The sequence below is a fragment of the Azoarcus sp. Soil_N_20 genome, assembly GCF_057656155.1.
In genome coordinates this window covers 1-55,178 of record NZ_JBDGKX010000001.1, presented here as the reverse complement: position 1 = coordinate 55,178, position 55,178 = coordinate 1, and the positions used below count along the sequence as shown (strand labels likewise).

Genomic DNA, 55,178 nt, shown 5'->3' with positions numbered 1-55,178 from the left:
GGCCGCGCCGGCCTGCACGGCATGGCGAAAAGCGAATGTCCCGACGCCTGGGCGGCCGTCCGCCGTAGCTGGTACCTGCTGCTGCCGCTGGGCATCCTGGTGTGGCTGCTGTTCTCCGGCTACACCCCGCTCTTTTCCGGCACGGTCGGCCTGGCCCTGACCGCGGTGCTGATCCTCGGCGCGGCGATCGCGTTGCGCCTGCAGGGCATGGCGCTGCGGGTGGCGTTCTGGGTCGCGCTCGGGGTGGCCTGTGCCGGCTTCCTGAAGTGGGGCATCGACGCCTTCTTCGTTCTCATCACCGTGCTCGCGATTGGCTGCGCCTTCGTTCATGGCGGTCGCGAGACGCTGCGACTGGCGGTCAATGCACTGGCCGACGGCGCGCGTCATGCATTGCCGGTGGGGGTGGCCTGCGCGCTGGTCGGCGTCATCATCGGTGTGCTGACCCTGACCGGCGCCGCCACCTCCTTCGCCAACCTGGTGATCGCGCTAGGCGAGAACAACATGCTGCTGTCGCTGGTGCTCACCATGCTGGTGTGCCTGCTGCTGGGCATGGGCATCCCGACCATTCCGAACTACATCATCACCTCGGCGCTCGCGGCCCCCGCCCTGCTCGAACTCGGCGTGCCACTGATCGTCAGCCACATGTTCGTGTTCTACTTCGGCATCCTTGCCGATCTCACGCCGCCGGTGGCGCTGGCTGCCTTCGCGGCGGCGCCGATTGCCGGCGTATCGGGCATGAAGATCGGGGTGCAGGCGGTGAGGGTGGCGATGGCCGGCTTCATCATTCCCTACATGGCGGTCTATGCCCCGGAACTGATGCTGCAGGGCGATCCGACCTGGCTGGCCGTGGTGTGGATCGTGTTCAAGGCGCTGCTCGCGATCGGACTGTGGGGTGTGGCTTCGGTGGGCTACCTGTGGCAGCCGGTGAGCTGGCCGGAGCGGATCTGGGCTTTGGTCGCAGCGATCTTCCTGGTCGCGGCGCTACCGATCACCGACGAGATCGGAGTCGGTGCAGCCGTGTTGTTCTTCGGCCTTCAACTGTGGCGTCGCCGTCAGGCGCACCAAGCCTCGGGCTAGGATGAAACAACCCCCACGCTCACTGCGTTCGAGAAGGGCCGGCTGTGCACAACCGACCCGTTCGGCAGGCACGGCGCAATGCGCCGCGAAACCCCTGCCTCACCCCCCACGGGGGCTTCAGTACGCTTGGGGCGGCCCGGCGCATACTGAATGGCAAAAAAATGCGCAGCGTAAGCTGCGCATTTTGTGAGGTCCCCCGCCAGTGCCGTCTCCGCCGAATATCCTGAACGCAGGGTTCAGGGAGGTCACTTTCCTTCCGCTTCAGGCTCACCCGGCGAGGGGCATGCACACCAGCGGCATCTATGGTCGGCAACCAAGTCTCTCGACTATTGGTTCAAGGAATTAACGACTTCGTCGAACACGGCAGGGGATTGATTTTGCACGCCTTTTCCAAGCTCAAAAGAGCTTGTCCTGCTGGGCCAGGACCCCGTCGAGGCGTGCTTGCATGAGTCCGATTCTACGCTTCACGACCGGCATGTCAAACCCGTTTCCACGCTGATGCTGAAGAAATTCGTGCGCGATATTGAGCGCCGTCATCACGGCCAGTTTTTCGCCCGAGGAGCTGGTTTTTCCCGCCAGCTCATGCAGCTTGCCATCGACATAAGCCACCGCGGCGAGCAATCCGTCCTTGTTCTCGGGCGTGCAGGACACGCGGTACTCCTTGCCCAGCAACATGATATCCAGAGATTCCATACGGTCTTCCTCAGGCTTCCGGCAACTTGGCGAGCACGGCTTCGAGTTTTTCGGTAGCCAGTTGCACCTTGGCCGCCAACTGATGGTTTTCGGCTTCGAGCCGCGCGACCCGCAAGCGCAGCTCGCGGTTCTCGCCCTTCAATCCGGCGTACTGGCTGATGAGCTGCTCGAGCTGGGCTTCGAGGCGGGTAAGTTCTGCGTCCATGGCGGCGATGGTAGCGGGGGGAGAATGAAGCGGTCAATAAAGCCGTATGGCTCGTACAACCGGGCCCACTGAGCCCGGTGGTGCGGGCGTTCAGCGCTGAACTTGAGTCACGTCACGCACCGCCCCGGTATCGGCCGAGGTGGTAAGCGCCGCGTAGGCTTGTAGTGCGGCCGAGACGACCCGCTCGCGCTTGACCGGCTTCCATGCCGCGGCCCCCTTGGCCTCCATCGCGGCACGCCGACGAGCGAGCTCGTCGTCGCCGATGGCAAGGTGGATGCGGCGGTTCGGGATGTCGATTTCGATTGTGTCACCGTCCTCGACCAGCGCGATCGCGCCCCCGCAGGCCGCCTCCGGTGAGGCGTGGCCGATCGACAGGCCGGAGGTGCCACCGGAGAAACGCCCGTCGGTGAGCAGCGCGCACTCCTTGCCGAGCCCTCGGCTCTTCAGGTAAGAGGTCGGATACAGCATCTCCTGCATGCCGGGGCCGCCCTTGGGGCCTTCGTAGCGGATGATGACCACGTCACCGGCCTGCACGGTCTCGTCGAGGATGCCATCGACCGCGTCCTCCTGGCTCTCGAACACCCGCGCCGTGCCGGTGAACTTCCAGATCGACTCGTCGACCCCCGCGGTCTTCACGATGCAGCCCTTCTCGGCGATGTTGCCGTAGAGCACCGCCAGGCCCCCGTCCTGGCTGAAGGCGTTCTCCTTGTTGCGGATCACGCCGTGCGCGCGGTCCATGTCGAGCTCGTTCCAGCGCCGGTCCTGGCTGAACGCGACCTGGGTCGGCACCCCGCCGGGGGCGGCGAGGAAGAAGTCGAACACCGACTTGTCGTGGGCCTGCATGATGTCCCAGCGCGCCAGGGCCTCGCCCATGGTCTTGCTGTGCACGGTCGGCACATCGCGATGGAGCAGACCGGCGCGGTCGAGCTCGCCGAGAATGCTCATGATGCCGCCGGCACGATGGACGTCCTCGACGTGCACGTCGGCAATCGCCGGCGCCACCTTGCACAGGCAGGGCACGCGGCGCGAGATGTGGTCGATGTCCTTCATCGTGAAATCCACCTTGGCCTCGCTGGCGGCGGCCAGCAGATGGAGCACGGTATTGGTCGAGCCGCCCATCGCCACGTCGAGGCTGATCGCGTTTTCAAACGCCTTGAAGCTGGCGATCGAGCGCGGCAGCACCGATTCGTCATCATGTTCGTAATAGCGTTTGGCCAGGTCGACGATACGGCGCCCGGCTTCCTTGAACAGTTTTTCGCGATCGGCGTGGGTGGCCAGCGTGGTGCCGTTGCCGGGCAAGGACAGGCCGAGCGCTTCGGTGAGGCAGTTCATCGAATTGGCGGTGAACATGCCGGAACACGAACCACAGGTGGGGCAAGCGGAACGCTCGATGGCGTCGACCTCTTCGTCCGAACAGCTCTTGTCGGCGGCCTTGACCATCGCGTCGACCAGATCGAGCGAGATCACCTTGGCCTCCCACTTGACCTTGCCTGCCTCCATCGGGCCGCCGGACACGAAGATGGTCGGGATGTTGAGGCGGAGGGCAGCCATCAGCATGCCCGGGGTGATCTTGTCGCAGTTGGAGATGCACACCAGCGCATCGGCGGTGTGGGCGTTGCACATGTATTCGACGCTGTCGGCGATCAGCTCGCGCGAGGGCAGCGAGTAGAGCATGCCGCCATGGCCCATGGCGATGCCGTCGTCGACCGCGATGGTGTTGAACTCCTTGGCCACCCCGCCGGCCTTTTCGATCTCGCGCGCCACCAGCTGACCGAGATCCTTCAGGTGCACATGACCAGGCACGAACTGGGTGAAGCTGTTGGAGATGGCGATGATCGGCTTTTCGAAATCGCCGTCCTTCATGCCGGTGGCGCGCCACAACGCGCGGGCGCCCGCCATGTTGCGGCCGGCAGTGGAAGTACGGGAACGATACTGGGGCATAACGACGCTCCGGAAAACTGTGCGGGAAAGCCGACGATTCTAACCCCTCGGACAAGCTTCGGCATAACGCTGAAAAGCACTGGTCCCGGGAGGGAAATCAAATGGATGCGCGATCGAGTCGCGCCCCCGTCGGCTACCTGCCGGTGCGCGGTCCGGCGTGCCCTTTTGCGGTCGTCCACACCGGCACCGACCGCTGCGCTCGGGGGATCTCCGGCGTTGAACCCCGATCGGTCATCGGATCGTAACCAGCGCGTCACCGTGCCGCAACGCAGGCTTTCGAGAATGGCGTCATCGACAACGGACAGGGATGCACGCCATGCTCCAGACCCGCCAGCAAGTTTCCACCCGCCCCGGGCGCAACCTCCACGTCGGCCTCGCTGCCTGCGAAACCGAGATCCTCGAGGCGCAGAAGCTGCGCTATCGGGTGTTCGCAGAAGAAATGGGCGCCCGCCTCCCCACCCGTACCCCCGGCGTGGATCGCGACATCTACGATCCCTTCTGCGAGCACCTGATCGTGCGCGACGAGGACGCCGGCCGCATCGTCGGCACCTATCGCATCCTGTCGCCGTCGGCGGCGCGCAAGGTCGGTGGCTACTACTCGGAGAACGAGTTCGACCTCACCCGCCTGCAGCACCTGCGCAGCCAGATCGTCGAGATCGGCCGCTCGTGCATCGATGCCGACTACCGCAACGGCGCGGTGATCACCCTGTTGTGGTCGGGAATCGCCCGCTACATGCGCGAGAACGGCTACGGCTACCTGATCGGCTGCGCCTCGGTGAGCATGGCCGACGGCGGGCACCTGGCCGCCAGTCTGTATAATCGCCTGCGTGAAATGCACGCTGCGCCGCTTGAGTACCACGTGTTCCCGCGCTGTCCCTTGCCACTCGACATGCTGCGCACTGACCTGCCGGCGGAAGCCCCACCGCTGATCAAGGGCTACCTGCGCGCCGGGGCGTGGATCTGCGGTGAACCCGCGTGGGATCCCGACTTCAACACCGCCGACCTGCCGCTGCTGATTCCGATGAACCGGGTTTCCGACAAATACGCCAAACACTTCCTGGGACGCAAGGACTGAACCCCGAGATCGCCAGCGCACCGCGCACCCCGACCGGCCACGCCGCCAGCCGCTTGCTGCAGCGTGGCTGGCGCCGTTTCGGCCTCGCCCTCCATGTCGTGCATGGCATCCTGAGCATTGCGCTGATCTATCCGCTCGTTGGCCCGGCCACCCGCCTTCGGCTGCGACAACGCTGGTCGCGCCGGTTGCTCGCCGTGCTCGGCGTCCGCCTGCAGACCGAGGGCGTGGCGATCGCGCCCGGCTGCATGCTGGTGGCCAATCACATCTCCTGGCTCGACATCTTCGTGATCAATGCCTTGGCGCCGTCCGCCTTCATCTCCAAGGCCGAGGTGCGTGGCTGGCCGGTGATCGGCTGGCTCGCGGCGAGAAGCGAAACCGTGTTCCTGCGCCGCGGCAGCCGCGGCCACGCGAAGATCGTCAATGCCGAGATCGCCGCGCTGCTCGATGCCGGTCGCAACGTCGCGGTGTTCCCCGAAGGCACCACCACCGACGGCAGCCAAGTGCTGCATTTCCACGCCGCGCTGCTGCAGCCGGCGATCGAAGCCGAACGTCCGCTGCAGGCGCTGGCCCTGTCCTACCATGCCGCCGATGGCAGCCCGAGCCGCGGCCCGGCCTACGATGGCGACCTCAGCCTGGGTGAATGCCTGGCCAACATCCTTGCCCACCGTGAGCTGATCGCGCGCATTGCGACGAGCACGCCCGTGCCGACCACGACCGCCAGTCGTCGCCGCGAACTGGCGCAATTCACCCGCGACCTGATCGCCGCGCGACTCGGTGCGCAGCCGCAGGCGCCACATGAAGGCCAGGCCGGGCAGGCGGCGGGCAGTTCCGACCCGGGCATGGCGCACGCCGGTACGGGCTGAGGCCTTGATTCCACGAGCAAGGCAGAAGAACGGCGATGCTTGATCGAACCGCGCGCCGGGACCAGACCTGTCCGGATCCGGCAGGCGACATTGCAGTACTCAGGACTGGACCTGAAACACCTCACCATCTTCGAGACGGAACGCAGTGAGCTTGCCGCCCCATACGCAACCGGAATCGAGTGCGATCAGCCCATCGGTGCGGTAGAAGCCGAGTGCCGACCAATGACCACAGACGATCGTATGGGTGCGATTGAACCGGTCGGGCACGGCAAACCATGGCCGCGTCCCTGGCGGCCCCTTGTGCGCCGCACCTTTCGCGCGCAGCGCCATGCGCCCGGTCGGGGTACAGAAGCGCATCCGGGTGAGCGCGTTGACGATGACCCGCAGCCGGTCCCAGCCGGTCAGATCCTCGCTCCACCGGTCGGGACGGTCACCGGCGAGATGAAGGAGGAATTTTCTTGCATCCGGCCCGCACAGTACGGTGCTGACTTCGCCCGCCAGCGCCAGCGCCTTCGAGATCGTCCATTGCGGCAGCAGCCCGGCATGGACCACCGCGTAGTCGCCCTCCACGTGCATCAGCGGACGCTGCGCCAGCCAGTGCAGCAGATCATCGCGATCGGGGGCCTCGAGCACCTGAAACAGGGTGTCGTCCCGATCGCGATGCCGGTACCCGGCAGCGACCATCAGCAGGTAGAGGTCGTGGTTGCCGAGGATGACGGTGGCCGTGTCACCCAGGTCACGCACGAAGCGCAGCACATTGAGCGACGCCGGGCCACGATTGACCAGATCGCCCACGATCCACAGGCGATCCGCAACCGGGTCGAACGCCACCCGCTCCAGCAGTCGCCGGAGCGGGTCGTAACAGCCCTGGATATCACCAATTGCGTAGGTTGCCATTGCTCGATGAGTGCGTCATGACGGTAGCCTTCGATCTTAACCGAGGGATGCGACAAACTTGTGAGACAAATCTTTCCGCTGTCGACGACGGTCCGGCGCCGGGAATCGCAGCCGATTCCGCTCCTCACACGAAAACCGGCTCGGGCTCCAGCATCAGCTCGAAGCGAGCCTGGACATCGGACTGGATGCGGCGGGCGATCCGCTGCACGTCGGCGCCGGTGGCGCCGCCGCGATTGACCAGCACCAGCGCCTGGCGCTCGTAGCAGCCGACCGGACCGAGATCGCGTCCCTTCCACCCGGCCTGCTCGATCAACCAGCCGGCGGCGAGCTTTTCGCTGCCGTCGGCTTGCGGATAATGTGGCAAGGCAGGATGGGCGGCGAGCAGACGCGCGCAGGCGGCGGCATCCACCACCGGATTCTTGAAAAAGCTGCCGGCATTGCCGATCTCGGCCGGATCCGGCAGCTTGCGCCGGCGGATTGCAATCACTGCGTCGGAGACGTCGAGCGCGCTCGGGTGCGCGCGGCCTTGGGCCGCCAGTTCGCGCGCCACGTCCGCGTAGCGGGTCAGCGGCTGCCACGCCCGCGGCAGGCGAAAGCGCACCCGGGTCACCAGCCAGCGGTCGGGCTGCTGCTTGAATACGCTGTCGCGGTAGCCGAAGCGGCAGGCCGGCGCATCAAACACGCGCTCGCTGCCGTCGTCGAGATCGACCGCGTCGAGCGAGTCGAAGCGTTCGGCCATCTCCAGCCCGTAGGCGCCGATGTTCTGAATCGGCGCGGCACCGACCGTGCCCGGGATCAGCGACAGGTTCTCCAGCCCCGGCCAGTCCTGCGCCAGCGTCCACCGCACGAAGTCGTGCCAGTTCTCGCCGGCACCGGCCTCGACGATGCGCACCTCGTCGTCCTCGCGCAGCAGCCGGCGGCCGGCGATCTCCATCTTGAGCACGGTGCCGGCGAAATCGCCGTTGAGGATCAGGTTGCTGCCGCCGCCGAGCACCAGCCGGGGGGCTTCGATCCGGGAGCGATCGGCGACCAGGCTACGCACCGCATCGATCGACCTCAGCCTGAGCAGGCGCGCTGCCCGCGCGGGCAGGCGAAAGGTGTTCAGCGCCGACAGGTCGGCGTCCTCGATACAGTGCGGCATGACAGGATTCCGGCTCATCAGGGTTTGTCGAGCGCGATCGGGTAGCGCTGGGGGGCAATCGGAAACAGCCGGTCGTAGCCGATGTTGAACAGCAGCGCATAGACGGTATAGGCGAGCGCAAGACCGATGTCGGCCACCAGCGCCTCGACCCACCCCAGTCCGGTCCAGGCCATGATGACCGGCAGGGTCAGGAGCAGCAGCCCGACCTCGAACAGCAAGGCATGCACGAGCCGCAGCGGCAGCGGCCGGCGGTCGGCAGTGCGCCCGGTGACACGTCCCTCGACCCAGTCGAACGCGGTATTGAAGCTGCCATTCCAGATCGCGGCGACCAGTGCCAGCACCGCCAGCAACGCGACCGATTCGGCCAGCGGCACCCCGCTCGCCCACGCGAATGGCGGCGTGATCAGCAGCAGGCCGCCGATCTCGAACAGCACGATCTGGCGCAGGCGGTCGCGGAAGGAGCGAAGCTTGGGATGAGGGGCGGACAAACCGGAGGACCTGGACGACGAGAGGCGACGAAGATAGGCCGCATACGACCGGAACGCAACTACAGGAGACTTCATGACGGGCTCACCTCGAACCCGGGCCGTCCCGGCAAGAAAGCCGACCGATCAAGCGCACGGGGCCGTCCCCGCGTCGGCAAACTGGCCGCCATGATCGCAAAGCACGCGCCTTTTGGCAAACCGGCGGCGTCGCGCGCACCCGCCGCACCACGGCGGGCTCAGGCCACGGTATGGCGCTGCGGCAGGTAGTCGTCGATCCGTACTTCGTCGATCTGCGCGGGCTGCATGAAGCGGTCCGCGTACTGTCGATACACCCCGCTGCGCAGGAAGAGCTCGAACAGGTCGGGGTCGATGTGCTGCTCGTCGCGCATCCGCGCCATGATCCCGATCGCCTCGGTCAGGGTTTTGCCGCGCTTGTACGGCCGATCCACCGCGGTCAGCGCCTCGAAGATGTCGGCGATCGCCATCATCCGCGCCACCGGGCTCATCTGCTCGCGGGTCAGGCGCTTCGGGTAACCGGTGCCGTCCATCTTCTCGTGGTGGCTGCCGGCAATCTCGGGAACCTCGCGCAGATGGCGGGGGAAGGGCAGTTGGGCGAGCATGATCTGGGTCTGCACGATGTGCTCGTTGATCTTGTAGCGCTCCTCGGCCGACAGGGTGCCGCGCGCCACCGACAGGTTATAGAGCTCGCCCTTGTTGTACAGCAGCTCCGGCACCTCCATGCGGAAGCCCCAGCGGTTGTCGGGCTCGATGCGCTCCTGCGCGCTGCGCTCGAACCGGTGCTCGGGCTTGTCGGCGAGCAGGCGCTCGCGCACCGGCAGCGGCGGGGCCGGTGCGCGCTCCATGCGCAGACGTTCCTCGTACGACGTGCCCAGGCGATCGTCGAGGGTGCGCAGCCAGCTGCGCTGTGCAATTTCGCCGAGACGCTCGACCAGCGCCGGCGCCATGAACTCGCCGCCCTCGTTGCAGCGGGCGACGAAGGCGAACTCCTCGTCGAGCTGCGCCCATTCCTGCGCCAGCCGCGCCCGTGCCTCGGACTCCGGGGTGCCGGCGCGCATGCGCTCGAGGCAGTCGATCTCGGCATCGCGTTTGAGCACCTCGAAGCGCATGCGGATCTCGTGGATGCGGTTGTACAGGGTCTCGAGCTTGGTCGCCTTGTCCACCACGTATTCCGGGGTGGTGACCTTGCCGCAGTCGTGCAGCCAGGCGGCAACATGCACCGCTTCCCATTCCTCGTCGTCGAGCCGGAAGTCACCGAAGACACCGTCCTCCACCTCACACGCGGCGCGGGCGAGCATCTTGGTCAGTTCCGGAACACGAGCGCAATGGCCCCCGGTATACGGACTCTTGGCATCGATCGCCCCGGCGATGAGCTGGATGAAGGACTCGAACAGCACCTTCTGCGCATTGATCAGCGCTTTGTTCTCGAGCGACAGCGCGGTGGAGCCGGAAAGGGCCTCGATGAACGACAGCCGCGCCCGGTCGCTCTCCTCCCGGCGCAGCAGCAGCATCGCCCCGACCTGCTGGCGCTCGCGATTGAGCAGCGGAACCGCGATCGCATGGACCGCCGCGGTCGCGGCGACCGCCGCCTGCAGGCCGAGAACGCGGATCGCTTCGGGATCGAGCCGGCCAGCCAGCGCAATCCCGGTTTCCAGCGCCCGTCCGAGCAAGGGCGCGCCGCCGTCGAGTGCCTGGCTGGCCGCCGCGCCGGGCAGTGGCGTGCCATCGGCCTCGAGCGCCGCGGCCGGTACCAGCCGGTTGTCCTCGACCAGATACAGCACCCCGCCGGCGGCATCGGCTGCCGACACGGTTTCGCCGAGCAGGCGCGGCAGCAGCTCTTCGAAACGCTTCTCGGCCGCCACCGCCAGGCTGATGTCGAGAAAGCGCCGGATATTGCGCTTCATGCCCTCCATCGTCAGCGCCAGCTCATTGACCTCCTTGACCAGCGAACTCACCCCCATCGGACGCGAGAAGTCGAAATGCCGGACCGCCTCGGCGTCGCCCACCAGCACCTGCAGCGGGCGGGCGATACCGCGTGCCATCGACCAGGTGACCGGGATGGCGATCAGGAACACGAGGCCGGTCAGCATCGCCGACTGGCTGCGCAGGCGCAGGGCATCGGCGAACAGTTCGCTCTCGGGCACCGCGGAGACCAGGAACAGCGCCGGGGCGCCTTCGAGGTGCAGGCGCGCGATGCTCGTCCGCCACAGCTCGTCGCCGACCCTGAGCGTCTGCCCGCCCGGCGCGACCGACAGCGGCAGGGCGATCCGCTGCAGCACCGGCACGCCGAGCGCGTCCATGCGGACGAGCTTCACTTCCGCGGTCGGGTCGTCGGCCCGCGGCAGCAAGCGGTCGATGTGCTCGTAGGCGACCACCCCACCGTCCGCATCCACCAGCGCGAGTTCGGTCCCGGGGGTCACTTTCTGCTGCGCCAGCGAACCGCTCAGGGTCTCGAGCAGGATATCGGCGCCGACCACGCCGGAGCGGTCGGGCACATGCACCGCGATCGTGGTTCCGATCCGGAGGTTGGAGAAGAACACATAGGGCGAGGTCACGATCCGGCCGCTCGCGGCAAGGGCCGACCGGTACCATTCGCGCGCACGTGGATCGTAGGCGGTCGCGTACTCCGGTCGTTCGTCGACCCGCAGCACCGCCAGCGCCGCGTCCAGATGAACGTAGCGCCCGCGCGCAGGTTCCGTTGCGCGCTCGATGCTCTGGACGATGTAGCGGGTACCGGCCGGCGCGTCGAAAGCGGCCGCCTCCCTGGCGTCGTGCAGCCTGCGCACAAAAAAGAAATCGCCGCTGGCGTAACCGATATAGATCGAGGACAGCAGATCCGAGCTGCCGAGCGCCTCGACCATCAGTGCCAACGCACCCATGCGCTGGTCGTGAGTGGCGGCGCTGGCGAGCACGGTGTGGCGAACCAGGCTGGTGGCGGTCTCGGCCGGCGCAGTGGCCAGGTTGAGTTCGGTCAGGGTCTCGCGGTTGATCCGGCTGGTGAGCTCCGCCGCGCTGGCCTCGAGCTGATCGCGACTGAAGCTGTAGCCCAGCCAGCCGATCAGGCCGCCAACCACCAGCACCAGCACCAGGAACAAGGTGGAGATGTGCACACGCAGCGGAAACGGGCGAAGGGACTGTTGCAACATCACGGGGCACGCTCCAGGAAGCCGGGAGGTTGCGGCCGGAGGCCGACCGCGGACGCAAACGCCGATGACATGCTGACACGGCAACCCCGGGCGGACAACCCACAATTCCGCACCGGCGCACGACGTGGCGCTCAGGCCCCTTCGCTGCCGCCGATCTTCTGCAGGGCGGCGCGGCGCTGCAGTTCGCGGAAAGCGGCAACCTGCTCATGCGTCTCGAAAAGACCGCGCACCACCTTGAACACGCGCCGGATCTCGTCGCTGGCAAACAGCGCGCTGGTTGCGGACACGGCCAGTTCGTGATCGCCGAGGGCGAAGGCCGCGCGGATGATATCGACCCGGGTCTGCGCGCAAAACGGTGTTGCCAGCCAGGCCGCGCGCAGCGCGGTCATGCGCTGGCGCTCGGCATCGGGCGCCATCAGCGCGCGCAGCGCCTGCCACGAGGCGCGATCGTCGAGGGTTGCGGTTTCCAGCCGTTGCGGGGAGATTTCCCCCAGCGCCTGCTCCGCCTCCATCAACGCGCCGGCCTCGACCTGGCTGCGGACCAGCATCAGCCGGTCGGCGATCGTCACCGCACCGGGAGCGCTATCGTTGCGGATCACGTCGGCCATCGCGGCACGAGCCGTTTCGGTGTCGCCGCCGAGCAAAGCGGCATCGGCGAGCAGGCGTTTGCGCACATAGTTGCGGCCGGTCTTGAGGGAGGCCTCGGCGACCGTGCGCTGCCCCTCCTCGTAATCGCCCATCTCCATGCAGATCTGCGCCTTCAGGTCGAAACCGCCGAAGAACGTCGGCGCGTCGACGACCACCTGGTCCATGATCGCGCGCGCCTCCGGCAACCGGTTCTGGCCGACCAGCGCCCGCGCCTTGCCCGCCCGGGCCCACGGAAAAGGATGGGTATCGAGGATCTCGTCGAACGCGACCTGGGCCGCCGCCGCGTCGCCCTTGAGCAAGGCCACCTCGGCACGCTGGCGCATCAGCTCGAAACGCTGCAGCTGTCCGTCTTCGGTTTCTCGCACCTGCTCGAGGAAGCGCTCGGCAGCCGCGTAATCCTGCGCGCGCTTGGCGGCGAACAGCGGCTTGAAGAAGCGCTTGCGCTGCAGCACGCGGTCGAGCCGTAGCTTGAGGCGGTCGGGCGAGAACGGCTTGATGATGTAATCGTCGGGCGCAAGCTCCACCGCCGCGACCACCTGCTCGTAGGATTGCTCGGCAGTCACCATGATGAAGACCGCATCGTCGGTCAGCAGGTCGAAACGGCGCAGCTCCTCGAGCAATTGCTGACCGGACCGGTCGGCGCCCAGCAGGTAGTCGCACAGGATGATGTCCGGCACGGTCCGACGGATCCGTGCAATCGCATCCTGGTAACCCGACGAAAACTCGACCGCAAAGGCGCCCATGGTCTGCGCGCAGATCCGCAGGCTGTCCCGCGCCACCGACTGGTCATCGATGACCAGGAAACGCAGCGCGCGATAGACCTCCGGACCGAGTTGGCTCACGGCAACCACAAGTCCAGGATGGCGCCGCCCAGTTCGCCGCCGTTGTGGAGTTCGATGCGCCCCTGGCGGCCATGGCGGCGGTGTAATGCGGCCAGTTCGTGGGCGACGAACAGGCCGACGCCGAACCGGGTCATGCGCGCGATGTCGGGAACCTCGAAGCCCGGACCATCGTCCTCGACCCGCAACAGCAGGAAACCGTCGTCGTGGCGGGCGGAGATCCGGATCTGCGCGCGCGCGAAGCGGCTCGCGTTCTGCAGCGCGTTGGACAGGATGTCGAGCACCAGTTCGCGGTCGAGCGGCCACGGCTCATTGGCGGTGCTGTGGGCACTGACCTCGAGCCCGAGCCGCTCGCAGTGGCCGCGATTCACCAGCACGGCCTCCTCCAGCAGTTCTCCCGCCGATGCCATGCCGATCGACAGGGTCTCGACATGGCGCTGCAGCTTGTAGGCGGCAAGCACGCGGCTCAGCCGCAAGGCCGCGAGCTCGATCGCAAAGCGGGCCTCCCCCAGGGCTATGCCATGTTCCGCCTCGGCCTGAACCAGCAAGGATTCAGCGCGAAAAAGCTGGTTCTTCGCGTCATGAACCCCCGAGCCGAGGATGTCGAGTACCCGGTGCATTCGATGCTCCCTCGAGGTGCGTGTCCGAACGTATCACTCGCCGGCAAATGCCGCCAGCGCTTCGGCAAGCTCGGCCGCGGACACGCCCGCGGCCAGCGCACCGGAATCGCCGGCATCGCCGCCCTGCTTGAGGCGCGCAATCGTCTGCCCGGCCTCCCGCGGCGACTCGAAACCCCGGCTTTGCAGCAACAGCCGGCCGTCCGCACCCACCAGCTTGAAATAGAAGCGGCCATCCGCTTCACGATATTGCTTGAATTGCGGCAAGGCCTGGACCTTGGGCCGCGCGACGGGGGCCGCCACGCTGGCGCTGTCGAGGCGGCGCAGCCCCACCGCCTGGCGGATCTCGGCCAGGAAAGGGGTGGCAATGGCGCGCGCCCTGGCCGCCCCCTCCTGCAGGCGTTGCTCGATCAAGGCCGGCTGCGCAATCAGGGTTTCATAGTGCTGGCGCATCGGCAGCACAGCGTGCTCGATGCGCTCGAACAGGGCCTGCTTGGCCTCGCCCCAGGCGATGCCGTCGGCAAATGCCGTGCGCATCGCCGCCGTTTCCGCCGGGGTGGCGAACGCCTGATACAGCTGGAACAGCGCGGAGCCCTCGGTATCCTTGGGCTCGCCCGGCAGCCGCGAGTCGGTCACGATCGAAAAAATCAGCTTCCTGAGCTCGGCCGACGGCGCGAACAGCGGAATGGTGTTGTCGTAGCTCTTGCTCATCTTGCGGCCGTCGAGGCCCGGCAGCGTCGCCACCGATTCGTCGATCGCGGCTTCGGGAAGCACGAAGTGTTCGCCGTACAGGTGATTGAAGCGGACGGCGATGTCGCGCGCCATCTCGATATGCTGAATCTGGTCACGCCCGACCGGCACCGAATGGGCCTTGAACATCAGGATGTCGGCCGCCATCAGCACCGGGTACATGAACAGGCCCATATTGACCCCGGCGTCCGCGTCTTCGCCATCGGCGGTGTTCTTGTCCACCGCCGCCTTGTAGGCATGCGCACGGTTGAGCAGCCCCTTGCCGGCAACGCAGGTCAGCAGCCAGGTCAGCTCGGTGATCTCCGGAATGTCCGACTGGCGGTAGAACCACACCCGGTCGGTATCGAGTCCGGCGGCCAGCCACGAGGCCGCGATCTCCAGCGTGGAGCGCTGCACCCGCGCCGGGTCCGCGGTCTTGATCAGCGCATGGTAGTCGGCGAGAAAGTAGAAGCTTTCGGCGTCGGCCCGCCCGCTCGCTGCAATCGCGGGGCGAATCGCACCCGCATAGTTACCAAGGTGGGGCGTTCCGGAGGTGGTGATCCCGGTAAGAATGCGCTGTGCGGCCATGATGCGATCCGACGAGTCAAAGGCCGGCAGTTTAGCGCTTTGGCCGGGCACACGGGATGAATCGGCACTTCGGCCGCGCGCGCATCGCGCCCCGTCCCACGCAACGGGGCAGCCACGGCGCTGCGCCGATCGCGGCTGGTGCGGAAGCTCACTGCGGGCGGGCCGTTCAGTCCGCGCGCCGCACGCGCCCCGTCCTCACTGTGCGGGCGCGCCTTCGCCCTTGATGCCGCGCACCAGCGCCTTGCTGCCGTCACGCGCGGCATGCCCCACTGCGCGGGCACCCTCGCCGACCGTAGCCGCCACCTCGCGGGCGACACCGCCGACGCCGCGCCCGAATTCGGCAGCGCCGCGACCGACCTCGCGTCCGAGGTCGCGCGCGCCATGCCCGATCTCGCGGATCGTCGATCCCACCGCGTACCCGGCTTCCCGGCTCGTCGAGTGTTCGGCCGCCGCAGCCACCGACCCGGCCGCCATCAACAACGCGAGAAAAAGGCCCGCGAGCGCTGTCCGGCGCCAGACGCTGACGTAGTCATCCTCATGGACCGTGTTCATCTGCATTTCCCCTTATCCGGAGCAAACCCGTTGGCGCGGCGATCGATCCGGCCGCGGCATCCACATGCGCCGACAGCCGCACCCGGCTCGCCGCCCATTCAGACTAACGTGATAGCCGCCGACCCGCAGTAAGGAGGCGTAAGCGGCCGGCGCCGGCGCACGAGTTCGGCAATCGGGTTCATCGTGTTACAATATTTGTCCAAATTTATTTGCGCGGCCGCGATCGTCTGCCAGCCCGCTTGTGCACCACCGTGCCGCTGTCAGGTATGGCCCGGCGTCGCGACCGCCCACCCAATGCTCCCTCATCTCATCCCGATCGGAGCCTTGCTCGCCGGGATTGCGCTCCTGCTGCTCGGCACCGGCCTGCTCAACACCGTGCTGGCACTGCGCGGCAGCCTCGAAGGCTACTCCGACGCCACCCTGGGCCTGATCGGTTCGGCCTATTTCGCCGGATTCTTCCTCGGCACCTTCGTCGCGCCGCCGCTGATCCGTCGCATGGGCCATGTGCGCGCATTCGCCTTTTTCGCCGCGGCCACCGCGGCGTGCGTACTGGTGCACGCGCTGGTGGTGTCGGCGCCGGTGTGGATGGGCTTGCGGGTGATCACCGGGACGGCGCTGGTGGGGCTGTATATGGTGATCGAAAGCTGGCTCAACAGCGAAGCGCCCACCGCGCGCCGCGGGCAGATCTTCGCCACTTACATGGCGGTAAACCTCGGTGCACTGGCGGCGGCGCAGCAGTTGTTGCACCTCGGAAGTCCGGCGGATTCGACCCTGTTCGCGGTCGCGGCGATCTTCGTCTGCCTCGCGCTGATGCCGGTCACCGCCACCCGCCTGCCGCCACCGGTGCTCACCGACAGCCCCCGCCTCGGCCTTGACCAGTTGTGGACGGCGGCGCCGGTCGCCTGCGCCGGGGCGCTGCTTTCCGGACTGGCAATGGGCGCCTTCTGGGGAATGGGCGCGGTGTATGGCAACCGCATCGGGCTGGACGAATCCGGGGTGGCGCAGTTGATTACGCTCTCGATCCTCGGCGGCGCGCTGCTGCAATGGCCGATCGGGCATTTTTCCGACCGCGTCGACCGCCGCCGCGCGCTCGGACTGGTGGCTGCCGCAGCCTCTGCAGCAGGCCTGCTGTGGGCCGTGCTCGGCCATTTCGGCGCCGCAGTGCTGATCGCCGGCTTCCTGTATGGCGGCGCCGCATTTGCGCTCTACCCGATCGTGGTCGCCCACCTCATCGACCACCTCGCCCACGAGCACATCCTGTCCGGCAACGCCGGCCTGCTGCTGCTGCACGGCGCCGGTGCCGCCGTCGGGCCGGCTATCGCCGGCCTGCTGATGAGCCGGTTCGGCGCGGTGGCGCTGCCGCTGCACTTCGCGCTGATGCTTGCACCGCTGGCCGCGTTTGCGCTGTGGCATGCGCGTCGCGGCAAGGACGAAATCGTCGACGGGGCCGCGCACTTCATGCCGATGCTGCGCACTTCGGCGACCGTGCTGGAGATGATGACCCCGACGGACACCGCATCCCCGGACGTGCCGGTCACCACCGACGATGCGGCCGAGATCGAGCCCGAATCCGCGATCGCGGCCCCCGTCACCTGATACACCCAGTCGGCACCCGTGTCGGCGTTCACCCACAAGGAGAACCACACATGCTGCTCGCAACCGATCTCGATGGCACCTTTCTCGCGGGCCATACGGAAAACCGCCAGCGTCTCTATCAACTGATCAGCGCCCACCCCGAGATCAAGCTCGCCTTCGTCACCGGACGCGGCCTCGAAGTCGTGCTGCCCATCCTGTCCGACCCGACCGTCCCGGTGCCGGACTACATCATTTGCGACGTCGGCGGCACCGTCGTCGACGGCCGCACCCGCCAGGCCGTACAGCCGCTGCAATCCGATATCGACGCGCGCTGGCCGGGTGAGCGCGCGGTGGCCGAAGCAATGGCGGGCTTCGAGGCGATCGAGCGCCAGGAAGTGCCACAGCAGCGACGCTGCTCCTACTTCTGCGACGCCGGCGCCGTGTCCGCGGAGATCGAACGGGTGGCGACCGAACTCGGTTGCGACCTGCTCTACTCGGCCGACCGCTATCTGGACATTCTGCCGCGCGGGGTCAACAAGGGCAGCACCCTGTCCGCCCTGGTGCGCCACCTCGGCCTCGCCCACGACGAGGTGCTGGTGGCCGGCGACACCCTCAACGACTTGTCGATGTACGAGGCCGGCTTCATCGGCGTGTGCGTGGGCGAATCCGAACCCGCGCTGCTCGATGCCACCCGCGACCGCGCCCGCGTGCTGCACGCCACCCACACCGGCTGCGGCGGCATCATCGAGGCCCTGGCCCATTTCGGTTTCCTCGGCAGCGGCGGCATCGAGGCCGAAGTCCGCGCCATGGAAGCACCCGGCAAGGCCGATCTGGTGATGGTCTACCACCGCCTGCCCTACGAGGAGGTGTTCGACAACGGTCGCCTGACCCGCCGCCGTCCGACCTCGCCCAACGGCATCATCCCGACCCTGTTGTCCTTCTTTGGCGATGGGCGCAAGGGCTCGTGGGTGGCGTGGTCCATCCATGACCCGAAGAAAGCGATTCCCTTCGAGATCCACACCGAGGTCGACACGGCCTTGTACCCCAAGCTGCTCGCAGCCCGCGTCGCGCTGGCCAAGGACGACGTGGACACCTTCTACAAGCGCTTCTCCAAGGAAGCCTTCTGGCCCACGCTGCACACCTTCTGGGAACGGGCGATCTTCCGCGAGGAAGACTGGGTCGTGTTCCTCAAGGTCAACCGCCTGTTCGCCGAGCGCACCGCCGCCGAGGCCGCCGAGGGCGCGGTGGTGTGGATCCACGACTACAACCTGTGGATGGTGCCGGCCACTTTGCGCGAACTGCGCCCCGACCTGAAGATTGCCTTCTTCCACCACACCTACTTCCCTTCGGCCGACGTGTTCAATGTGCTGCCGTGGCGGCGCGACATCGTCGGCAGCCTGCTGCAGTGCGACTACATCGGCTTCCATATCCCGCGCCAGGCGGAGAACTTCGTCGATGTCGCACGCGGCGTGGCACCGCTGAAAGTGCTGGAAACGAAAGCCTGCGCACCCCGTTACCTGACCTACGGCTGCGCCCTCGGGCTCGACGAAGTGACCACCGCGATCGAGGTCCATGGTCGCCGCATCGGCCTCGGCGCCCACCCGGTGGGGATCGACATCGGCCGCGTTCGCGCCGTGCTCGACGCCCCGGAAACCGCCACCCGCATGGCCAGCCTGCGTCGCGATCTCGCCGGCACCCGCGTGATCCTGTCGGTCGAGCGCCTCGACTACACCAAGGGCACGCTGGAAAAGCTGATCGCGTTCGAGCGCCTGCTCGAGGAGCATCCCGAGCTGTGCGGCAAGGTCTCGCTGCTCGCGGTGTGCGTGCCCGCAGCCAAGGAGATGACCGTCTACGACGAACTGCAGACCCGCATCGAACAGGCGGTGGGCAAGGTCAATGGGCGCTTCGCCCGCGTCGGCTGGACCCCGGTGCAGTTCTTCTTCCGCGCCCTGCCGTTCGAGGAGGTGGTGGCCTGGTACGCGATGGCCGACGTGATGTGGATCACTCCGCTGCGCGACGGGCTCAACCTGGTGGCCAAGGAATACGTCGCCACCCAGGGCCTGATCGGCGGCCAGGGCGTGCTGGTGCTGTCCGAATTCGCGGGTGCGGCCGCCGAGCTGCATGGCGCGGTGCTGACCAATCCGCACGACATTCACGACCTCACCGCCAAGCTCTATTTCGGCATCGCGATGAACCGGGCCGAGGCCGAGTCGCGCCTGCGCGAACTGTACGACGTGGTCTGCCACAATGACGTTCAGCGCTGGGGACAGGACTTCCTCGACGCAGTCAATGCACCGCCACCGCTCGCGCCCGAGAACGGGGCGACAGTCCAGTCCGCCGAGCAGCCCGATGTGCTGACCACGAAGGACGCTGCCTGACTGCCTGAAACCAATTCGTCACCGGAGTATTCATGATCGACACGATCACCTCGACCGACTGGCTGCACACCTACGCCCTGCCGTGGGGCTTCAACCTGCTGTTCGCCATTGGCATTTTCATCCTCGGACGCTGGCTCGCGCACGGGGTCATCGCACTGAGCCGACGCCTGCTCGGGCGCGCCGGGCTCGACGAGATCCTGGTCAATTTCGTCGTATCCATCCTCCACGGCCTGCTGCTGGTGGTGGTGCTTATCGCCGCACTCGACCGCCTCGGCGTGGACACCACCTCGATGGTCGCGCTGATCGGCGCCGCCGGCCTCGCAATCGGCCTCGCGCTGCAGGACTCGCTGAAGAACTTCGCCGCCGGCGTGATGCTGATCGTGTTCCGCCCGTTCCGTGCCGGCGATTTCGTCGAGGCCGGCGGCACCCAGGGCGTGGTCGAGAAGATCAACATCTTCAGCTCCACCTTCCGCACCCCGGACAACCGCGAGATCATCGTCCCCAATGGCGCGATCTACTCGGGCGTGATCACCAACTACTCGGCGCGCGGCACCCGCCGCATCGACCTGCTGTTCAGCATCGGCTACGAGGACGACATCCGACAGGCGCGCGCGGTGATCGAGCGCGTGCTCGCTGCCGAACAGCGACTGCTGGCCGATCCGCCGCCCTTCATCGGCGTCGCCGAACTCGCCGCGCACAGCGTCGATCTGCACGTGCGCCCCTGGGTCAGCACCGCGGACTACTTCGCCACCATGTGCGAGCTCAAGGAGAAGGTGAAACTCGCCTTCGACGAACACGGCATCACCATTCCCTACCCGCAAATGGAGATCCATCCGCGGAAAGCCGCCTGAAGCACGTCGCGGCGATGGATGCCGCTGCCGATTGCTGGGACACCCGCATCGGCGCCGAATCGCCGCAGATGCTGTTATCCGAATCAAGCGCCCGTTCCGGGCACACCCGCCGTGGCGCGGATTTCAGTCCGCCGCAGGAGGTGATTCGGCCACCCGTGCCAGGCGAGCTCATCGACGGCATTGTGCCGAACGGTGGCCGGTCGCATTGCCCGGGCGGCAGAACGTAGTACGCTCACGCACCGAGCAACATTTCTCGCGCAGACAAGAACACCATGTTCTTCCGTTTCGCGGCCGATGCCGTCCTTGTGCTGCACCTGGCCTTCATCGTGTTCGTGGTGCTGGGCGGCATCCTGTCCTTCCGATGGCGCTGGATGCCGCTCGTCCACCTGCCAGCCGCAGGCTGGGGGGCCTTCGTCGAGCTGAGCGGCCGCATCTGCCCGCTGACCCCGCTCGAAAACCTGCTCCGCCTGCGAGCCGGCCAATCCGGCTATGCGGGCGGCTTCATCGAGCACTATGTTCTCGGCCTGATCTACCCTGCCGGGCTCACCCGCGACTGGCAGTTCATCCTTGCCGCAATCGTCATCTTTGCCAACATCGCGATTTACGCCGGGGTCGTCCTCAGACGACGCAGAGACCACGGCCGTGCGCCGACACACCCCGTGCCGCCGGCATAAGTGGGCGCGCCGCACGTGATCAGCGCTCAATCCGGGCGCCCCCGTCCCGCCGAAGGGGGATAACATTGCGCCTGTTCCGCGCAACAGCGCGTGTGCTTATCGAAAACCGGCCCCGCTCCCCGACCGCCCCGTGACCAGCAAACCCGACACTGCCCCTGCGCGCATCCCGACCATCACCATCGGCCTGCGCCCCCATATCGCGCCACTGATCGAAGACAGGCCACCCGCGGTGCGTGCCATCCTCGCCACGCTGCACGCGCTGCCCGACGGCGGCGTCCGTTTCGTGTTCGAGCTCGAGGGCGATCCCGCCCAACTGCGTATCCCGGCGCCATCCACCACGGACACCGCTGGCGCCGCTGACGCGTTGTGGCAGCACACCTGCTTCGAGGTTTTCCTCGCCGTGCCAGACGAAGAGGCATACCGCGAGTTCAATTTTTCGCCCGCGCGTCAATGGGCAGGCTACGCCTTCAGGGGCTACCGCGAACGCGACCAGGACTTCGCCACCACTGCCATACCGAGCATCCGTTTCGAACAGCGCACCGACAGCCTTACGCTGGAAGCGGAGTTGCCCGCGGCCGCCCTGCCGGCAGTGGCAGCCGGCACCGACCTGCGCGTCGCCGTGTCCGCGGTGATCGAGCGCAACGACGGCGAGATCGAATACTGGGCCGTCCATCACCCGGCCGCACAACCGGACTTCCACCATCGCGACGGCTTCGTCCTCGTCCTGACCACGGCGGCAGCGGAGGCGCCATGAGCAGCGCAATCCATTTCGGCCTCGATCGCCTGCTCGCCGACGCCGAACTGCGCCGTCCGCTCGCCGGCCGCCGGGTCGCACTGCTTGCCCACCCGGCCTCGGTCACCCGCGACCTCACCCACTCGCTCGATGCGCTCGCGACCCTGCCCGACCTGACGCTGACCGCCGCCTTTGGCCCACAACATGGCCTGCGCGGCGACAAGCAGGACAACATGGTCGAGTCGCCCGACTTCGTCGACCCGGTGCATCGCATCCCGGTGTTCAGCCTGTATGGCGAGGTCCGCCGCCCGAGTGCGGCGATGATGGACAGCTTCGACGTGCTGCTGGTCGACCTGCAGGACCTCGGTTGCCGCATCTACACCTTCATCACCACGCTGCGCTACGTGCTCGAGGAAGCCGCCCGCCACGGCAAGGCGATTTGGGTGCTCGACCGCCCCAACCCCGCCGGCCGACCGGTGGAAGGCACCCTGCTGCAAGCCGGCTGGGAGAGCTTCATCGGCGCCGCCCCGCTGCCGATGCGCCACGGCCTGACCATGGGTGAGCTGGCGCGCTGGTTCGTCACCACGCTGAAGCTCGATGTCGATTGCGAAGTGATCACGATGGATGGCTGGCAGCCGGACGCCGCCCCCGGCTTCGGCTGGCCGCTGGGCGAACGGAGCTGGGTCAACCCCAGCCCGAACGCGCCCAACCTGTCGATGGCGCGCGCCTATGCCGGCACCGTGATGCTGGAGGGCACCACCCTGTCCGAAGGCCGCGGCACCACCCGCCCGCTGGAGCTGTTCGGCGCCCCGGACATCGACGCCCGCGCCCTGATCGCCGAGATGCGGGCCCTCGCCCCCGACTGGTTGCACGGCTGCGTGCTGCGCGAATGCTGGTTCGAGCCGACCTTCCACAAGCATGCCGGCAAGCTGTGCCGCGGCGTGCAGATCCACGTCGAGGACCTGCAGCATTACGAGCATGCCGCCTTCCGCCCGTGGCGGGTACAGGCGCTCGCGTTCAAGGCCCTGCGCCTGCTGCAGCCCGACTACCCGCTGTGGCGCGACTTCGCCTACGAGTACGAGCACGACCGCCTGGCCATCGATCTGATCAACGGCAGCCCCTCGCTGCGCCTGTGGGTCGACGACGCCGATGCGCAAGCGCGCGACCTCGATGCGATCGCGCTGCCCGACGAGGCGACGTGGCGCGAACAACGTGCCCCCTTTCTGCTTTACCCCTGATCCCCGCCCAAGCAACCGGAGCCGTCGCGATGAAACATGCCCTCAAGATCTTCGCCTGTAATTCCAACGACGGTCTCGCCACCGAAATCTGCAACCGCCTCGGCGTACGTCTGAGCCAGATGGAGATCTCGCGCTTCTCCAACGACAACCTTCATGTCCAGATCCAGGAGAACGTGCGCGAGCGCGACGTGTTCGTGGTGCAATCCTTCACCGCCCCGGTGAGCGACCACATCATGGAACTGATGATCACCCTCGACGCGTTGCGCAGCGCGTCGGCCCAGCGCATCACCGCGATCATCCCGTACTACTCCTACGCCCGTTCGGACAAGAAGGACAAGCCACGGATCTCGATCACCGCGCGCCTGATCGCCGACATGCTGGCGACCGCCGGCGCCAGTCGGGTGCTCACCATGGACCTGCACGCCGACCAGGTGCATGGCTTCTTCAGCGTCCCGGTCGACCACCTGACCGCGATCCCGACCATCGCCGAGCACTTCCGCCAGCGCCACGACCTGTCGAACATGGTCGCGGTTGCCACCGACGCCGGCGGCGCCAAGCGCGTGGGGCGCTTTTCCGAGCGACTGGGGATTCCGATGGCGATCATCGACAAGCGCCGGGTCAGCGATACCGACGTCAAGCAGGGCGAAGTGGTGGGCGAAGTGCACGGTCGCGACGCGGTGATCTTCGAGGACGAGATCTCCACCGGCGGCACCCTGATCTCGACCATCGAGACCCTGCGCGCAGCCGGCGCGCGCAGCATTCACGCCTGTGCGGTGCATGGCGTCCTGTGCGGCCCGGCGATCGACCGCCTGCGGGACGCGCCGATCGACTCGATCGTGGTCACCAACACCGTGCACGTCGCTGCCGAAAAACGTCTCGACAAGCTCACCGTGCTCACCGTCGCCCCGCTGTTCGCGTCGGCCATCGAACGCATCCACAGCGGGGAGAGCGTCGGCGCGCTGTTCGAATAAGGCGAACTCGCCACTGCGCGCACCTTCATCCAAGGGCAAAAAAAAACGACCCATTGAACGGGTCGTTTCTTTTGCTTCGGTGTGCCTGAATTCGGCTTAGCGTCGTCCGCGCAGCCGCATTGCACCGATACCGAACAAGCCGAGTCCGATCAATGCAATCGCACCGGGTTCCGGCACCGCCGCCACCGCGGTGTCGGGCAGCAAGGCAAACGCGAAATGGGTGCTCGATCTCGCGTCCAGGCGGCTCGCGGTATAAAGCGTGTCGCCATTCAGGTCCTTGAACACGACCTCGTAGATGTCGCGGTTCGAGCAGCAATCGGTACGCCCCCAGATCGCGATCGACACCAACTCCTGCACGCTCGGCAAAGTGATCGTCAGCGTATCGCCGGTCCGGGGGTTGCCTTCATGAAAAATCTGGCCCGCTGCCCAGTTGCCCGCAGTGATGCCGTCGATTGCCTTGGAAGGCGACGATGCCGCGTCCCAGGAATCGGGCGCGCTCGCGGTCGCGCCGAAGCTCGTCAGGGCGACGTCGACCGCGAGGTCATTGATCGCGACCACTTCAGCAACCTGAAGCCATTCGCCGATCGAATTCGAAACTTCGATTGTCTTGACGCCGACCAGCCCGGCTTGCGCACTGAATGCAGTGCACAGCATCAGCGCAGCCGCGACGCCCAAACGAGCAAACGGCACCATTTTGCTTTTTTTCATGAATTTGTCCTGTTTGTTTATGGGATCGCGCAATCCAACCTTAAGTTGATATCGGCGCGTTTTTAACAAACTTAGCAAATTCAGTGCCAAATCTCGCTATGGAATTTTCTCTTTACAATTCATGGAGATGGAAATTCCAGTCACGCGACGATGCGGTTGACGGCAGCTCAGTGTAAAAAAATCCGACACGCCCGGTTCGGCTCAGCCGGCCTGGGTACCGTCTTGCTGGGTGGCGATTTCGGCCCGCACCTGCTCCATGTCGAGCCCGCGCACCCCTTCGATCACCTGCTGCAGACTGCTCGCCGGCAGCGCCCCGGACTCGCGAAAGACCATGATGTTGTCACGGATCACCGCGATCGTCGGGATCGAGCGGATCTGGAAGGTGCCCGCCAGTTCCTGCTGGGCCTCGGTGTCGATCTTGCCGAACACGATGTCGGGATTCGCGGCGGCAGCGGCTTCGTAGACGGGCGCAAAGCCGCGGCACGGCCCGCACCACTCGGCCCAGAAATCGAGAAACACGATATCGTTGTTCGCGATCGTGTCGTTGAAATTGTCTGCGGTGATTTCGACGCTGCTCATGCTCCGGCTCCCGTTGAGGTTTGCCGGCAGCTTACAACATGAGGCAGCAGCCCGTAAGCGACGGGCGTGCCGGTATGGGTGCAGGCTCGGGCGCTCCGCCTGAGCCTGCACCTCGATACAAGGCTTTTTTTCCCCTACTTCCTGCCGCCGAACACGAACAGCAGACCGCCCGCTGCGATGGCGCCGATCCCCGCCCACATGGGGACATTGATCGTCTCCGTTTCCTTTACCGTCAGCTCGAGCGGACCCACCTTGACCGCGGTCGTGTCCTTCGTATAGCTGAAGCCACCGTAGATCAGCGCGAGAACTCCGGCCACGACGAGCGTGATCGCTACCAGTTTTACCGAATTCATATCATCCACTTCCTGCGCTCCTGGCACCCAAGCTTCAGCGCGGGCTGCGCCGAGATTAATGCCATGATGTCATTGAAGCACAGCTTGACCTGTATCGGCGCCCGGCGGTGCTGTAACAGCGTTTGTAACCGGGCGGCGCAGCCGGCCGCTTGCTGCACGACGCGCCGGGTGTCGGAGATCGGCCGGCCGCAGCCTCGAGCGCAATCCTCCCGCGATATTCCGCAAGCGGATCCCCGGCCCACCCCGAGGACGTTCCGACACGTCACACGTGGCGAATCTGCCGACTATAGTGTATGCATACTTCACACGCGGATCGGTCGCGAAAGCCCGCCGGCCACCGCCCTCATGGCGTGCAGATCTTCCTCTCCTACTCGTCGAGCGACAAGGACACGGCCGAGACGCTCTGCTGCACACTACAGGCCGCGGGGCACGAGGTGTTCTTCGACCGCGAGGATCTTCCACCCGGCCAGGATTACAACGAGCGCATCCGGCAAGCGATCCGCGACAGCGACCTGTTCATCTTCCTGATCACGCCCGAGGCCGTCGCCCCCGGCCGCTACACCCTGACCGAACTCAAGATCGCCAGCCGCAAGTGGCCCAACCCAGCGGGACGGGTGTTACCGGTCATGGTCGCCCCCACGCCTTTCTCCAGCGTGCCGGCCTACCTGTCGTCGGTGACCGTGCTCGTTCCGGTGGGCAACCTCGCGGCCGAAGTGGCGCTGGAAGTCGCCGATCTTGCCGCGAGCATCCAGCCTGCGCCCGCCGCCACATCCGATCATCCGCAGCCCTCGCCGGGCGGCGAGGAGGCGGGGATTCGCTACCAGTCGCTGGAACTGCGCTTCAGCCCCGGCCACGACGGCCGCTATCCGCTCGCGCTCGGCGCCACGCCCGACCGCGCATCCGAACAGGAGAGCTGTCCGCTCGACCCCGCGGCGCTCGAAGCCCGCCTGTGGGCCGCTCCCACGGCGGCTGCCGGCGAGGTGCGCCGCGGTGGCGCCCCGGTGCAGACATGGCTGCCCTCGGCGGCCGATGCGCGCGAAGTGGGCCGGCAACTGTACGAAGCGCTCTTTTCCGGGCCGTATCGACCGCTGCTGGACCAGCACCTGCGGTCGATCGACCCCCAGCGCGGCGAAGGCCTGCGCTTCCTGATCAACACCACCGCCACCCCCGACCTCGGGCGTCTGCCATGGGAATTCATCTATAGTCCGGCGCAGGACGATTTCCTGTTCTCCGACCGCATGAAGCCGGTCGTGCGCTGGCTCGATGTCGACGCACCGGCGCCCACGCTGGCCGTCACTCCGCCGCTGCGCCTGATGATCGCGATCGCGGCACCGGCCGGGCGGCCCGATCTGGCCGTGGGCGAGGAGCTCGCCCAGCTCGACACCGCGCTCGTCGAGCTTGCCGACGGCGGGCTCGTCCACATCGACCGATTGCCGCACACCAGCCTGGAAAGTCTCGACAATGCGCTGCTGCAGCATCGCCCCCATGTGCTGCACTTCATCGGACACGGCGATTTCACCGGTGACGACGGCATGATCGTGCTCGAAGCCGAACGTCCGTCTGGCGCGGCCGACCCGATCACGGGGCGCCAACTCGCGATCCTGCTGCGCAACCACCTCGCCAGCCTGCGCCTGGTCTTCCTCAACAGCTGCATGGGTGCCACCACCTCGCAACTCGACCCTTTCGGCGGGGTCGCCCAGAACCTGATCCGGCGGGGCATTCCGGCGGTGATCGCAATGCAGTTCGCGATTCCGGACCACGCTGCGATCGCACTGGCCCGCCATTTCTACCGTTACCTCGCCGCCGGCCAACCGGTCGACACCGCCCTCACCTCGGCCCGCGCCTTCCTGTTTGCACGCGGCTATCCAGTGGAATGGGGGGCCCCGGCGCTGCACATGCGCGCACCCGACGGGCGCCTGTTCGACATCACCGCGCGTCCCGCCCCTAACGCTGCACCCCTTGCCATTCCCGCCACCGAGCCGCCGGCCGATAACCGGAGCGCGGCGCAGGAGCCACCTGCAGCGATGGCGCCCGCCCCACCCGCTTCGCCGCCACCTGGCGCACAAGCAGCCGCCCCGCGTCGGCGCGGACAGGTGTGGGGCGTCGTGGCGGGCGTGGCGGGGCTCATGCTGTTTGCCGGCTGGTGGCTGGCGACGACCGGACTGGAAGACGAAGCCCCGCCCACAGACCTTGCACCCGTCGCCGTTGCACCCTCGCCGACGCCCGCTCCTGCCCCAACTCCTGCCCCAACTCCTGCCCCAACTCCTGCCCCAACTCCTGCCCCAACTCCTGCCCCAACTCCTGCCCCTGCTCCTGCCCCTGCTCCTTCACTACCGGAACCCGCACCGGCACCGCCCCTGCCCGCGCCGGCATCGGAAGCGGTACCCTACGCCCACGCACTGAGCTCGCTGCAGCAAGGCGCGGAGGATGAAGGACTGGGCCAGCTCGATGAGGCCCTGCGGGCGGACGACGGCCTCGCGGCCCTGTCCACCCTCCCCGCCGGGCAGCGCGCCGAACTCGCCGCCCGTCTGCGTGCGATCGCGACCCAGGCGCTCGCCGCCGACCAGCCGGGCAAGGCGGCCGGCGCCGCGCAGATGCTGATGGAGGTCGAACCCGAACGCCCGGAGAACCTCGCCCTGCTGCACGAGATCCTGGCGCATTTTCCGACCGCGACGATCGACCCCGCCGCCGGCGAGGAGCCGCTCGCGCCGGGCGCAGGTGCAGGCACCGACACTGGCACCGGCATGGGTAGCGGTTCCGGTAGCGGTTCCGGCGCCATCTTCACCTATACCGTCCGCCGCGGCGACAGCCTGTGGCGCATCGCCGCGCATCACTACGGCGATGGAGCGCAATGGCCGCGCATCGTCGAGGCCAACCGGCCGCCGCTGACCGACCCGGACCTTATTTTCCCCGGTCAGCAGCTCGAAATCATCGACCCCGTTGCCACCGCCTACCGGGTCGCGCCGGGCGACACCCTATGGCACATCGCCGCTCGCTTCTATGGCGACCCGGATCAATGGCCCCGCATTCACGCGGCCAACCGCCGCACGGTGATCAACCCCGACCGTCTCCGCCCCGGCCAGTTGCTGTGGCTGCCGACGCCGCCCTGACCACATGGATCGTGTTATCCGAGTCAAGCACCCGTTTCGGGCACAGCCGCTGCAGGACGGGTTTCAACCCGCAGCAGGTGGTAATTTGGGCACGAGCGCCGAGGCCGGGCACCTGTGGCCGACTGAAGTCGGCCCTACGGAAACCAGCAGCCCGCCACACTGCACTACGCCTGCGCCGGCACGAAGCGCAGCGCCACGCCGTTGTTGCACCAGCGCTTGCCGGTGGGCTTCGGGCCGTCGTCGAACACGTGGCCATGGTGGCCGCCGCAGCGCGCGCAGTGGTATTCGGTGCGCGGCAGGATCAGCTTGAAATCGCGCTCGAGTTCGAACGCGCCCGGCAAGGTGGTGAAAAAGCTGGGCCAGCCGGTGCCGCTGTCGTACTTCATGTCCGAGGTAAACAACGGCAGTTCGCAGCCCGCACACACATAGGTGCCCGTGCGCTTTTCGTCGTTGAGCGGGCTGGTCCACGGCGCCTCGGTGCCTTCCTTGCGGAGCACCTCGTACTGGGCGGGCGTGAGCAGTGCTTTCCACTCCGCATCGGTTTTCTCGATTTTGTCGATCATCGGCCCCTCCGGTTTGTCCTCGCGCGCGGCAAAGCTGCGCACGAACGGGTAGCTTGCCGCGCCGATCAGGCCGGTCAGGAAATAGCGTCGTTTCATGGTTGTTTCTCCTTCCGGAAACCCGGAGTGTGTCACCCTGCCTGCGGCAGGGCGAAGTCGATACAGGTGCCGCGCTGGCGTTCCGACTGCACCCGCATCGCGCTGCCATGCAGGTCCAGGATGCGCTTGACGATCGCCAGGCCCAGTCCGGCGCTCGGGCCGGGGGCGGTCTGGCTGGCATCGCTGGCGCGCCAGTAGCGCTCGAAGATGTGCGGCAAGTGCTCCTCGGCGATGCCGCTGCCGGTGTCGCTGACGCTGACCCGGTATTGCGCGGCCTCGGCGCTGACGCCGAGCGACACCGTGCCGCCGGCGGGCGTATGGCGCAGCGCGTTGTCGATCAGGTTCTGCAGCACGCGCTCGATCAGGGCGATATCCGCCACCACTTCCGCCTTGCGATGACTGTCGCCCGACAGGCACAGCGTGACGCCGCATTGCTGGGCATTGAGCTGGTAGCTCTGGATCACGTCCTGCAGCAGTTCGGACAGGCAGAACACCTCGCGCCGCGGCTCGACCCGCCCCGACTCGAGCTTGGACAGCTCGAACAGGTCCGACACCCGGGCGCCGAGCCGGGTGGCGTGGCGCATCACGGTGCGCAGGTGCTGCTCGCGGGTGGCCGCATCCAGTTGGTCGCCGCCCAGGATCAGGGTCTCGACATAACCCTGGATGCTGGCGAGCGGGGTGTGCAGATCGTGCGAGATGTTGCTGATCAGTTCGCGGCGCATGCGGTCGTTGTCCTCGATCTGCGCGAACTGCTCGGCCACCCGCCGCTGCAGCGCGTCGGTGGCGTCGCGCAGCAGCGCGATCTCGTCGCCCTGCGCGGGTACCGGAGCGGCAGGGTCGCCGGCGCGGAAGGTCTGCACCTGCGCGGTGAGCTGGCGCAGCGGGCGGGTCAGCGTGCGCAACGCGATCGCCAGCACCAGGCCGGCGAGCACCAGCGCGAGCGCGACCCCGATCGCGATCTGGCGCAGCGCACTGGAGTTGGCGAGCGCTTCGGTCAGGGTCTGGGTGTCCTGGCCCTGCAACACCACGTACAGATAGCCCGCGGCACTTCCGCCCTGCGGCAGCGGTGCGACCGAGATGATATTGCGCTGTCCCGGGCGGCGCGGGTCGTCGCCGAACAGCGGCAGTTTGGGGGCCGCGCGGCCGGCGTCGACCAGTTGCCGGATCGGCACGACATCGACCCGGGCGCCGAGCGGCACGCTGTCTTCGAGCGCGTGGCCGATCACGCGCCCGCCGGCGTCGAGCAGATACACCTCGACCGCCGGGTTGATCATCATCACCTGGGTGGCCATGGTCTGCATCAGCTCGATGTCGGGCCGACCGTCCGCGCTGATCAATGGCCGCGGCTGGTGGGCGACGATGTACTGCGCCAGATCCAGATTGAGGCGCTGGGTGGCCTCGAGCGCGGTCACCACGCCGTAATGGCGCGCCAGCCCGAGCAGTGCCGCCCCCATCAGGGTGAGCAGCAACAGCACCACCAGCGTGATGCGCACATGCAGGCGGCGCCGGAACGGGATGCCCTGGCGGCGGCTCACGGCACGGCCTCGAAGCGGTAGCCCACGCCCCACACGGTGTGGATGTAGTTCGCGTCGGTGCGCTCGTCGCCGAGCTTGGCGCGCAGGCGGTTGATGTGGCTGTTGACGGTGTGGTCGTAGCCGTCGTGGCCATAACCCCACACCGTGGACAGCAGTTCGGCGCGGGTGAACACCCGCCCCGGGTGGCTGGCAAAGTGCCACAGCAGGTCGAATTCGCGCGGCGTCAGGGTGATCTCCTCTTCGGCCAGCCAGGCCCGGCGCTGCACCCGGTCGACCCGCAAGCCGCCGGCGTCGATCCGGGCCGGGGCATCGTCGGCCGTCTCCGGCCTCGCGCCGTGTGCCGCACGACGCAGCAGGGCCTTGATCCGCGCCTGCAGCTCGAGCACGCTGAACGGCTTGGTCAGATAGTCATCCGCGCCCAGTTCCAGCCCAAGCACGCGGTCGAGCTCGCTCGAACGTGCGGTGAGCATCAGGATGGGCACGCGGGCGCTCTGCGCGCGCACCGCCCGGCACACATCGAGGCCACCGATCCGGGGCAGGCGCAGATCGAGCACGATCACATCCCAGTGCTGCGCCAGCGCGAGATCGAGGCCGGCCTGGCCGTCATGCGCGACCTCCACCCGGGCGGGCAGCTCGGACAGGTGCAGCACCAGCAGCGCGGCCAGATCCTGCTCGTCCTCGATGACGAGAATGCGGCGTTCGGCGGCAGGAGCGTTCATTTGCGGGTCACCTTCGGTTCCGGTTGCAGCTTGCGACGCGGCCATCGCGCCCGGCGTGCACCGTCTGCCACGATGATCGCGCACGGCCGGCCGGGAAGTCCTCACGAAATCATCACGGAAGCGTCATCGTTCGGATGCGCGACTCCCTGTATCCGACCGCCGGATTGCGGCTTCGTTACCGTCCGCCCCCGCGCCACCCGCAGCTTATGACATCGATGATCAATTCGTGATCATTTCGTGAGGATTCGTCCGCCGCCCCCGGCGCAGCATTGACCTCAGGCAGCAAACGCATACCGCATCCGCAGCTGCCGCCTTCCATCACCCTCCAGAAAAAGGAAACCGACATGAACACGATGCTCAATGGCGCCCGCGTCGCCGCCCTCGCCGCGGCCTTCGCCGCCTCCTCCATGGCATTCGCCGCCGATGCCCCTGCCGGTTCGACCGGCAAGGCGGTCGCGGCAAGCGACACCGTGCACTGCTACGGCACCAATGCGTGCAAGGGCCAGGCCGACTGCAAGACCACCCAGAACGCGTGCAAGGGGCAGAACGCGTGCAAGGGGCATGGCTTCAAGGCGCAGAAAGCCGCCGAATGCCTGTCGTCCGGCGGGGTCATCGGCGACGTCGGCTGATCGCCCTTTCCCACCGGCCCGATGCGCGGCGCGCCTGCGCATCGGGCTCCGACCGGAGACCGCACCGCATGAATGCACCGATCGCCGCGGACCCTGCCCGCACCACGCCGCCCGCGCGGTTCGCCGGCTTCGGCCTCGGCCTGAGGCCCGCGCACTACCCCGACTTCGTCGCCACACCACAGCCGGTGGACTGGCTCGAGATCATTTCCGAGAACTACATGATCCAGGGCGGCAAGCCACTGGCGATGCTTGAGCGGATCCGCGCCGACTACCCGGTGGCGATGCACGGCGTATCGATGTCGATCGGCTCGGTCGCAGCGCTCGACCGCGCCTACCTGCGCCAGCTCAAGGCCTTCGCCCGCCGCATCGAGCCGATGTGGATCTCCGACCACCTGTGCTGGACCGGCGTGCACGGGGTGAACATGCACGACCTCTTCCCGCTGCCCTACACCGAGGAGGCGCTGCGCCACGTGGTGGCGCGCGTCAGTCAGGTGCAGGACCTGCTGGAAACGCGCCTGGTGATCGAGAACGTATCGAGCTACATCGCCTACGCGGACTCGGAAATGAGCGAGTGGGCCTTCCTCGCTGCGGTCGCGGAAGAGGCCGACTGCCTGCTGCTGCTCGACGTGAACAACATTTACGTGAGCGGCATGAACCACGGCTTCGAGCCGCGCCACTTCATCGACGCCGTGCCGCCCGGGCGCGTCCGGCAGATTCATCTGGCCGGGCATTCGGACGCGGGCGACATGATCATCGACACCCACGACGCGCCGGTGGCCGATGCGGTGTTCGAACTCTACGCCCACGCCTACCGGCGCTTCGGCCCGGTGAGCACGATGATCGAACGCGACGCGGCCATCCCGCCGCTGGCGGAACTGTGTGCCGAGCTCGACCGGGTGCGCGACATCGCCGCACGCGAGTGGCGCCGGGACGCCGCACCGGCGGAGGATGGAACGTGTCTGATCTGAGCACCGGCCCGCTGGCCGCGCTGCAGTCGCGCATTCAGGCCTACGTCCTGGACGCCGCACCCGACGGACAGCCTGTCCTGCCGCTGCTGCAGGGCCGTGCGAACGGACGACCGGACGATGCCAAAGGTGGACGCCCGAAGGCCGCCATCGACACCGCCGGGCGCGGGCTGGCGATCTACCATTCGGCCTATCGATCCAGGCTGCGCGAGGCGCTCGGCGCGGTCTACGAGCGCACCTGGGCCTACCTCGGCGACGACGAGTTCGACGCCCTGTGCGCCCGCCACATCGAGGCCGAGCGCTCCAGCTCCCGCAACCTGCGCGATTACGGCAGCGCCTTTCCCGCGCTGTTGCACCGGGCCCTGCCCGACGACCCCGAGGTGGCCGAACTCGCGACCATGGACTGGAAGCTCCACCTTGCCTTCGACGCCCCCGACACCACCGCGCTCACCGCGACCCAGCTGTCCGCGCTCGACGAGTCCGACTGGGCGCAGGCCCGCCTGGCGTTTCAGCCGGCGATGTCGCTCGCGGTCTTCGAGTGGAACGTGCTCGAGGTCTGGCATGCACTCGACCACGGCCTCGAACCGCCGGCCGTGCGCCGGCTCCCGGCGCCGATCGCCCATCTGTTCTGGCGCAGCGAACAGCGCGCGCGCTTTCGTACACTGGCGCCCGACGAGCACGCGGCGCTGCAGGGTCTGGGGCAGGGCGTGCGTTTTGCCGAGGTATGCGAACGCATCGCCCGCGACCATCCCGACGCCGGCGAGCGGATCGGCGGCTGGCTCGGGCGCTGGCTCGCGGACGCGCTGATCCGCACCATCGAACGCGACCCGGAGCCCTGAGCGCACGGCGACCGGAACCGGGTCGAGACCGACAGGGGACCTGGCCGGCGCATCATTCGTCGGGCTGCAACACCTTGAACATGCTTGCATTGCGCAAGGACACCCCGCGCACGACCACCTCCTGCTCGGCCTCGATCTCGAAGCCGAATCGCCGAAAGAAGGGCTGCGCGACCAGACTCACGTTCGATCTCAATCTGCGCAGACCGAGGCTTGCGGCGCGCTCCTCGATTCTGCGCATCAGCGCCGAACCCACGCCCTTCCCCGCCGCATGGCCGCTGACAAAGAACTGGTCGATGTATCCATCCGTCTGGACATCGGCATAGCCCGCAATCTGGCCGTCGAGTTCCGCAACGAAGGGCCGATTGCTCCGCATCAGCGCGGTCCACGCGTCCTCCTGCCAGACCTCCGGCGCCCACGCGGCAAGCTGCTCGGGACCGTAATGGGAGCGGGCAATCTCATGGACGGCGGAGCGCATCACCAGCCACAACAAGTGCTCATCGCCCTCGCAGAACTCCCGAATCACGATCGCATCGCGTCGTGAGTGCCCGGAAGCGCCCGCTCGGCGCGCCGACCGCCCCACCCGGAACGAAGTGCGTGTCCGGCTGCGCTCCAGCCAGCCGAACGCCTGCTCGAGCCTTGCCCGGGCATCGCGCTCGATGACCTGATCGTGCGCCAGGACGATGCGCCGGACATCGAGCGTCCGCAGCCCGTTCACGCTGCCTGCCAATGCCGCCTTGTCCTTGACCAGGAGCCGGATCGTGTGTGCCATCGCCAGGCGGTCATGAACACCGAACAGCCGCGCGGCGAGGCGAGTCAGCGCGGCGTTGTCCGCACCGAAACAGCACAGGAGATCGGTGAGGATGAGCGTCCCGCTCGGCCGGTGGAGCCACACCGTCTCGTTCAGGACCGGCACCCCCTCGATGAAGGTCGCCCGCAGTTCCGGCGCCCACTCGGGGGCCGCAGGCGCCCCGAGCACGGGGAAGCCCGCGAGCTCCGGACGCTTGCTCGCGAGGCCGCGGGCGACGACGCCGGTGGCGTGCGGGAAGGCCTGCATGAATGGCAGGAAGAACCGATGGTGCGCCTTGTTGGGTGCCACCACGAAGCGTACCGGGCCGATCGCCGTCAGTGCGGCAACCAGTTCGGGCGTGGGCGTGATCGGCGAATGAATCCACAGCGCGCCATCGTGCAGGCGGACCACCGTCATCCGCGTACGAATCACCAGCGGCCCGAGCTTGAGGGCCTGCTGGGCGTGCCAGATCTGGCCGGGAACAAGAGTCTGCAGGGTCATATCATCGTATCGACGCATGCGGGACGATCCGGTCCACCGAAGGTCGGCATCGGCAACGCGCCATCATCGCCTGGCGTAACTCCAGGCCATGACGGGCTACCCGGCCTAGCGGGCTTCGGTCATTCTCGGGTCGCCGACCACCTTCAGGACGCGTGCCAGCAGATCCTTGTCGATGTCGCCCACCCCGCTCTTGTAGACCTTGTCGACTGCGGTCCGCCATGCCGCCTTCTCGTCGGCGCTCAGTTCGATGATCTGGGTCTGTCCGGTTGCCTTGACCGCCTCCAGCGCCGCTGCATTGCCCTGCTGTGCGACCTGGTTTGCGTAGATGCTCGCATCACGCATTGCACCCTCCAGCGTGGTGCGTATTTCCGCCGGCAGCCCGCTCCAGAACTTCTTGTGCACGATGACCGCATAGCCGATGTAACCGTGATCCGACACGGTCAGATACTTCTGTGCGCGGTGCAGGTTCTGGGTGTAGAAATTCGAAACCGGACCTTCGGTCCCATCCACCACGCCGGCCTTGAGTGAGCTGTAGACCTCGCTGAATTCGAGCGGACGCGGCCGCGCGCCCAGCGCTTTCATCGTCGAATCGAGCACATCGGAGGGCTGGATGCGAACTTTCAATCCCTCGAGATCCTTGAGCGTCCGGATCGGCTTGTTCGCACTCAGCTGCTTGAACCCGTTGTCCCAGAACGCCAGTCCCACCAGCCCGCTCTTGTCCAGCTTGGCAAGCATGCCCTTGCCGATATCGCCCTCGGTCACCCGGTGCACCGCCGCCAGGTCCGGGAACAGGTAAGGAAGATCGAACAACTCGAAATCGGTGATCCGCAGCACCCTGAATTTGGACAGCGAGGGCGCCAGCATCTCGACGTGTCCGGCCAGAAGCGCCGCCATCTCGTCCTTGTCGCCATACAAACGACTGTTCGGGAACACGTCGACGCGCACTTTCCCGCCGGTTCGCTCGGCGGCAAGCTCGGCAAACTTCAGCGCCGCCTTGCCTTTGGGGGCGTCGGCGGATACCACGTGGCTGAAACGAATCACGATCGGCTCTTGCGCAACTGCGGCGCCAATCGTCACCACCGAAATGAGGGCAGCTAACACATACCGCAACGCTCGCATGATCGTCTCCCCTGTCGTTGTCGAGCGGAACCGCAGCGCGACCCGGTCGTACGAGCACGCACTGCCGAGCCTTCAGCTTAGTAGACCGGGATCGAAATTCAATATGGGTCAGAAGTCCGTTGGAGAGGGCTTAGCCCGCGCTGAGCGGGACGCGCAGGAGCGGTGCGCCACCGTCGATGTCGAAGCGCCCTCCCTCCGTCATCGCAGCGGCCACGCGCGCGAGGGTGCAGCAACGGCAGACGAGATACGGTCAGAAGTGGCGGAGGGCATGCGTTGCGCAGCCTCACGTCATGGTGAGCGGCGGCGTCAGCCTTCTGCTCTACCAACCTGGTGCCCATCCGCCTTGAACGCTTCGTGGAAAGCGACGATGCCCTGCGGAGTACTTCCGTCGAAAGACAGTGCGAGGAAGACTTCCGGTGGCACTCCCAAATGGACCAGTTCCGGAATGTTGTCGAACCCGAACTTCCTGTAGTAGCCCGGATGCCCAACGAGACAGCAGCCCTTCGCACCCAGGCTCTTCAACCGCGACAACCCTTCCTGCATCAGAGCTTTGCCAATCCCGCTGCGCTGCCATTCCGGAAGTACGGAAAGCGGACCAAGTCCATACCAGTCCTTGGTGCCATCCGAAATGGCGACCGGTGAAAACGCAATATGCCCCACCACACGGCCATCCACTTCCGCAATCAACGACAGGCTCAGGACCCCTGCTGAGCGCAGCGCCTCGATGATGAACTGTTCGGTGTGGTGGCTGATCTCCATGCTTGCAAAGGCCGCGACAGTCACCTCGGTGATCACGTCGACATCGGCCTTGGTCTCGCTTCTGATTACGATCTTCTGTGTCGTCATCGCGTTCTCATTTCATGGTGTTGTCGGGCCAACGCCCTGCATGCGTTTGTGATGCAGGAACCGCCCGATCCGGTGCCCTGGATCGTCAGGCATTACTTCCACGTATTGGCCTCCTGCTCGAAGCCGCCCCGATATGGACTGCCAACACAGAATCGGTGTCCGCTCGGGGCTTGCATGACGACCCATTGATCCTTGCGCGCCACGATGGTTGCACCCAGCTTTTCGAGGCGGGAAACCTCTGCCTCGATTGCGTCGGCCTCAATGTCAAGGTGCGCCCGTGGCTCATGATCGACCCGTTGAATGATGACCTGGACGTCACCGGGTTTTGTTTCAAGCTGAATGAATCTGCCGGTTACGTCGATATCTTTCGGCAAAGGGCAGCCCAGCGCAGCAGCCCAAAATCGGGCTTCTGATAGCAAGTCGTCCGTTCGACAGTCGATGACAATATTTCCGAGCCTGCTCTTGTGCATCGATTCGTCCCCCCATGTCCAGGGCCCGGGTTTGAGGCGGACCTGGAGCCGCGATGCGGCTGAAAGGCCGTCCCAGCGCCGAAACGGCGACAACAGCCGTTTGTCAAATGCCGTAATCGCGCTCAACTCTTGAAATTCGTGTCTTGAATGAGGAATACCATTTCTCGCGCCCAAGCTTCTGGGCCTCCTGATGCTCGAGGTTTGCCTTCCACTTTCTTATCGACCCAAGGTCTGACCAGTACGAAACGGTAATACCCACGTCTTCCCTCGCAGATTCCACCCCAAGGAATCCCGGCTGCGTTGAGGCCAGCTCAAGCATCCTGGCTGCCATTTCTCCATAACCGTCATCACCTTCAGTACGGAGTGACGTGAAGATGACTGCGTAATAGGGTGGTTCTGGCGTTCTGGCTATGAGGGACACCGGGACTCCTTTGGCATTTGACGTTTTAGTTCACGGCGAAGTGAGCGTGGCCAACAGTGACGCCTCACCCCGGTCGCTGAATACGATGGCGCGGGAATCCCGTGCCCGTTTCGCCCAGCCGAGTTCCTGAATTCGTGCAAGGAGCGCAGCCCCGAGCGCGCCTGCCAGGTGATGCCTGCGCTCGCTCCAATCGAGACATGCCCGACAGAACGACCGCCTTGAACAAGCGACCGCGTCTGTATCGATGCCCAATCGGCGAAACCATACCCGCCCATGTTCAGTGAGCCAGAGCCCTTCCTGGCGTGTTTCGAGCACGCCCTGTCGGAGCATCTCGTCGTACGCCAGAACCCCCAGCTCGCCGGCAAGGTGGTCGTAACAGATGCGCGCCTTGCGCAGGGCAGGGTCGCGCGGGCCGGTCCGCGGGCGGACAGCTTCGCTTCGGACCGCCATGTCCATCAGCGACTCCAGGACTTGCGCTACATCCTGCCCGGCAAGCCGGAAGTAGCGGTGACGCCCCTGCCGATCGACCTTGAGCAGCCCTGCTTCCAGCAGCTTGCCAAGGTGAAAGCTGATGGTCTGCTTCGTGACACCGGCCATGTCCGCCAGTTCGGTCGCGGTCAGCGCGCCGCCCGACATCAGCGCGGAGAGGACCTCCGCCCGAGCGTTATCGCCGATAAGCGCCGCGACGCGCACGATGTTGGGACTTTCACTCATGGTTCGATCCTAGTCGAACCACCCGTGATCGGCAAAGCGCTACCGTGATCACTACCCGTTCGAAGGAGATAAGCACATGGGCATCACCTGCGTTATCCGTTACGAGATCGATCCGTTCCAGCGCGATGCATTCGGTGAATACGCCGAAAACTGGGGTCGCATCATCCCGAGGTGCGGCGGTCACCTGTTGGGCTATTTCCTCCCCTACGAGGGGACGAACAATGTCGCCTGGGGCCTCATCACGTTCGACAGTCTGGCTGCCTACGAGGCCTATCGTGCCCGATTGAAGTCCGACAAGGACGGCTGCCAGAACTTCACCATGGCCCAGGAGCGCCGGTTCATCCTCAAGGAGGAGCGCACCTTCGTGGAGGTGGTGGACGGCACGCTCGGAATGGCACCTTTGCCAGTGGGGGGCCGGTCATGATCGCGGTAATCTTCGAGGCACTGCCGCATGCGGAGCGGAGACAGGACTACCTCGACGCCGCAAGCGCGCTGCGCCCGCACCTGGAGAACGTCGACGGCTTCCTGTCGATAGAACGCTTCGAAAGCCTCACCAATCCGGGAAAAATCCTTTCGCTCTCGTTCTGGAGGGATGAAGACGCCGTGAGGCAATGGCGGAACTTCGAACCCCACCGGTCCATCCAGAAGGCCGGCCGACAGGCCATCTTTGCAGACTACCGACTCCGCGTCGCCACGGTCATCCGCGACTACGGCCTGAACGACCGGGGCGAGGCACCCGGGGACTCGCGTCAGGTGCACTCATCGTAGCCGGAGTGGGGCCCGCCCAAGGTTTGAATTCACCGGCCTTGCGCGGTTTGATGCTCAAGGCCGGTGGAATGAATTGCCAATCTCTTGCCCTGCCAACGAGGCCAGGCATTGCACCTGCCAAGCAAACTCTGGCTCGAAGGACTCTCGGTCAGCCACGGCAGCGTAGCCGCCTTGACCGTAGACCGTGGCGTAAGCGGCGTACTCGGCGGCCGGCAGCGCTCTGCCCGCAAGAGCGTTAGCGACGGCGTAGGTCGCAGAGACCGCTGCATGACCGCAGCCGTCGATGGATTTCGAACCTTGGTGATGATTGGCCAAGCGAGCAGCTTCGGCGGCAAGTTGTTCGAGGTCTGCGTGACCCAGCGAGCCGCTCAGATACCGGCCGAGAGCAAGCAGGCACTCGGCAACTTCCGGCTCCTCGAGCAAGTGCTTTACACGGAGCACACAGGCGTACCCGAACTCCAGGCGCAGACGCTCGTTAGCTGGCGCGTGCAACTCAACCTGCTTGGCGAGACGGTCGAGGGCTTCATTCACGTGGATCTCCTCGAAGGTGGCTTCCGAGGCCGGACCCTGCAGTTACGTGATGTATCGTCACCGGCGCTGCTCGCACGAAATTCACACCCGCAGCAAGCCTCGGAAGCCTCTGGCAGCGTAGTACGACTGCACACCGTTGTGATAGACGAACACCCTTCCATAGCGTCGATCGCAAAAAAGGGCGCCGCCGAGTTCCCTTACGTCAGATGGCGTCTTGATCCAACTCGAAGTCTTCGTATCAAACTCGCCCATCTTCTGCAGCTCTCTGTACTGCCCCTCCGTCAACAGTTCGATGCCCATCGCACAAGCCATTTCGACCGCACTGCTCTCAGGTTTGTTTTCCTTCCGTGACGCTCGCGCTTCAGCGTCATAACAGGTACTTCTGCGTCCTGCGGGACTTTCCGGGGAGCAGTCACTGAACACGAAGTAGTCGGCATGTGCAGCCAAAGCGATGACGTCAGGCTCGCCACCCGTGGCTTCCATCGCCTGTAGCGACCTCAATGCACCGGGACTATTTTCGAGTTTGGCGTGCACGTCTTCCCACGCGATATCCGCATGTCGGTGCATGTTGTTCTGGAAACGAGACTTCAGGGTGTCGAGCAACTGCTCGCGTTCTGTCGCCTTCATGTCATCACCGTGTGCTCACAGGAGATAGCGTGCTCAATGCCGCCCAAAGTTTGGCTTGAGGGCCGCGGAACCGGCCTGCCGGCTGGTGGATGACGCTCTGGACGTTGACATGATCAGCCTGATTTAGCCGTTCTTCTCAACGATACCCGTTTGGATGCCGTCGATGCTCAGTTGATTCTTGTCGTGCCAGTACTTCGTGATGCCGACTTCACCCTGTTTGATAGCCCAGTTACGCAGTTGCTCCCTGTCGCCATCGTACGAGTACAAGGGAACGCCCATGCCGCATGATGTCTGAACCATATCGACGCGCATGTCGAAAATCTGACGCGTTCCAGGTAGCGGTTCAAAGTGGCGATGAAGTTCATTCCACTCCGCATCGGTTCTGTGGATGGCCTTCGCTGTTCCGTACAGGCGAAGAATTTGAGGGGCTCCCGCAAATGAGCAGAACATGATTGTCATTCTGGGAAGTACTTGAACATGAGCCGAGGTTTCGTTACCGCTCCCGGTCACGTTGAGCCAAGCAATCCTGTTACTGCCCAGTACTCTGAATGAGTTCATGCCCTTTGGCGAAACGTTCACGCGACTATCGGCGGTCGCCGTTCCGACAAAGAAGATCTTTTGCTCGGCGATGAAGCTGATATGTTTCTCGGAAAGACTTTCGTACTGTTGCGACATAAATACTTCCTGAAAGGCCGGATCGGGATCGGGGCAAGCATCACGGCCCGACCCCTCCCACACCACCGGACATACGGGTCATGTGTCCGGCGGTTCGATGAATAGCGGTTAATCTCGCGCTGCCAGTTCAGGCAGCCACTTGGTCGGGAAGGTACGGCGTGGCAATCCCGGCGTCAATGCTGGCGTCCTGCCGATACGCCACGGACCATTCGCCCGCTTGCTGGTGTTCCATGCTTCGCGGCCAATGCCCGACCGTCACCGCCAGCGAACGCCCGGACGCGATGGGCACGCCGAGCCGGTACGACGGAGCTTGTCGCTCAATTACGCGGCCTCCAGACGGAAGGATCAGGCCACGCGCGCCACGATGCCATAGCGCCCCTTGTCTCGACCGTCGGTGGGGGGATTGATGAACTCCGCATGCTCGAGCACGGTACCCAGCGTATTCAGGATGGAAACGACCGCCTCCGGCGTGTGTGAGTCGTAAAAGAAGGGCTGACCATACATGGTGTCCGTGAACGGCGGGTGATCCGATCCGCCAACCGATAGCATCAATCGGGCGCCAGACCGCAGGCGGCGTACGACCCGTCGAAGGATGGCCTCGTGATGCTCGCGCGGGACATGGAACAAGGAGTCCCAGATCACGGCACCGTCGTAGTCTTCGTCCGGCTCGAACGACTCCATCTGCGCGTGCAGCCAGCGGCCTTCCGGCAGTCGTTGCCTTGCGAGTGCGAGCAAGTCTTCAGCTTGGTCGACACCGGTAACTGAGAAACCCTGCTGCAGAAGAAACTCCGCAACGGGGCGACCCGTGCCACAGCCCAGGTCCAGGACCTTGGCGGAAGGCTGCATGTCACTGACCAGGCGGTCGAGAAAAGCAGGTTCGTGGCGAAAGAGCGCGGTGCGAACTGCGTCCCAGTCTCTGACAATGGCGTTGTAGCTGCGGCGATTCACGTGTGTGAACCACGTAAACGCACGGAGCATTGGACCAAGGGTCGCAGCCGACGCGGTTGCAGGTTCAGCCATGGCAGTTCTCCAAGGATGGTTGCGCTTGCGAAGCCTGCCGATATCGCACTGAACACACGGCCAGCCCGTTTCTTCACCCTGCCAGGCGTCACTTCGGTTTCCACCCGGTGACAAGGGCCTGAAGCCAAGCGTTGTAGAGCTGCATTGGCCCTGCGCTCATGAACTCTGCGGCTACTGCCGGGTTGTTGAACTCAGGCATCTTGACCGCAGTGACGTTGGCAAGATCCTGCATTGCTCTCACATCGGCAGGACGGACCGAAACCCGGCGTGCTTCAGCGAGCAGTTCGTCCAGACGCCCACGAGCGGTGACCGGATCAAGGGCTTCGTAAAGGTGGAGATACTCTTGTGTTGCCTTGGCACGAAGTGCGCGCTTTGTGAATGGCCAGAGCACGGCTCGTCCGATGACACCATGAGCCAAGCCCAGTTCCCAAGGCATCCATCGCGATGTGACCGCATCTTCCGAGAAGGCGAAGATCAGCAGACGACACTGTCGAAGCTTGGTCACCAAGCGGTCAGCAAGGTCCAAGTTCGGGAGCTGCGACAGAGCGTTGTCCTGGAAGTCCACGTAGACCGACACCTCCCACTTCTCAAGCTTGGCTGCGAGAGTCCGGGCGCGCGCTTCGTCGCGGTGCGAGTGCGAGATGAAAACATCGAACACTTTCCCCCTCCTATGAGCGTCAGTGGGTGCTACTCGTGACACCTATCGTTTGACCTGAGAGGCGGCGCAAGGACGTAGACCTTGTGACGTCCTCTCGATGGACTACAAAGGGATTTGCCACTTCCGCCGGTGGCCTGTTCGGCCCGGCATCGAAGCGCCAAGATTGAACTGCTGAAGTTCAAGCTGGCGAAGCGAAAGGGGAAGTCCCAATGAATGCTACGACGGTCGGGGTGGATCTGGCAAAGAACGTGTTCGTGGCCTGCATGGGCGATGTGGTGCGTCGCGTGCCGAGGCCCGGCAGCAGCGGCTCGCCTGGCACAGCCTGCGCCTCGACTGGATCGAGGAGCGCACAGCACTCCTGAATCGCATCCGCGGCGTGCCCGCCGAGTTCGGCATGGGAAGTCCCTTGGGGAAGGGTTAGGCATCGCCGCGCCTCGTGCCGCGAACAGCCCAAGCCCTCGCCCTCAGCGCAATGGCTCCGCCCGATGCTGTCGGGAATGCCGATCTCAGCTTGTCTCTCAGGTTGGCGCGTTGTTCTTCGGGAAGTGACATCGCATAGGCTGGCGCGGGCCCCTGTCCGCCGAGAAATGGACGCCAGTAGTCGTCGAAGTCGGCGAACTCCGCTATTACGTCGAGTGGGCCAGTTTCCACCTCCGTGAGTCCGGCGTCCTCGAAGGCCGCTTTCAGCGCGGATGGCGCGCACATCGGGAAGCGCGTCCCTTCGTGGAGTCGAGCGGCCGCTGGATCAAGGGACGCAGCGGCGTCCCAGAAGTGCCTGATGATCTCCATTCCATCGGAGTAGTCCCAGACATAGGCGGCGACGGTTCCGCCGTTGGCAGCGACCCGCTTCATCTCCGAGAGGGCGGCCGGCAAAGCGGGAACGAAGTTCAGTACAAGCCCCGAGACGACGACGTCGCATGCTCCGTCATCCAGCGGGAGCGCTGCCGCATGTCCACCGAGGAAGCATGCTTTGCCGGCGAGATTCCGGGCCGCCAGTTTGAGGAACCCCTCCGACGGATCGACGCCCACGACACTGCTTGGGGTGCAGTGATCGAGGATTGCTGCGGTCAGCGCGCCCGTGCCGCAGCCGACATCCGACCACCGCTTGCCGGCGGGCTGATCCAGCCACGCCAGGAAGAGCGGGGCAATCCTGCGACTCCAGCGGCCGATGTACTGCTCATACGGGTTGCCGCGTTCCCACGTATCGGAGACATAAGTTGTGTTCATCGCTTGCTACCTCCGCGGACACGACTTGCGATGCCCAACGTTGGAATTCACCGGCCTGCGTGGCTCATCAATCGATCATCGGCTGCGGGGCTGTGCGAATTCAAACCAGCACCGCCTCTACCGGACGACGCAGTGAAGAAGGCAGCTTCGGGCCCCGTCCGAAACGAACGACAAGATCGGGCCTCCGCTTTCCGATACCGAGGAAAGTGGCAAACTGCGGCCGCAGCGTCGGCACCTCCACGGGTTGATTGAGCATCGCATTTCGAATGCCCAACGCAGCCGACCGGAGCGCGAAACGCTCGTAGCAACGTCCCACTTCCACCCACTGGGCCGGGCCCGGGGTGTCCGAGACGAATATCGCGATGCCGGCCGAACTTCGCACGTGTTTCGCGTACTTGTCGTTCTCGCTCTTCGGGGTAAAGAACAAGCCGAAGAGCAGGCTGCCCAGCCATGTCGGCGAAGGCGGATTGCCGGTAGATGCCGCGAATAGCCCGTCGCCCGTTCGAACGGCCTCGTCGCTGCTGAAGCGGATCCATTTCTTCAATTCCTCAACAAAGGCCTGATCGTTCATCTGGGCGGTATTGCCTTGAACGACATACTCAAGGACCGTCTCCATCGCCTGCCGTTCGGTCAGGAGGATCACCTGAACGCCACTGCCGGAACCCGCCTTCTCAAGCTGTTGGAGTTCCTGCCGGGCGATAGGCTGTCCGTCATACTCGCCGCGAGTGCTCTGACGCTCGGGTATCGCCTGGAACAGCGTCGATGCGACGGGGCTTGTCGGCTCCAACGCCACGCGCAGAATATTGCCCCCTACCGCGTCGAAGGTAGCCTGCCCCTTCAGTCCATTCGCCAGCGCCGCCTCGACCAGGTTTTCGGCAGCACACCCGAGGGAGACGAAAAGGTGGTGATCATCCGGGTCGACGGCGGGACACCGGCGCGACAGGTCCGGCAATATCGAGATGGCGCCGTCTTCAAGGCGAAATTTCCAGCATTGCGTGTTATGGCTAGACGGAGCCAAAGTCGCGTAACGCACGAGCTCATGCAGAAGAGCGGCCTTGTCGCTGGCCGCAAGCTTGCCATGACGCCACGTCCGAGCCGCAACATCTTCGTAAGTGTCTACACGGGACTCCGTTGAGCACGACGGTAAACCTGCCATGACGCCCAGGGAACCCAGCGCGGCAAAGATGAATTCTCTTCGAGAAGACATTGCCCAGTTTCCTTCTCAGTAAGCCCAACGTTCGCGTTAACCGGCTGGCTAAAGCAGAGCGAAGCGGCGCTTTTGCCAGTCCGCGTCGAACGCGTTGTTGGGCAGCCTTGTCATGTGCCTGCTCCGTGTGCAGCGGTATGCGCCTTCGGACGGTAAAGGAGCAAACCCATTGCCGCAAGAGCCGCGAACGATGCGCCCGCAATAAATGCGGCCGAGGCACCGAATATGCTCCACAACGACCCTGCAATGACACTTGCCAGCAAGAGCGCACCCCCGCTCACCAAATTAAATATTCCGAAGGCCGTACCGCGAAGCTCAACAGGTGCAGTATCGGCCACAAGTTTTGAGAGCAACCCCTGCGTGAGTGCCATGTGCAGTCCCCAGAACGCCGCGCCCAGGAATGCGATCCATGGTGATGTGGCCATCGCCAGCACGACATCGGCGGCAACCAACACCCCAAGCCCGCGCACCAAAAGCGTTCGTGCCGAAATTCGGTCAGCCGCAGCGCCCGCCGGATAGGCAAATACAGCGTAGACAACATTCATCACGACCATGATCAAGGGCACGTAGCCGATAGCGAGCCCGACATCCTGCGCGCGGAGGATCAGGAATGCCTCACTGAAGCGAGCGAGGGTCAAGACTGCTCCGAGCGCGACGATGAGCCAGTAACGCAGGGACAGACGTTTGGCATCGGTTAACGTCATATGATTTTTGGGGGCCGGGGTATGTTCCGAAGATTCGGGTTCGCGCACCGCAACGATCAGCAACAGCACCGCGAGGAACGCCGGCACGACCGCTACCCACAACACGGATTTGATGTCGTTCGCGAGCCAAATCATGCACACCACCGCGAGCAACGGTCCGAGAAAAGCTCCGACGGAATCAAGGGATTGGCGCAGGCCGTAGGCCGCGCCCCGAAGCTGCGGCGGCACGATATCGGCAACCAATGCGTCGCGTGGTGCGCCACGAATACCTTTACCGATACGATCGACGAAGCGTGCGCCGAACACCCACTCAATCGTTGTCGCAAGCGGAAATACCGGTTTGGCAATGGCTCCCAGCCCGTACCCAAGCACGACGAGAAACTTGCGTTTCCTGAAGTAATCGCTGGTTGCTCCCGAGAACACCTTTGTAATTGCAGCAGTTGCTTCGGCAATGCCTTCGATGATTCCAATCGTAACCATGGATGCGCCGAGCACGGTGGCCATGAATATCGGCAAGAGGCTATGGACCAGCTCGGACGAGATGTCCATAAACATCGAGCCGAACCCAAGCACCCAGATACCTTTCGGCAAGGTACGATAGATGCCCTTGGTGGTAGCCGGCGACTCAGGATTACTTGGTTGTGAGGAAGTCATGAGTATTGCCCTTGCCGGGCTGCCCAACGTTTGAGATCAGGTCGCCCGTCAGGGCCGTCGCGCCTGCAGTGAATTGTTAGCGGCCAACACTTTGCGCATGAACGTGGACGAAGCTGGACACAGATCTGAGAACCGGGCTGTTGCCGCTATGACAGCCGGAGCCTCAGACCGTGGGACAGTCTCGTAACCAAGCCTGGCAAAGAACTCGGCCGCTGTCGTGGTGAGAAGGTACAGGGTTTTGACGCCCCGCCCCGCTGCCCAGGTCTCGGCGTTAGACACCAAGCTCACCCCCAACCCAGCCCCAAGGGACTTCCCACTTCCGCCGGCGGCCTGTTCGGCCCGGCATCGAAGTGGCCAGAGGACTGACATTCAGCCTCTCCGGGCGGGCAACGGTGGACGATTCTTGCGGTAGGAGTTCTTGACAGCGATCTTGCCATCTCGAAACGTGAACAGATCACAACCATTGACTTCAAGGCGGCTGCCGTCGGTTCTTGTTCCCGTGAACGTCCATTCGGAGACTCCACGGTCGCCATGTATGAGGTGGCGCGCGTTGCTCCAAGTTGCGTCGGGGAAGACTGACCAGACTTCGGCATACGCCGCGCGCACGGCCTCACGGCCAACGTAGTGGGTTCCACATACGTCCGCGCCTGCAGAGGCGTCGAAGACACAGTCGTCAGTCATGAACGACATGAGAGCATCGACGTCATGTCGGTTCCATGCATCGGCAAAGGCCTGCAGGAACTCCGGGGTGATATCAGAAGTCGGTTGGGACATTTCATTCCTCCGTAACACGCTTCCACCGGCAGTGGACATGCCTTGTGTGACGCCTTGTATGTTCAACCTACCGATTCGGTAGAAGAATCGCTAGGTCGAACATACAAGCAATTGTTGAGCGGCGTCACCAAACCTTCCACCATGGCCTCTTTCGTGATGACAACGACGTGTCTCCACTGAACACTTCAAAGCTCCCGTCCTCGAGTTCCGCCTCGTCGTGTTTGAAACCGACTATGCTCCTGGCGGTCTGCAACGCGATTTCAAAGAAGTAGTCCGTATTCTCTCCGCCAGCTTGCTTCTGCTGTTCGGAGAATTCTCGCTCGATTGCCGGATAGCCATCAGGCAACAAACCAGACTTGCTGATGTGGTCGATGCTCTGCTGTGCATCGTGCTCTATTCGCCATACCTGCGCGCCATTTCGCCACAACTCGGAAGTGCAGACCATGACGTGCTCTTCAATGGAGCACGCAATGACTTCGCAGTTGTGTGAGAGCGAAACTAAGGACGTTGGCGCGACGAATTTATGCTCACACCGATTGATGACCAATAGAAACCATCCGCTTGGCAAGAGCCGGCCAGTGAACATCGACTCACCATGGTCGGCCATCTCGCCCGTAGGCGTAAGCCCAAGATCTTGAACTAGTGCTTCAGGTGTCTTTCCTTTGACGGCCAGCCAGGATATTGCGAAGCCCATTTGAAACTCCCCCTATGACGCCCAAGGAGCAAGGTCACCGAACGGCAAAAAGCGAGGCTTTTGGACGGTCTGGTGGACCGATGGGTTGGGCCATAGCAGCCAACTATTCAGCCACACTGGAATCTTCTGTTGGTGAATCAGGCTTGCCACTGACGCTGATCATTACCCACAACGCATCTTGCTTGAGATAGACCTCCGACCACCTGCCTGTTACCCGTATAGGTGCTGCATTCTTCGGTGTTACCGATGCCAAATACGTGTAATGGACGACGCCAACGGTGTGGTCATAGACTTCGATACTCAGCGGGGTGAGCTCGTAATCAGTAACCACGGGCGCATCACCGAGCACCGATTGGACCGCAGCATCACGACCATGGGGCATTGGGCTACTCATGTCCCAACCGACATACCGAGGATGAAGAGTGCCTCGAATCTTTTCAGCGTTGCGCTCGACTGACAACGACCAAAGATCGTTGACTCGCCGCCACAACTCCTGCTCCTCGTGAGAGAGGTTTTTCATGAGGCGATCAGCCATTAAGGTCTCGGCCCGGTAAGACCCAACGCCCGCGCTCACCGGTGGGCCGAGCAACGCGAGGCCCGTCCGCGTGCAGCGCGTTGTTAGGCGACATGACCCATCTCCGAGTCAGCGCGCGCGCCGGTAGTGCATGGCGACCGCGCCGTTGCGGAGCGGCTTCGCCGAGATCAACTCGAGCCGTCGCGTGCTGGGCAGCCCGCTCTCGTACAGGGTCGGGCCGTGGCCGGCGATCCTGGGATGGACGAGCAACTTGTACTCGTCGATCAGATCCAGCCGGTCCAGCTGGGTCGCGAGCTTGCCGCTACCGAGGAGTACGCCGTCCGGGGTCGCGTCCTTGAGCTTCTGTACGCCCGTGCGCAGGTCGTCGGCGATGTGGTGGCTGTTGGTCCACGGGAAGTCCTTTCGCGTCGAGGACACCACGTACTTCGGCTTGGCCTCCAGCTTGACCGCCCACTCGCCCATCGCCGGCGGTGCCTCCGCGTCGCCGCGGGCGACCGCTGGCCAGTAGCTCTCCATCATCTCGTAGGTGACGCGGCCCCACAGCATCGCCCCACTCTCGTCCATGAGGCGGGTGAAGAAGGCGTGTGTCTCGTCGTCGGCGATTCCTTCCTGATGGTCGACGCAGCCGTCCAGGGTGACGTTGATGCTGAAGGTCAAGAGTCCCATGGTGTCCTCCGTTCGAGATACGCGACGAGCCGCTCGCCGTCTGGCTCCAAGGGCACGAGCCCAATTCGCGAGGTACTCACCCTGTGTCACCTCAACGCCTGAATTAAGCCGCGCCGTGAAACGGCGTCCGCTTGAATGACTACAAAGGGACTTCCCACTTCCGCCGGTGGCCTGTTCGGCCCGGCATCGAAGTGCCAAGATTGAATTGCTGAAGTTCAATCTGGAGAAGCGAAAGGGGAAGTCCAAATGAATGCTACGACGGTTGGGGTGGATCTGGCAAAGGACGTGTTCGTGGCCTGCGTGGCCGACACAGTGGTTCGTGTGATCGAGACGCGAGAGTTCAATCGCGCGGGTTTCCTGGCGTGGCTGTCGACGTTGGCGCAGGGCACGCTGCTGGGTTACCTCCAGTGAGGAAGTTTGCCATGGGGTCGGGCCTGCAACCGCCTCGTGGTCCCCGGCGATGCCTAAAGTTTGAGCTGAGCGAGGGATTAGGCCTCAGCATGCACCCATTGCTCGCGACTAGTTCGCGTTACGTGACTGCCAAGCTGAAGCGCTCCAAGTCGGCGCAGCCTCAGTGATAAGTTTGAGAATTTCAGGCGGCAGGTCTCCCGAGCCTGTAAGTTGCCGAATCTCCAAAATGTCGTCCTTCCCAAAGCCAGACGGAGCGCGGAGAGCCCATTGAATCGCCTCCTCAAGAGAGCTCACATCGACGAGATAGAAGCCTCCGACCAATTCCTTCGACTCGGCAAATGGGCCGTCCACAACGTAGCGCTTGCCATTGGCTACCGCGATGCGGGCTCCCGGCGCTGCGGGGTTGAGGCCCTCGGAGGCTACAAGCACTCCGGCCTGATGCATTTCTTCGTTGAAGCGCATGTAGGCCTTAAAGAGTTCCACATCGAAGTCCGACTGTTGTTCCGTCGTCTCATTCTCCGTACTCGACTGCGCCGTGATGATGAACCGCATGGCCTGCTCTCCAAATGTGGGTTGGTCCTGGTAACGCTACGACGAACGAGCGCCCGGAAAATCGACACGTCCACCGCCTTCAAAGGGGATTCGCACTGGAGGACGCAACGTCCTGAGGCCCAACTTTGACGTGAGCGGGCCCCAGAGGCCGCAGGCCGGAACGGGTCCGCTCGATGGGTGGGTTGTGCGTCCCCTTCGACCTATTTCGCCTGTTTAAGCCACTGACCCAATGGCTTGAGAATCTGCGGCTCCCGCGGGCGCTGCAAAAGCGATTCAAGTTTGGCTTCGTAAGCAATACGGTACGGCTTCATCTGGTTCTGTAGAAACGCTTCGACGCTGGATTCGGCCCACCGCTCGTAAATCGTAAAGTGACTCTCATCGTTCGCATCCTGATGCAGATAGCAAGACACAAAGGTATCTTCCTTTGACATCTCTTCGATGATTTCGGTGACGGCGATTTTCCACTCATCGATGCGGTCTGGTTTGACAAAGAGCTTTACATAGAAAACAAGATCGTCCTGGGGCATGGAGAACCTTCCTGGTCAGTATCAACGCGATGCGATGTGATGGGTACTCATCGGGCGCAAAATTGCGCCACCCAACGTTTGTGCGGCGAGGTTGCTCATCTGTGGCCGGATTACCGCCAATTCAAACGAGCACTGCTTGCACTGGACGTCGCAACGATGCAGGCAGCTTCGGGCCGCGCCCGAAACGAACGACGAGATCGGGCCTGTGCTTCCCGACACCAAGGAAAGCGGCAAACTGTGGCCGCAGCGTCGACACCTCCACCGGTTGATTGAGCAACGCATTGCGAATGTCCAACGCAGCGGCCTGGAGTGCGAAGCGCTCGTAGCAACGTCCCACTTCCACCCACTGGGCCGGGCCAGGGGTGTCGGAGACGACTATCGCGAGACCGGCCGAACTGCGCACATGTTTCGCGTACTTGTCGTTCTCGCTGCGCTCCGCAACATTCGCGTAACTGTCTGCGTTGGTTTCCGAAGAGCACGACGGCAAGCCCGCCATTGCGCCGACGGAGACCGCCGCGCCAAGCACGAATTCTCTTCGCGAAGACATGGCTCAATATCCTTCTCAGCAAGCCCAGCGTTGCCGACGAGCCGCGCTTGACGACGACCAAGCGGAGCGGCAGCGAAGGGCGGGAGCAGTCAAGCGTCGGACTCCATCGCCCTTGTTAGCCGCCTGCTTTTCCCGGCGGGTGCACTTCAAACCAGGAAACAATCTGCGGCATGTGTTGCTCAAAATTGCCAGGCACTGAAATATTCAGAACACCAGCACGAACGGCTCCGCGGTTCTCGAAGTCGTGGGTTGCACCACCAGGTGCCAGCACGAAGGAGCCTTTTGGTGCATCCATCCATTCTTCGCCAATAAGAAAGCTCATTGTTCCTTCCAGCACAAAGAACACATCATCTTCGTCGTGGTTGTGGGCACCGGGACCCTTAGTATAGGGTTCGAGCCACCATTCCGATATCGAATAACTTCCGGCGGTTTCGTCGCCGTCTGCCTTGAACAGGGCCGATATTGGACCCATCGAATACGATCGACCTTCTCCGGGGAGCAGGAATCTGGCTTTTCGATCTTCCTGTCTCATTTCATATCCCGTGGTTTTATGAAACAGCTAAGGTTTGACATGAGCGGCGGCTGCAAGTGGGCCAAACCCGCTTGTGGATGTCCCTTGGGGAGGCGTTAGGCCTCGGGTTCGTGGCAAACCACTTCGATGTTGTGCCCGTCCGGACCAATGACGAAAGCTGCATAGTAGTTCGCGTGGTAGTGCGGCCGCAGACCAGGCGCACCATTGTCTTTGCCACCCGCCTCCAGAGCCGCGCGATAGAAAGCTTCGACTTGCTGGCGATTCTCGGCCGTGAACGCGAGGTGAAGATGCGCCGGTTTCTCCTCGGTTTGGAACAGGCACAATGAAGCCTTACCCCCAGGTGGGCTAAGCTCGACACCGTACGTCGGGGGCCCCTCCGAGACAACGTCTACGCCGAGCGGTTCGAGTGCCTTGAGGAAGAACGCTTTACTCGCTGCATAGTCGGTGACTCCGAATTTGACGTGGTCAAACATGAGTTCTCCTGAAGTTTGTGGACCTGCACGAGGCCTACTGTGGAGGTAACCAGCCTGCGCGGCATTTCGCACAGGTCCGGTTGACCGCAGGATTAGGCCGAGGCGGAATTTCAGTGCACAAACTACTCGTCATCGCGCTTCACCGCAGCATCAGTGCGAACACACCCCAGCCCGTGTATTCACGCGTGTAAGCGGCGTAGCGTTCGGGTTCCGAGTTCAGTTTGGCTCGAACATCCTTCGCCAACTCGTCGCCGGGATTGGCTTCAAGCCATCGGCGCATGGTGAGCCATTTGGCCGCCTCGTATCTGTCCCAACTGTCTTGGTTAGCCAGAACCATTTCAACGACGTCATAGCCAAGGTGGCTGAAAGACGCGAGAAGTTCAGGAAGCATGAGAAAGTCAGAGACTGAGTTGGCAAAACACCCCTTGGCAACATCTTCCGTTGGCGGCAATTGCCGCCAGTAGGGTTCGCCGATGAGGATAATCCCTCCAGGGCGCAGGCTCCGCGCCAGAAGCTCGATAGAGCCGACGACTCCCCCGGCTATCCACGTGGCCCCGACACAGGCTGCCACATCGACCTTCTCGTCAGAGACGTAGCCCGCAGCATCCCCATGAATGAACTCGACTTGATTAGCGACGCCGAGTTCTACAGCACGGAGTGTCGCGTGCTCGGTGAACAACTGGCTCATGTCGATGCCGGTGCCGATGATGCCGTGATCGCGTGCCCAGGTGCACAGCATCTCCCCCGAACCGCTGCCGAGGTCGAGCACTCGAGCCCCCGATTCCAGACGCAGCGCCGAGCCGAGAATGGCGAGCTTTTCGGGTGTGAACGGGTTGTGGATACGGTGAGCACTTTCGGTGATGTTGAATATTCGGGGAATGTCCATCGTGAAAGATTTCCTTATGGTAGGGAATAGATCCGGTCAGGGCTTAACCTGCTAGCTCTGGGGCGCAAAGCCAGCTTGCTGGCGAAGCGTCCCTCTGGAGCGGTGGATCAGGCAGCACTCGCGCCGGGCGCAATATCGAAGTGAAGGACGTCTTCACGGACTCCCAGCTTGGTGTACAGGGCGATCGCTGGATCGTCCCCGAGATCGGCTTGAACGAATATGACGTAGATGCCTCGGGCCGTGGCCAGCTTCTTGAGGCGTTCGATCAGGTCGGTGGCCACACCGCGCCGACGATATGCCTCCTCGACCGCGAGGTCATAGATGTAGAACTCCGAGCGAGCCTGCTCGAACTTCGGCAAGACGTAGCCCGCCAACCCGCCGATGACTCTGTTACCAACGAGGGCAACGATGGCGACAAAGGTGTCGCTTTCGAGCAGACGCCGGAGGTAGCGATCATCGGGCTGCTTGCCGCTGTACGTTTGCGCATCGCAGAATTCTCGGCCAAACATGGCGAGCATTGCGCGAGCCGTGGCTACATCGTTCGGGCCAAGGACTCTGACCTCAAAGGTTTCGCCGGGCGATGGAACACTAGCCACTTGTTCTCCTCATGCTGCCTAAAGTTCGACATAAGGGGCGGCTTGCGGCTTGCCCCAAGACGTCCCCTTGGCGGAGGAGTTAGGCCGCTGCTGAGCCTGAGCCACGATTATCACTGCGTGGGTTTGGCCGCCCGCTGACCGCAACCATTAGCCAGCGGTCCTCCTGCTTCAGGTAGACCTCTGTCCAGCCGCCTGTAACCTGCATTGGATTGCCATCCGGGGGTTCGACCGTTGCTTGGTATCGGTAGTGGACGACACCTACTGAGCCCTCATACACACGAATGCTGAGGGGTTCAAGAATGAACGTAATCAGTTTGGGGGAGTCGCCGGTGACTGAATGGACGGCCGCATCTCGGTCATGCGGGAGTGGTGTGCTCATGTCCCAACCGACGTATGCCGGATGGAGCGAATCTCGGATTCGCGTGACGTCCTTCTTTGCCGACAGCTCCCACAGTTCATTGACGCGTTGCCAAAGCTCAAGCTCGGCGGCTGGGTTGGGTGATGGATGTGCGCCAGACATGGTTCGGTGGCCTAACGACGGTGTAGAAAAACCCGATCTCCGGGCATGCGGTTCCTGTCGGCGATAACCGACGATGTCTTGTTCATCATATCCCGGTCCGAATTAGCCTGAGTCCGTCATTCGTTCGTCTTCAGTCGTTGGTGTCTTTCCATCGCAGGCATTGAGAGGCGTATCGCCGGGGTCTATCCCGCTCATTGTGCATACCCGTGGTGAGCCAACTTCTCGATGTTGTGCACCAGGCAGTAGAGCTTCCATTGCCCGTCGACCTTGGCGCGCCCGCGCAATGTAAAGCGATGGAGCCGCTTGTTGTTTCTCAGGTTGCCGAAGACCGGTTCGACGGTGGCAAAGCGCGCGGTGATCATGCGCTTGCCGGTGTCGGAGTCGATCCGTCGTTTCATCTGCTCGGTGTAGCTCTCTTCACTGTCGCGCTTGCCCTGAAAGAAGGCGACCTGGCGCGTCTTGGTCTTGTCGGGGGTGCGCAGGCACTGGTCGCGCAGCGGACACGG

61 protein-coding genes and 1 other RNA gene (1 of these 62 running past the window's edge) are annotated in these 55,178 nt (G+C 64.5%); 17 read left to right on the top strand and 45 right to left on the bottom strand.

Going from position 1 to position 55,178, the window contains the following annotated elements; genetic code table 11:
- Positions 1–1,077 carry the 3' portion of a TRAP transporter permease gene (locus AC3A35_RS00310; protein WP_487433795.1) on the top strand. Its footprint begins 969 nt before the window's first position, so only the last 1,077 of its 2,046 coding nucleotides appear in the window; its start codon lies off the left edge, out of view; its stop codon occupies positions 1,075–1,077.
- Positions 1,078–1,266: 189 nt separating this feature from the next.
- On the opposite strand, the gene ssrS is transcribed toward AC3A35_RS00310, so the two are convergent.
- The 4 genes from ssrS to ilvD form a co-directional block, all read right to left on the bottom strand.
- Positions 1,267–1,450, bottom strand: a non-coding RNA gene (gene ssrS, locus AC3A35_RS00305) — 6S RNA.
- Positions 1,451–1,473: 23 nt separating this feature from the next.
- Positions 1,474–1,770 (bottom strand): cell division protein ZapA, encoded by a 297-nt coding sequence (locus AC3A35_RS00300; protein ID WP_487433793.1) that lies wholly within the window; start codon positions 1,768–1,770, stop codon positions 1,474–1,476.
- A 10-nt stretch (positions 1,771–1,780) separates the two neighbouring features.
- Positions 1,781–1,975 carry a hypothetical protein gene (locus tag AC3A35_RS00295; protein WP_487433792.1) on the bottom strand — a complete coding sequence of 65 codons (195 nt, stop codon included), beginning with the start codon at positions 1,973–1,975 and terminating at the stop codon, positions 1,781–1,783.
- Between the two features lie 90 nt (positions 1,976–2,065).
- A complete protein-coding gene (ilvD, locus tag AC3A35_RS00290; protein ID WP_487433791.1) occupies positions 2,066–3,916 on the bottom strand; it encodes a dihydroxy-acid dehydratase in 1,851 nt (616 codons plus the stop codon).
- A 316-nt stretch (positions 3,917–4,232) separates the two neighbouring features.
- On the opposite strand from ilvD, the gene AC3A35_RS00285 reads away from it, so the two are divergent.
- Positions 4,233–4,991: a GNAT family N-acetyltransferase gene (locus AC3A35_RS00285; protein WP_487433790.1), complete on the top strand. Its 759-nt coding sequence runs from the start codon at positions 4,233–4,235 to the stop codon at positions 4,989–4,991.
- A 56-nt stretch (positions 4,992–5,047) separates the two neighbouring features.
- Positions 5,048–5,854, top strand: a complete 807-nt coding sequence (locus AC3A35_RS00280; RefSeq protein ID WP_487434690.1) for a lysophospholipid acyltransferase family protein — start codon at positions 5,048–5,050, stop codon at positions 5,852–5,854.
- 99 nt (positions 5,855–5,953) lie between these two features.
- Here the strand turns inward: AC3A35_RS00280 and AC3A35_RS00275 are convergent, their stop codons facing one another.
- The 8 genes from AC3A35_RS00275 to AC3A35_RS00240 form a co-directional block, all read right to left on the bottom strand.
- Entirely contained in the window at positions 5,954–6,751 is a 798-nt protein-coding gene (locus AC3A35_RS00275) for a symmetrical bis(5'-nucleosyl)-tetraphosphatase (protein ID WP_487433789.1), read from the bottom strand.
- A gap of 124 nt (positions 6,752–6,875) precedes the next feature.
- On the bottom strand, positions 6,876–7,892 hold the full coding sequence (gene murB, locus AC3A35_RS00270) for a UDP-N-acetylmuramate dehydrogenase (protein ID WP_487433788.1): 1,017 nt from the start codon (positions 7,890–7,892) through the stop codon (positions 6,876–6,878).
- A 17-nt stretch (positions 7,893–7,909) separates the two neighbouring features.
- Positions 7,910–8,455 carry a PACE efflux transporter gene (locus tag AC3A35_RS00265; RefSeq protein ID WP_487433787.1) on the bottom strand — a complete coding sequence of 182 codons (546 nt, stop codon included), beginning with the start codon at positions 8,453–8,455 and terminating at the stop codon, positions 7,910–7,912.
- 158 nt (positions 8,456–8,613) lie between these two features.
- A complete protein-coding gene (locus AC3A35_RS00260; RefSeq protein WP_487433786.1) occupies positions 8,614–11,541 on the bottom strand; it encodes an HD domain-containing phosphohydrolase in 2,928 nt (975 codons plus the stop codon).
- Positions 11,542–11,672: 131 nt separating this feature from the next.
- Positions 11,673–13,031, bottom strand: a complete 1,359-nt coding sequence (locus AC3A35_RS00255; RefSeq protein WP_487433785.1) for a response regulator — start codon at positions 13,029–13,031, stop codon at positions 11,673–11,675.
- The gene (locus AC3A35_RS00250; RefSeq protein WP_487433784.1) at positions 13,028–13,648 is read right to left on the bottom strand and encodes a sensor histidine kinase; all 621 of its coding nucleotides are present in this window, start codon (positions 13,646–13,648) and stop codon (positions 13,028–13,030) included. Before AC3A35_RS00250 ends, AC3A35_RS00255 begins: the two co-directional genes overlap by 4 nt.
- Before the next feature lie 33 nt (positions 13,649–13,681).
- A complete protein-coding gene (locus tag AC3A35_RS00245; RefSeq protein WP_487433782.1) occupies positions 13,682–14,962 on the bottom strand; it encodes a tryptophan--tRNA ligase in 1,281 nt (426 codons plus the stop codon).
- Between the two features lie 195 nt (positions 14,963–15,157).
- On the bottom strand, positions 15,158–15,514 hold the full coding sequence (locus tag AC3A35_RS00240) for a hypothetical protein (RefSeq protein ID WP_487433781.1): 357 nt from the start codon (positions 15,512–15,514) through the stop codon (positions 15,158–15,160).
- Positions 15,515–15,808: 294 nt separating this feature from the next.
- On the opposite strand from AC3A35_RS00240, the gene AC3A35_RS00235 reads away from it, so the two are divergent.
- The 7 genes from AC3A35_RS00235 to AC3A35_RS00205 all read left to right on the top strand — a co-directional run bounded on the left by AC3A35_RS00235 (position 15,809) and on the right by AC3A35_RS00205 (position 23,934).
- On the top strand, positions 15,809–17,110 hold the full coding sequence (locus tag AC3A35_RS00235; protein ID WP_487433780.1) for an MFS transporter: 1,302 nt from the start codon (positions 15,809–15,811) through the stop codon (positions 17,108–17,110).
- Between the two features lie 50 nt (positions 17,111–17,160).
- Entirely contained in the window at positions 17,161–19,467 is a 2,307-nt protein-coding gene (gene ggpS, locus AC3A35_RS00230; RefSeq protein ID WP_487433779.1) for a glucosylglycerol-phosphate synthase, read from the top strand.
- A 32-nt stretch (positions 19,468–19,499) separates the two neighbouring features.
- Positions 19,500–20,318: a mechanosensitive ion channel family protein gene (locus AC3A35_RS00225; protein ID WP_487433778.1), complete on the top strand. Its 819-nt coding sequence runs from the start codon at positions 19,500–19,502 to the stop codon at positions 20,316–20,318.
- 272 nt (positions 20,319–20,590) lie between these two features.
- Entirely contained in the window at positions 20,591–20,992 is a 402-nt protein-coding gene (locus AC3A35_RS00220) for a DUF2784 domain-containing protein (RefSeq protein WP_487433777.1), read from the top strand.
- Positions 20,993–21,122: 130 nt separating this feature from the next.
- Positions 21,123–21,746, top strand: coding sequence for a DOMON-like domain-containing protein (locus tag AC3A35_RS00215; RefSeq protein ID WP_487433776.1), 624 nt, complete (start codon positions 21,123–21,125; stop codon positions 21,744–21,746).
- Positions 21,743–22,963 (top strand): exo-beta-N-acetylmuramidase NamZ family protein, encoded by a 1,221-nt coding sequence (locus AC3A35_RS00210; RefSeq protein ID WP_487433775.1) that lies wholly within the window; start codon positions 21,743–21,745, stop codon positions 22,961–22,963. Before AC3A35_RS00215 ends, AC3A35_RS00210 begins: the two co-directional genes overlap by 4 nt.
- Positions 22,964–22,992: 29 nt before the next feature.
- The gene (locus tag AC3A35_RS00205) at positions 22,993–23,934 is read left to right on the top strand and encodes a ribose-phosphate diphosphokinase (protein ID WP_487433774.1); all 942 of its coding nucleotides are present in this window, start codon (positions 22,993–22,995) and stop codon (positions 23,932–23,934) included.
- 96 nt (positions 23,935–24,030) lie between these two features.
- Here AC3A35_RS00205 and AC3A35_RS00200 read toward each other — a convergent pair whose 3' ends face one another.
- The 3 genes from AC3A35_RS00200 to AC3A35_RS00190 all read right to left on the bottom strand — a co-directional run bounded on the left by AC3A35_RS00200 (position 24,031) and on the right by AC3A35_RS00190 (position 25,574).
- Entirely contained in the window at positions 24,031–24,732 is a 702-nt protein-coding gene (locus tag AC3A35_RS00200; protein ID WP_487433773.1) for a PEP-CTERM sorting domain-containing protein, read from the bottom strand.
- A gap of 111 nt (positions 24,733–24,843) precedes the next feature.
- Entirely contained in the window at positions 24,844–25,221 is a 378-nt protein-coding gene (locus AC3A35_RS00195) for a thioredoxin family protein (RefSeq protein WP_487433772.1), read from the bottom strand.
- Between the two features lie 134 nt (positions 25,222–25,355).
- On the bottom strand, positions 25,356–25,574 hold the full coding sequence (locus AC3A35_RS00190) for a hypothetical protein (RefSeq protein WP_487433771.1): 219 nt from the start codon (positions 25,572–25,574) through the stop codon (positions 25,356–25,358).
- 350 nt (positions 25,575–25,924) lie between these two features.
- On the opposite strand from AC3A35_RS00190, the gene AC3A35_RS00185 reads away from it, so the two are divergent.
- On the top strand, positions 25,925–28,684 hold the full coding sequence (locus AC3A35_RS00185; protein ID WP_487433770.1) for a CHAT domain-containing protein: 2,760 nt from the start codon (positions 25,925–25,927) through the stop codon (positions 28,682–28,684).
- Between the two features lie 164 nt (positions 28,685–28,848).
- On the opposite strand, the gene msrB is transcribed toward AC3A35_RS00185, so the two are convergent.
- From msrB to AC3A35_RS00170, 3 genes are read right to left on the bottom strand one after another with little or no spacing between them, the layout of a single operon-like run.
- On the bottom strand, positions 28,849–29,343 hold the full coding sequence (gene msrB, locus AC3A35_RS00180; protein ID WP_487433769.1) for a peptide-methionine (R)-S-oxide reductase MsrB: 495 nt from the start codon (positions 29,341–29,343) through the stop codon (positions 28,849–28,851).
- A 32-nt stretch (positions 29,344–29,375) separates the two neighbouring features.
- Positions 29,376–30,878: a sensor histidine kinase gene (locus AC3A35_RS00175; RefSeq protein WP_487433768.1), complete on the bottom strand. Its 1,503-nt coding sequence runs from the start codon at positions 30,876–30,878 to the stop codon at positions 29,376–29,378.
- The gene (locus tag AC3A35_RS00170; RefSeq protein ID WP_487433767.1) at positions 30,875–31,597 is read right to left on the bottom strand and encodes a response regulator transcription factor; all 723 of its coding nucleotides are present in this window, start codon (positions 31,595–31,597) and stop codon (positions 30,875–30,877) included. Before AC3A35_RS00170 ends, AC3A35_RS00175 begins: the two co-directional genes overlap by 4 nt.
- Before the next feature lie 344 nt (positions 31,598–31,941).
- Here AC3A35_RS00170 and bufA2 point away from each other — a divergent pair, with 344 nt between their 5' ends.
- The 3 genes from bufA2 (at position 31,942) to AC3A35_RS00155 (ending at position 34,030) form a co-directional block, all read left to right on the top strand.
- Entirely contained in the window at positions 31,942–32,226 is a 285-nt protein-coding gene (gene bufA2, locus AC3A35_RS00165; protein ID WP_487433765.1) for a BufA2 family periplasmic bufferin-type metallophore, read from the top strand.
- A gap of 68 nt (positions 32,227–32,294) precedes the next feature.
- Positions 32,295–33,194 carry an MNIO family bufferin maturase gene (gene bufB / locus AC3A35_RS00160; RefSeq protein ID WP_487433764.1) on the top strand — a complete coding sequence of 300 codons (900 nt, stop codon included), beginning with the start codon at positions 32,295–32,297 and terminating at the stop codon, positions 33,192–33,194.
- Entirely contained in the window at positions 33,182–34,030 is an 849-nt protein-coding gene (locus AC3A35_RS00155; RefSeq protein WP_487433763.1) for an HvfC/BufC family peptide modification chaperone, read from the top strand. Before bufB ends, AC3A35_RS00155 begins: the two co-directional genes overlap by 13 nt.
- 52 nt (positions 34,031–34,082) lie before the next feature.
- Here AC3A35_RS00155 and AC3A35_RS00150 read toward each other — a convergent pair whose 3' ends face one another.
- The 6 genes from AC3A35_RS00150 to AC3A35_RS00125 form a co-directional block, all read right to left on the bottom strand.
- Positions 34,083–35,318: a GNAT family N-acetyltransferase gene (locus tag AC3A35_RS00150; RefSeq protein WP_487433762.1), complete on the bottom strand. Its 1,236-nt coding sequence runs from the start codon at positions 35,316–35,318 to the stop codon at positions 34,083–34,085.
- Between the two features lie 105 nt (positions 35,319–35,423).
- Positions 35,424–36,359 carry a DctP family TRAP transporter solute-binding subunit gene (locus AC3A35_RS00145; RefSeq protein WP_487433761.1) on the bottom strand — a complete coding sequence of 312 codons (936 nt, stop codon included), beginning with the start codon at positions 36,357–36,359 and terminating at the stop codon, positions 35,424–35,426.
- 384 nt (positions 36,360–36,743) lie between these two features.
- Positions 36,744–37,283: a GNAT family N-acetyltransferase gene (locus tag AC3A35_RS00140; protein WP_487433760.1), complete on the bottom strand. Its 540-nt coding sequence runs from the start codon at positions 37,281–37,283 to the stop codon at positions 36,744–36,746.
- 92 nt (positions 37,284–37,375) lie between these two features.
- Positions 37,376–37,879 carry a VOC family protein gene (locus AC3A35_RS00135; protein ID WP_487433759.1) on the bottom strand — a complete coding sequence of 168 codons (504 nt, stop codon included), beginning with the start codon at positions 37,877–37,879 and terminating at the stop codon, positions 37,376–37,378.
- A complete protein-coding gene (locus AC3A35_RS00130) occupies positions 37,857–38,174 on the bottom strand; it encodes an antibiotic biosynthesis monooxygenase family protein (RefSeq protein ID WP_487433758.1) in 318 nt (105 codons plus the stop codon). Before AC3A35_RS00130 ends, AC3A35_RS00135 begins: the two co-directional genes overlap by 23 nt.
- A gap of 30 nt (positions 38,175–38,204) precedes the next feature.
- Complete coding sequence (locus AC3A35_RS00125) at positions 38,205–38,888, bottom strand: ArsR/SmtB family transcription factor (protein ID WP_487433757.1); 684 nt, start codon at positions 38,886–38,888, stop codon at positions 38,205–38,207.
- Positions 38,889–38,964: 76 nt separating this feature from the next.
- Here AC3A35_RS00125 and AC3A35_RS00120 point away from each other — a divergent pair, with 76 nt between their 5' ends.
- Positions 38,965–39,312 carry an NIPSNAP family protein gene (locus tag AC3A35_RS00120; protein WP_487433756.1) on the top strand — a complete coding sequence of 116 codons (348 nt, stop codon included), beginning with the start codon at positions 38,965–38,967 and terminating at the stop codon, positions 39,310–39,312.
- Positions 39,309–39,656 carry an antibiotic biosynthesis monooxygenase family protein gene (locus AC3A35_RS00115; RefSeq protein WP_487433755.1) on the top strand — a complete coding sequence of 116 codons (348 nt, stop codon included), beginning with the start codon at positions 39,309–39,311 and terminating at the stop codon, positions 39,654–39,656. The genes AC3A35_RS00120 and AC3A35_RS00115 overlap by 4 nt, the downstream gene beginning before the upstream one ends.
- A 54-nt stretch (positions 39,657–39,710) precedes the next feature.
- Here AC3A35_RS00115 and AC3A35_RS00110 read toward each other — a convergent pair whose 3' ends face one another.
- From AC3A35_RS00110 to AC3A35_RS00055, 12 genes are all read right to left on the bottom strand, one after another.
- On the bottom strand, positions 39,711–40,187 hold the full coding sequence (locus AC3A35_RS00110; protein WP_487433754.1) for a hypothetical protein: 477 nt from the start codon (positions 40,185–40,187) through the stop codon (positions 39,711–39,713).
- Between the two features lie 81 nt (positions 40,188–40,268).
- On the bottom strand, positions 40,269–40,814 hold the full coding sequence (locus AC3A35_RS00105; protein WP_487433752.1) for a DUF4256 domain-containing protein: 546 nt from the start codon (positions 40,812–40,814) through the stop codon (positions 40,269–40,271).
- A 123-nt stretch (positions 40,815–40,937) separates the two neighbouring features.
- On the bottom strand, positions 40,938–41,489 hold the full coding sequence (locus AC3A35_RS00100; RefSeq protein WP_487433750.1) for a pyridoxamine 5'-phosphate oxidase family protein: 552 nt from the start codon (positions 41,487–41,489) through the stop codon (positions 40,938–40,940).
- A 345-nt stretch (positions 41,490–41,834) separates the two neighbouring features.
- Positions 41,835–42,509 (bottom strand): class I SAM-dependent methyltransferase, encoded by a 675-nt coding sequence (locus AC3A35_RS00095; RefSeq protein ID WP_487433749.1) that lies wholly within the window; start codon positions 42,507–42,509, stop codon positions 41,835–41,837.
- Between the two features lie 88 nt (positions 42,510–42,597).
- The gene (locus AC3A35_RS00090) at positions 42,598–43,167 is read right to left on the bottom strand and encodes a toll/interleukin-1 receptor domain-containing protein (protein ID WP_487433748.1); all 570 of its coding nucleotides are present in this window, start codon (positions 43,165–43,167) and stop codon (positions 42,598–42,600) included.
- 417 nt (positions 43,168–43,584) lie between these two features.
- A complete protein-coding gene (locus tag AC3A35_RS00085) occupies positions 43,585–44,394 on the bottom strand; it encodes a class I SAM-dependent methyltransferase (RefSeq protein ID WP_487433747.1) in 810 nt (269 codons plus the stop codon).
- A 100-nt stretch (positions 44,395–44,494) separates the two neighbouring features.
- On the bottom strand, positions 44,495–45,601 hold the full coding sequence (locus tag AC3A35_RS00080) for an Acg family FMN-binding oxidoreductase (RefSeq protein WP_487433746.1): 1,107 nt from the start codon (positions 45,599–45,601) through the stop codon (positions 44,495–44,497).
- A 110-nt stretch (positions 45,602–45,711) separates the two neighbouring features.
- Positions 45,712–46,959, bottom strand: a complete 1,248-nt coding sequence (locus tag AC3A35_RS00075; protein WP_487433745.1) for an MFS transporter — start codon at positions 46,957–46,959, stop codon at positions 45,712–45,714.
- Positions 46,960–47,328: 369 nt separating this feature from the next.
- On the bottom strand, positions 47,329–47,733 hold the full coding sequence (locus tag AC3A35_RS00070) for a nuclear transport factor 2 family protein (RefSeq protein WP_487433744.1): 405 nt from the start codon (positions 47,731–47,733) through the stop codon (positions 47,329–47,331).
- A gap of 124 nt (positions 47,734–47,857) precedes the next feature.
- Positions 47,858–48,427 (bottom strand): hypothetical protein, encoded by a 570-nt coding sequence (locus AC3A35_RS00065; RefSeq protein ID WP_487433742.1) that lies wholly within the window; start codon positions 48,425–48,427, stop codon positions 47,858–47,860.
- Positions 48,428–48,530: 103 nt separating this feature from the next.
- Positions 48,531–48,962 (bottom strand): nuclear transport factor 2 family protein, encoded by a 432-nt coding sequence (locus AC3A35_RS00060; protein WP_487433741.1) that lies wholly within the window; start codon positions 48,960–48,962, stop codon positions 48,531–48,533.
- A 108-nt stretch (positions 48,963–49,070) separates the two neighbouring features.
- Positions 49,071–49,628, bottom strand: a complete 558-nt coding sequence (locus AC3A35_RS00055; protein WP_487433740.1) for a dihydrofolate reductase family protein — start codon at positions 49,626–49,628, stop codon at positions 49,071–49,073.
- A gap of 246 nt (positions 49,629–49,874) precedes the next feature.
- On the opposite strand from AC3A35_RS00055, the gene AC3A35_RS00050 reads away from it, so the two are divergent.
- Positions 49,875–50,039 (top strand): hypothetical protein, encoded by a 165-nt coding sequence (locus tag AC3A35_RS00050; RefSeq protein ID WP_487433738.1) that lies wholly within the window; start codon positions 49,875–49,877, stop codon positions 50,037–50,039.
- A gap of 108 nt (positions 50,040–50,147) precedes the next feature.
- Here the strand turns inward: AC3A35_RS00050 and AC3A35_RS00045 are convergent, their stop codons facing one another.
- The 9 genes from AC3A35_RS00045 to AC3A35_RS00005 form a co-directional block, all read right to left on the bottom strand.
- Positions 50,148–50,591, bottom strand: coding sequence for a YciI family protein (locus AC3A35_RS00045; RefSeq protein ID WP_487433736.1), 444 nt, complete (start codon positions 50,589–50,591; stop codon positions 50,148–50,150).
- Between the two features lie 200 nt (positions 50,592–50,791).
- Positions 50,792–51,118 (bottom strand): putative quinol monooxygenase, encoded by a 327-nt coding sequence (locus tag AC3A35_RS00040; protein WP_487433735.1) that lies wholly within the window; start codon positions 51,116–51,118, stop codon positions 50,792–50,794.
- A gap of 121 nt (positions 51,119–51,239) precedes the next feature.
- Positions 51,240–51,665: a hypothetical protein gene (locus tag AC3A35_RS00035; RefSeq protein WP_487433733.1), complete on the bottom strand. Its 426-nt coding sequence runs from the start codon at positions 51,663–51,665 to the stop codon at positions 51,240–51,242.
- Between the two features lie 115 nt (positions 51,666–51,780).
- Positions 51,781–52,197 carry a cupin domain-containing protein gene (locus AC3A35_RS00030; protein ID WP_487433732.1) on the bottom strand — a complete coding sequence of 139 codons (417 nt, stop codon included), beginning with the start codon at positions 52,195–52,197 and terminating at the stop codon, positions 51,781–51,783.
- 95 nt (positions 52,198–52,292) lie between these two features.
- Positions 52,293–52,670 carry a VOC family protein gene (locus AC3A35_RS00025; protein WP_487433731.1) on the bottom strand — a complete coding sequence of 126 codons (378 nt, stop codon included), beginning with the start codon at positions 52,668–52,670 and terminating at the stop codon, positions 52,293–52,295.
- 139 nt (positions 52,671–52,809) lie between these two features.
- Positions 52,810–53,556 (bottom strand): SAM-dependent methyltransferase, encoded by a 747-nt coding sequence (locus AC3A35_RS00020; RefSeq protein WP_487433730.1) that lies wholly within the window; start codon positions 53,554–53,556, stop codon positions 52,810–52,812.
- Between the two features lie 107 nt (positions 53,557–53,663).
- Complete coding sequence (locus AC3A35_RS00015; protein ID WP_487433729.1) at positions 53,664–54,152, bottom strand: AAC(3)-I family aminoglycoside N-acetyltransferase; 489 nt, start codon at positions 54,150–54,152, stop codon at positions 53,664–53,666.
- Between the two features lie 79 nt (positions 54,153–54,231).
- A complete protein-coding gene (locus AC3A35_RS00010) occupies positions 54,232–54,672 on the bottom strand; it encodes a nuclear transport factor 2 family protein (protein ID WP_487433728.1) in 441 nt (146 codons plus the stop codon).
- Positions 54,673–54,863: 191 nt separating this feature from the next.
- Positions 54,864–55,178: transposase (locus tag AC3A35_RS00005; protein ID WP_487433727.1), on the bottom strand; the 315-nt coding region annotated here is incomplete at its 5' end.

Excerpts from the sequence above, each read along its gene's own strand:
- AC3A35_RS00205 (WP_487433774.1), top strand. The coding sequence starts at position 22,993 with ATGAAACATGCCCTCAAGATCTTCGCCTGTAATTCCAACGACGGTCTC.
- AC3A35_RS00100 (WP_487433750.1), bottom strand. The coding sequence starts at position 41,489 with ATGTCGCAACAGTACGAAAGTCTTTCCGAGAAACATATCAGCTTCATC.
- AC3A35_RS00025 (WP_487433731.1), bottom strand. The coding sequence starts at position 52,670 with ATGTTTGACCACGTCAAATTCGGAGTCACCGACTATGCAGCGAGTAAA.
- AC3A35_RS00285 (WP_487433790.1), top strand. The coding sequence starts at position 4,233 with ATGCTCCAGACCCGCCAGCAAGTTTCCACCCGCCCCGGGCGCAACCTC.
- AC3A35_RS00020 (WP_487433730.1), bottom strand. The coding sequence starts at position 53,556 with ATGGACATTCCCCGAATATTCAACATCACCGAAAGTGCTCACCGTATC.
- AC3A35_RS00120 (WP_487433756.1), top strand. The coding sequence starts at position 38,965 with ATGGGCATCACCTGCGTTATCCGTTACGAGATCGATCCGTTCCAGCGC.
- AC3A35_RS00070 (WP_487433744.1), bottom strand. The coding sequence starts at position 47,733 with ATGTCCCAACCGACTTCTGATATCACCCCGGAGTTCCTGCAGGCCTTT.
- AC3A35_RS00210 (WP_487433775.1), top strand. The coding sequence starts at position 21,743 with ATGAGCAGCGCAATCCATTTCGGCCTCGATCGCCTGCTCGCCGACGCC.
- AC3A35_RS00125 (WP_487433757.1), bottom strand. The coding sequence starts at position 38,888 with ATGAGTGAAAGTCCCAACATCGTGCGCGTCGCGGCGCTTATCGGCGAT.
- msrB (WP_487433769.1), bottom strand. The coding sequence starts at position 29,343 with ATGAAACGACGCTATTTCCTGACCGGCCTGATCGGCGCGGCAAGCTAC.
- AC3A35_RS00275 (WP_487433789.1), bottom strand. The coding sequence starts at position 6,751 with ATGGCAACCTACGCAATTGGTGATATCCAGGGCTGTTACGACCCGCTC.
- AC3A35_RS00030 (WP_487433732.1), bottom strand. The coding sequence starts at position 52,197 with ATGAGACAGGAAGATCGAAAAGCCAGATTCCTGCTCCCCGGAGAAGGT.
- AC3A35_RS00245 (WP_487433782.1), bottom strand. The coding sequence starts at position 14,962 with ATGGCCGCACAGCGCATTCTTACCGGGATCACCACCTCCGGAACGCCC.
- AC3A35_RS00250 (WP_487433784.1), bottom strand. The coding sequence starts at position 13,648 with ATGCACCGGGTACTCGACATCCTCGGCTCGGGGGTTCATGACGCGAAG.
- AC3A35_RS00050 (WP_487433738.1), top strand. The coding sequence starts at position 49,875 with ATGAATGCTACGACGGTTGGGGTGGATCTGGCAAAGGACGTGTTCGTG.
- AC3A35_RS00040 (WP_487433735.1), bottom strand. The coding sequence starts at position 51,118 with ATGCCCCAGGACGATCTTGTTTTCTATGTAAAGCTCTTTGTCAAACCA.
- AC3A35_RS00105 (WP_487433752.1), bottom strand. The coding sequence starts at position 40,814 with ATGAAGGCGACAGAACGCGAGCAGTTGCTCGACACCCTGAAGTCTCGT.
- AC3A35_RS00045 (WP_487433736.1), bottom strand. The coding sequence starts at position 50,591 with ATGCGGTTCATCATCACGGCGCAGTCGAGTACGGAGAATGAGACGACG.
- AC3A35_RS00190 (WP_487433771.1), bottom strand. The coding sequence starts at position 25,574 with ATGAATTCGGTAAAACTGGTAGCGATCACGCTCGTCGTGGCCGGAGTT.
- AC3A35_RS00235 (WP_487433780.1), top strand. The coding sequence starts at position 15,809 with ATGCTCCCTCATCTCATCCCGATCGGAGCCTTGCTCGCCGGGATTGCG.
- AC3A35_RS00055 (WP_487433740.1), bottom strand. The coding sequence starts at position 49,628 with ATGGGACTCTTGACCTTCAGCATCAACGTCACCCTGGACGGCTGCGTC.
- murB (WP_487433788.1), bottom strand. The coding sequence starts at position 7,892 with ATGCCGCACTGTATCGAGGACGCCGACCTGTCGGCGCTGAACACCTTT.
- AC3A35_RS00140 (WP_487433760.1), bottom strand. The coding sequence starts at position 37,283 with ATGACGACACAGAAGATCGTAATCAGAAGCGAGACCAAGGCCGATGTC.
- AC3A35_RS00265 (WP_487433787.1), bottom strand. The coding sequence starts at position 8,455 with ATGAAGTCTCCTGTAGTTGCGTTCCGGTCGTATGCGGCCTATCTTCGT.
- AC3A35_RS00065 (WP_487433742.1), bottom strand. The coding sequence starts at position 48,427 with ATGGGCTTCGCAATATCCTGGCTGGCCGTCAAAGGAAAGACACCTGAA.
- AC3A35_RS00300 (WP_487433793.1), bottom strand. The coding sequence starts at position 1,770 with ATGGAATCTCTGGATATCATGTTGCTGGGCAAGGAGTACCGCGTGTCC.
- AC3A35_RS00225 (WP_487433778.1), top strand. The coding sequence starts at position 19,500 with ATGATCGACACGATCACCTCGACCGACTGGCTGCACACCTACGCCCTG.
- AC3A35_RS00240 (WP_487433781.1), bottom strand. The coding sequence starts at position 15,514 with ATGAACACGGTCCATGAGGATGACTACGTCAGCGTCTGGCGCCGGACA.
- AC3A35_RS00010 (WP_487433728.1), bottom strand. The coding sequence starts at position 54,672 with ATGTCTGGCGCACATCCATCACCCAACCCAGCCGCCGAGCTTGAGCTT.
- AC3A35_RS00220 (WP_487433777.1), top strand. The coding sequence starts at position 20,591 with ATGTTCTTCCGTTTCGCGGCCGATGCCGTCCTTGTGCTGCACCTGGCC.
- AC3A35_RS00195 (WP_487433772.1), bottom strand. The coding sequence starts at position 25,221 with ATGAGCAGCGTCGAAATCACCGCAGACAATTTCAACGACACGATCGCG.
- bufA2 (WP_487433765.1), top strand. The coding sequence starts at position 31,942 with ATGAACACGATGCTCAATGGCGCCCGCGTCGCCGCCCTCGCCGCGGCC.
- ggpS (WP_487433779.1), top strand. The coding sequence starts at position 17,161 with ATGCTGCTCGCAACCGATCTCGATGGCACCTTTCTCGCGGGCCATACG.
- AC3A35_RS00095 (WP_487433749.1), bottom strand. The coding sequence starts at position 42,509 with ATGGCTGAACCTGCAACCGCGTCGGCTGCGACCCTTGGTCCAATGCTC.
- AC3A35_RS00150 (WP_487433762.1), bottom strand. The coding sequence starts at position 35,318 with ATGACCCTGCAGACTCTTGTTCCCGGCCAGATCTGGCACGCCCAGCAG.
- AC3A35_RS00260 (WP_487433786.1), bottom strand. The coding sequence starts at position 11,541 with ATGTTGCAACAGTCCCTTCGCCCGTTTCCGCTGCGTGTGCACATCTCC.
- ilvD (WP_487433791.1), bottom strand. The coding sequence starts at position 3,916 with ATGCCCCAGTATCGTTCCCGTACTTCCACTGCCGGCCGCAACATGGCG.
- AC3A35_RS00085 (WP_487433747.1), bottom strand. The coding sequence starts at position 44,394 with ATGAACACAACTTATGTCTCCGATACGTGGGAACGCGGCAACCCGTAT.
- AC3A35_RS00075 (WP_487433745.1), bottom strand. The coding sequence starts at position 46,959 with ATGACTTCCTCACAACCAAGTAATCCTGAGTCGCCGGCTACCACCAAG.
- AC3A35_RS00115 (WP_487433755.1), top strand. The coding sequence starts at position 39,309 with ATGATCGCGGTAATCTTCGAGGCACTGCCGCATGCGGAGCGGAGACAG.
- AC3A35_RS00295 (WP_487433792.1), bottom strand. The coding sequence starts at position 1,975 with ATGGACGCAGAACTTACCCGCCTCGAAGCCCAGCTCGAGCAGCTCATC.
- AC3A35_RS00080 (WP_487433746.1), bottom strand. The coding sequence starts at position 45,601 with ATGTCTTCTCGAAGAGAATTCATCTTTGCCGCGCTGGGTTCCCTGGGC.
- AC3A35_RS00035 (WP_487433733.1), bottom strand. The coding sequence starts at position 51,665 with ATGTCTTCGCGAAGAGAATTCGTGCTTGGCGCGGCGGTCTCCGTCGGC.
- bufB (WP_487433764.1), top strand. The coding sequence starts at position 32,295 with ATGAATGCACCGATCGCCGCGGACCCTGCCCGCACCACGCCGCCCGCG.
- AC3A35_RS00060 (WP_487433741.1), bottom strand. The coding sequence starts at position 48,962 with ATGGCTGATCGCCTCATGAAAAACCTCTCTCACGAGGAGCAGGAGTTG.
- AC3A35_RS00170 (WP_487433767.1), bottom strand. The coding sequence starts at position 31,597 with ATGAACGCTCCTGCCGCCGAACGCCGCATTCTCGTCATCGAGGACGAG.